The sequence below is a fragment of the Kroppenstedtia sanguinis genome, assembly GCF_050433445.1.
Classification (GTDB): Bacteria; Bacillota; Bacilli; order Thermoactinomycetales; family DSM-45169; genus Kroppenstedtia; species Kroppenstedtia sanguinis.
In genome coordinates this window covers 1-56,744 of the sequence record NZ_JBNPXF010000013.1, presented here as the reverse complement: position 1 = coordinate 56,744, position 56,744 = coordinate 1, and the positions used below count along the sequence as shown (strand labels likewise).

General features: G+C 52.0%; 59 protein-coding genes, 2 tRNA genes, 2 pseudogenes and 1 riboswitch (1 of these 64 running past the window's edge). Of the genes and pseudogenes, 35 read left to right on the top strand and 28 right to left on the bottom strand.

Annotation, left to right across the window (positions count from 1 at the left end):
• On the top strand, nt 1-59 hold the end of the coding sequence (locus JOD24_RS09550; protein ID WP_380162884.1) for an ArsR/SmtB family transcription factor. The gene continues 265 nt to the left of window position 1, outside the view; only the last 59 of its 324 coding nucleotides appear in the window; its start codon lies off the left edge, out of view; the stop codon is at nt 57-59.
• 73 nt (nt 60-132) lie between these two features.
• Nucleotides 133-1,083, top strand: a complete 951-nt coding sequence (gene trxB / locus JOD24_RS09545) for a thioredoxin-disulfide reductase (RefSeq protein WP_380162885.1) — start codon at nt 133-135, stop codon at nt 1,081-1,083.
• A 58-nt stretch (nt 1,084-1,141) separates the two neighbouring features.
• On the opposite strand, the gene JOD24_RS09540 is transcribed toward trxB, so the two are convergent.
• Complete coding sequence (locus tag JOD24_RS09540) at nt 1,142-2,071, bottom strand: 1,4-dihydroxy-2-naphthoate polyprenyltransferase (protein WP_380162886.1); 930 nt, start codon at nt 2,069-2,071, stop codon at nt 1,142-1,144.
• A 243-nt stretch (nt 2,072-2,314) separates the two neighbouring features.
• On the opposite strand from JOD24_RS09540, the gene JOD24_RS09535 reads away from it, so the two are divergent.
• The 10 genes from JOD24_RS09535 (at nt 2,315) to JOD24_RS09490 (ending at nt 13,042) form a co-directional block, all read left to right on the top strand.
• Nucleotides 2,315-3,715 carry an isochorismate synthase gene (locus tag JOD24_RS09535; protein ID WP_380163084.1) on the top strand — a complete coding sequence of 467 codons (1,401 nt, stop codon included), beginning with the start codon at nt 2,315-2,317 and terminating at the stop codon, nt 3,713-3,715.
• Entirely contained in the window at nt 3,712-5,481 is a 1,770-nt protein-coding gene (menD, locus tag JOD24_RS09530; protein ID WP_429246806.1) for a 2-succinyl-5-enolpyruvyl-6-hydroxy-3-cyclohexene-1-carboxylic-acid synthase, read from the top strand. Before JOD24_RS09535 ends, menD begins: the two co-directional genes overlap by 4 nt.
• The gene (menH, locus tag JOD24_RS09525; RefSeq protein ID WP_429246805.1) at nt 5,481-6,308 is read left to right on the top strand and encodes a 2-succinyl-6-hydroxy-2,4-cyclohexadiene-1-carboxylate synthase; all 828 of its coding nucleotides are present in this window, start codon (nt 5,481-5,483) and stop codon (nt 6,306-6,308) included. Before menD ends, menH begins: the two co-directional genes overlap by 1 nt.
• Before the next feature lie 14 nt (nt 6,309-6,322).
• Nucleotides 6,323-7,141, top strand: a complete 819-nt coding sequence (gene menB, locus JOD24_RS09520; protein WP_429246804.1) for a 1,4-dihydroxy-2-naphthoyl-CoA synthase — start codon at nt 6,323-6,325, stop codon at nt 7,139-7,141.
• A gap of 237 nt (nt 7,142-7,378) precedes the next feature.
• Nucleotides 7,379-8,884 carry an o-succinylbenzoate--CoA ligase gene (locus tag JOD24_RS09515; protein WP_429246803.1) on the top strand — a complete coding sequence of 502 codons (1,506 nt, stop codon included), beginning with the start codon at nt 7,379-7,381 and terminating at the stop codon, nt 8,882-8,884.
• On the top strand, nt 8,881-9,987 hold the full coding sequence (gene menC, locus JOD24_RS09510; RefSeq protein WP_429246802.1) for an o-succinylbenzoate synthase: 1,107 nt from the start codon (nt 8,881-8,883) through the stop codon (nt 9,985-9,987). Before JOD24_RS09515 ends, menC begins: the two co-directional genes overlap by 4 nt.
• 129 nt (nt 9,988-10,116) lie before the next feature.
• Nucleotides 10,117-10,533, top strand: coding sequence for a hypothetical protein (locus tag JOD24_RS09505; protein ID WP_429246801.1), 417 nt, complete (start codon nt 10,117-10,119; stop codon nt 10,531-10,533).
• 490 nt (nt 10,534-11,023) lie between these two features.
• Nucleotides 11,024-11,584, top strand: a complete 561-nt coding sequence (locus tag JOD24_RS09500) for a GNAT family N-acetyltransferase (RefSeq protein ID WP_429246800.1) — start codon at nt 11,024-11,026, stop codon at nt 11,582-11,584.
• 73 nt (nt 11,585-11,657) lie between these two features.
• Nucleotides 11,658-11,966, top strand: a complete 309-nt coding sequence (locus tag JOD24_RS09495) for a hypothetical protein (protein ID WP_429246799.1) — start codon at nt 11,658-11,660, stop codon at nt 11,964-11,966.
• 218 nt (nt 11,967-12,184) lie between these two features.
• Nucleotides 12,185-13,042, top strand: a complete 858-nt coding sequence (locus JOD24_RS09490; RefSeq protein ID WP_380162895.1) for a class I SAM-dependent methyltransferase — start codon at nt 12,185-12,187, stop codon at nt 13,040-13,042.
• A gap of 406 nt (nt 13,043-13,448) precedes the next feature.
• Here JOD24_RS09490 and typA read toward each other — a convergent pair whose 3' ends face one another.
• The 7 genes from typA to JOD24_RS09455 form a co-directional block, all read right to left on the bottom strand.
• A complete protein-coding gene (gene typA / locus JOD24_RS09485) occupies nt 13,449-15,275 on the bottom strand; it encodes a translational GTPase TypA (protein ID WP_429246823.1) in 1,827 nt (608 codons plus the stop codon).
• 444 nt (nt 15,276-15,719) lie between these two features.
• Nucleotides 15,720-16,844, bottom strand: a complete 1,125-nt coding sequence (locus JOD24_RS09480; RefSeq protein ID WP_380162896.1) for a M20 family metallopeptidase — start codon at nt 16,842-16,844, stop codon at nt 15,720-15,722.
• A 13-nt stretch (nt 16,845-16,857) separates the two neighbouring features.
• Entirely contained in the window at nt 16,858-18,294 is a 1,437-nt protein-coding gene (locus tag JOD24_RS09475; RefSeq protein WP_380162897.1) for a YfcC family protein, read from the bottom strand.
• A 349-nt stretch (nt 18,295-18,643) separates the two neighbouring features.
• Nucleotides 18,644-20,044: a PTS fructose transporter subunit IIC gene (locus JOD24_RS09470; RefSeq protein ID WP_429246798.1), complete on the bottom strand. Its 1,401-nt coding sequence runs from the start codon at nt 20,042-20,044 to the stop codon at nt 18,644-18,646.
• Nucleotides 20,045-20,061: 17 nt separating this feature from the next.
• On the bottom strand, nt 20,062-20,520 hold the full coding sequence (locus tag JOD24_RS09465; protein ID WP_429246797.1) for a PTS sugar transporter subunit IIA: 459 nt from the start codon (nt 20,518-20,520) through the stop codon (nt 20,062-20,064).
• Between the two features lie 80 nt (nt 20,521-20,600).
• Nucleotides 20,601-21,548 carry a 1-phosphofructokinase gene (pfkB, locus tag JOD24_RS09460; protein ID WP_429246796.1) on the bottom strand — a complete coding sequence of 316 codons (948 nt, stop codon included), beginning with the start codon at nt 21,546-21,548 and terminating at the stop codon, nt 20,601-20,603.
• On the bottom strand, nt 21,517-22,302 hold the full coding sequence (locus JOD24_RS09455) for a DeoR/GlpR family DNA-binding transcription regulator (protein WP_429246795.1): 786 nt from the start codon (nt 22,300-22,302) through the stop codon (nt 21,517-21,519). The genes pfkB and JOD24_RS09455 overlap by 32 nt, the downstream gene beginning before the upstream one ends.
• Nucleotides 22,303-23,111: 809 nt before the next feature.
• Between JOD24_RS09455 and JOD24_RS09450 the strand changes: the two are divergent.
• The 6 genes and pseudogenes from JOD24_RS09450 to JOD24_RS09425 all read left to right on the top strand — a co-directional run.
• Nucleotides 23,112-23,261 (top strand): annotated as a pseudogene (locus tag JOD24_RS09450) (HNH endonuclease); the annotation flags it as partial.
• A gap of 16 nt (nt 23,262-23,277) precedes the next feature.
• Nucleotides 23,278-24,177 (top strand): SMI1/KNR4 family protein, encoded by a 900-nt coding sequence (locus JOD24_RS09445; RefSeq protein WP_380145933.1) that lies wholly within the window; start codon nt 23,278-23,280, stop codon nt 24,175-24,177.
• Nucleotides 24,178-24,298: 121 nt separating this feature from the next.
• Nucleotides 24,299-25,168 carry an SMI1/KNR4 family protein gene (locus JOD24_RS09440; RefSeq protein ID WP_429246794.1) on the top strand — a complete coding sequence of 290 codons (870 nt, stop codon included), beginning with the start codon at nt 24,299-24,301 and terminating at the stop codon, nt 25,166-25,168.
• Nucleotides 25,169-25,397: 229 nt separating this feature from the next.
• Nucleotides 25,398-26,390, top strand: a complete 993-nt coding sequence (lplA, locus tag JOD24_RS09435; protein WP_380162903.1) for a lipoate--protein ligase — start codon at nt 25,398-25,400, stop codon at nt 26,388-26,390.
• A 51-nt stretch (nt 26,391-26,441) separates the two neighbouring features.
• Nucleotides 26,442-26,588, top strand: coding sequence for a hypothetical protein (locus tag JOD24_RS09430; RefSeq protein ID WP_380162904.1), 147 nt, complete (start codon nt 26,442-26,444; stop codon nt 26,586-26,588).
• 12 nt (nt 26,589-26,600) lie between these two features.
• Entirely contained in the window at nt 26,601-26,816 is a 216-nt protein-coding gene (locus tag JOD24_RS09425; protein WP_380162905.1) for a GNAT family N-acetyltransferase, read from the top strand.
• A 179-nt stretch (nt 26,817-26,995) separates the two neighbouring features.
• Here JOD24_RS09425 and JOD24_RS09420 read toward each other — a convergent pair whose 3' ends face one another.
• From JOD24_RS09420 to JOD24_RS09360, 13 genes and pseudogenes are all read right to left on the bottom strand, one after another.
• A complete protein-coding gene (locus JOD24_RS09420) occupies nt 26,996-27,433 on the bottom strand; it encodes a peptidylprolyl isomerase (RefSeq protein WP_380162906.1) in 438 nt (145 codons plus the stop codon).
• 154 nt (nt 27,434-27,587) lie between these two features.
• Nucleotides 27,588-28,136: a GNAT family N-acetyltransferase gene (locus tag JOD24_RS09415; protein ID WP_380162907.1), complete on the bottom strand. Its 549-nt coding sequence runs from the start codon at nt 28,134-28,136 to the stop codon at nt 27,588-27,590.
• 270 nt (nt 28,137-28,406) lie between these two features.
• Entirely contained in the window at nt 28,407-28,580 is a 174-nt protein-coding gene (locus JOD24_RS09410; protein ID WP_429246793.1) for a DUF1259 domain-containing protein, read from the bottom strand.
• A gap of 92 nt (nt 28,581-28,672) precedes the next feature.
• Nucleotides 28,673-29,107: an SRPBCC family protein gene (locus tag JOD24_RS09405; RefSeq protein WP_429246822.1), complete on the bottom strand. Its 435-nt coding sequence runs from the start codon at nt 29,105-29,107 to the stop codon at nt 28,673-28,675.
• Nucleotides 29,108-29,131: 24 nt separating this feature from the next.
• Nucleotides 29,132-29,764 carry a winged helix-turn-helix domain-containing protein gene (locus tag JOD24_RS09400; protein ID WP_429246792.1) on the bottom strand — a complete coding sequence of 211 codons (633 nt, stop codon included), beginning with the start codon at nt 29,762-29,764 and terminating at the stop codon, nt 29,132-29,134.
• Nucleotides 29,765-29,839: 75 nt separating this feature from the next.
• The gene (locus JOD24_RS09395) at nt 29,840-30,583 is read right to left on the bottom strand and encodes a 3-oxoacyl-ACP reductase family protein (protein ID WP_429246791.1); all 744 of its coding nucleotides are present in this window, start codon (nt 30,581-30,583) and stop codon (nt 29,840-29,842) included.
• Nucleotides 30,584-30,587: 4 nt separating this feature from the next.
• Complete coding sequence (locus JOD24_RS09390) at nt 30,588-31,196, bottom strand: hypothetical protein (RefSeq protein WP_429246790.1); 609 nt, start codon at nt 31,194-31,196, stop codon at nt 30,588-30,590.
• Complete coding sequence (locus JOD24_RS09385) at nt 31,193-33,421, bottom strand: MMPL family transporter (RefSeq protein ID WP_429246789.1); 2,229 nt, start codon at nt 33,419-33,421, stop codon at nt 31,193-31,195. The genes JOD24_RS09390 and JOD24_RS09385 overlap by 4 nt, the downstream gene beginning before the upstream one ends.
• Complete coding sequence (locus JOD24_RS09380; protein ID WP_429246824.1) at nt 33,394-34,101, bottom strand: tetratricopeptide repeat protein; 708 nt, start codon at nt 34,099-34,101, stop codon at nt 33,394-33,396. The genes JOD24_RS09385 and JOD24_RS09380 overlap by 28 nt, the downstream gene beginning before the upstream one ends.
• Nucleotides 34,102-34,236: 135 nt before the next feature.
• Nucleotides 34,237-34,611: pseudogene (locus tag JOD24_RS09375) on the bottom strand (lysophospholipid acyltransferase family protein); the annotation flags it as partial.
• 103 nt (nt 34,612-34,714) lie between these two features.
• Complete coding sequence (ribB, locus tag JOD24_RS09370) at nt 34,715-35,356, bottom strand: 3,4-dihydroxy-2-butanone-4-phosphate synthase (protein WP_429246788.1); 642 nt, start codon at nt 35,354-35,356, stop codon at nt 34,715-34,717.
• A gap of 353 nt (nt 35,357-35,709) precedes the next feature.
• On the bottom strand, nt 35,710-36,468 hold the full coding sequence (locus JOD24_RS09365; RefSeq protein WP_429246787.1) for an SDR family NAD(P)-dependent oxidoreductase: 759 nt from the start codon (nt 36,466-36,468) through the stop codon (nt 35,710-35,712).
• A 6-nt stretch (nt 36,469-36,474) separates the two neighbouring features.
• A complete protein-coding gene (locus JOD24_RS09360; RefSeq protein ID WP_429246786.1) occupies nt 36,475-37,671 on the bottom strand; it encodes a hypothetical protein in 1,197 nt (398 codons plus the stop codon).
• A gap of 252 nt (nt 37,672-37,923) precedes the next feature.
• Between JOD24_RS09360 and JOD24_RS09355 the strand changes: the two genes are divergently transcribed.
• From JOD24_RS09355 to JOD24_RS09300, 12 genes are all read left to right on the top strand, one after another.
• A complete protein-coding gene (locus JOD24_RS09355; protein ID WP_380162913.1) occupies nt 37,924-38,517 on the top strand; it encodes a TetR/AcrR family transcriptional regulator in 594 nt (197 codons plus the stop codon).
• A gap of 26 nt (nt 38,518-38,543) precedes the next feature.
• A complete protein-coding gene (gene paaA / locus JOD24_RS09350) occupies nt 38,544-39,452 on the top strand; it encodes a 1,2-phenylacetyl-CoA epoxidase subunit PaaA (RefSeq protein ID WP_429246821.1) in 909 nt (302 codons plus the stop codon).
• 24 nt (nt 39,453-39,476) lie between these two features.
• Complete coding sequence (locus JOD24_RS09345) at nt 39,477-39,860, top strand: phenylacetic acid degradation protein (RefSeq protein ID WP_380162914.1); 384 nt, start codon at nt 39,477-39,479, stop codon at nt 39,858-39,860.
• Nucleotides 39,857-40,651 (top strand): 1,2-phenylacetyl-CoA epoxidase subunit PaaC, encoded by a 795-nt coding sequence (paaC, locus tag JOD24_RS09340; protein WP_380162915.1) that lies wholly within the window; start codon nt 39,857-39,859, stop codon nt 40,649-40,651. The genes JOD24_RS09345 and paaC overlap by 4 nt, the downstream gene beginning before the upstream one ends.
• 12 nt (nt 40,652-40,663) lie before the next feature.
• Nucleotides 40,664-41,143 carry a 1,2-phenylacetyl-CoA epoxidase subunit PaaD gene (paaD, locus tag JOD24_RS09335; RefSeq protein ID WP_429246785.1) on the top strand — a complete coding sequence of 160 codons (480 nt, stop codon included), beginning with the start codon at nt 40,664-40,666 and terminating at the stop codon, nt 41,141-41,143.
• An 18-nt stretch (nt 41,144-41,161) separates the two neighbouring features.
• Nucleotides 41,162-42,478, top strand: coding sequence for a phenylacetate--CoA ligase family protein (locus JOD24_RS09330; RefSeq protein WP_429246784.1), 1,317 nt, complete (start codon nt 41,162-41,164; stop codon nt 42,476-42,478).
• Nucleotides 42,479-42,536: 58 nt separating this feature from the next.
• The gene (locus JOD24_RS09325) at nt 42,537-42,848 is read left to right on the top strand and encodes an EthD family reductase (protein WP_380162918.1); all 312 of its coding nucleotides are present in this window, start codon (nt 42,537-42,539) and stop codon (nt 42,846-42,848) included.
• Nucleotides 42,849-42,850: 2 nt separating this feature from the next.
• Nucleotides 42,851-43,708 carry a 3-hydroxyacyl-CoA dehydrogenase NAD-binding domain-containing protein gene (locus JOD24_RS09320; RefSeq protein WP_380162919.1) on the top strand — a complete coding sequence of 286 codons (858 nt, stop codon included), beginning with the start codon at nt 42,851-42,853 and terminating at the stop codon, nt 43,706-43,708.
• The gene (locus tag JOD24_RS09315) at nt 43,698-44,438 is read left to right on the top strand and encodes a 3-hydroxyacyl-CoA dehydrogenase family protein (RefSeq protein WP_380162920.1); all 741 of its coding nucleotides are present in this window, start codon (nt 43,698-43,700) and stop codon (nt 44,436-44,438) included. The genes JOD24_RS09320 and JOD24_RS09315 overlap by 11 nt, the downstream gene beginning before the upstream one ends.
• A gap of 4 nt (nt 44,439-44,442) precedes the next feature.
• Nucleotides 44,443-45,651 carry a thiolase family protein gene (locus JOD24_RS09310; RefSeq protein WP_429246783.1) on the top strand — a complete coding sequence of 403 codons (1,209 nt, stop codon included), beginning with the start codon at nt 44,443-44,445 and terminating at the stop codon, nt 45,649-45,651.
• A gap of 89 nt (nt 45,652-45,740) precedes the next feature.
• A complete protein-coding gene (locus tag JOD24_RS09305; RefSeq protein ID WP_380162922.1) occupies nt 45,741-47,246 on the top strand; it encodes an aldehyde dehydrogenase family protein in 1,506 nt (501 codons plus the stop codon).
• A gap of 3 nt (nt 47,247-47,249) precedes the next feature.
• Entirely contained in the window at nt 47,250-47,642 is a 393-nt protein-coding gene (locus JOD24_RS09300; RefSeq protein WP_429246782.1) for a thioesterase family protein, read from the top strand.
• 31 nt (nt 47,643-47,673) lie between these two features.
• Here the strand turns inward: JOD24_RS09300 and JOD24_RS09295 are convergent, their stop codons facing one another.
• The 4 genes from JOD24_RS09295 to JOD24_RS09280 all read right to left on the bottom strand — a co-directional run bounded on the left by JOD24_RS09295 (nt 47,674) and on the right by JOD24_RS09280 (nt 49,174).
• Nucleotides 47,674-48,033: a hydrolase gene (locus JOD24_RS09295; RefSeq protein WP_429246781.1), complete on the bottom strand. Its 360-nt coding sequence runs from the start codon at nt 48,031-48,033 to the stop codon at nt 47,674-47,676.
• A 159-nt stretch (nt 48,034-48,192) separates the two neighbouring features.
• Nucleotides 48,193-48,408 (bottom strand): hypothetical protein, encoded by a 216-nt coding sequence (locus tag JOD24_RS09290; protein WP_380162925.1) that lies wholly within the window; start codon nt 48,406-48,408, stop codon nt 48,193-48,195.
• A gap of 14 nt (nt 48,409-48,422) precedes the next feature.
• Nucleotides 48,423-48,707, bottom strand: coding sequence for a hypothetical protein (locus JOD24_RS09285; protein ID WP_380162926.1), 285 nt, complete (start codon nt 48,705-48,707; stop codon nt 48,423-48,425).
• Between the two features lie 68 nt (nt 48,708-48,775).
• Complete coding sequence (locus tag JOD24_RS09280) at nt 48,776-49,174, bottom strand: hypothetical protein (protein WP_380162927.1); 399 nt, start codon at nt 49,172-49,174, stop codon at nt 48,776-48,778.
• A 387-nt stretch (nt 49,175-49,561) separates the two neighbouring features.
• On the opposite strand from JOD24_RS09280, the gene JOD24_RS09275 reads away from it, so the two are divergent.
• A tRNA-Leu gene (locus JOD24_RS09275) sits at nt 49,562-49,646 on the top strand.
• A gap of 179 nt (nt 49,647-49,825) precedes the next feature.
• Complete coding sequence (locus JOD24_RS09270) at nt 49,826-50,254, top strand: DUF2935 domain-containing protein (protein WP_429246820.1); 429 nt, start codon at nt 49,826-49,828, stop codon at nt 50,252-50,254.
• Nucleotides 50,255-50,801: 547 nt separating this feature from the next.
• On the opposite strand, the gene JOD24_RS09265 is transcribed toward JOD24_RS09270, so the two are convergent.
• Entirely contained in the window at nt 50,802-51,641 is an 840-nt protein-coding gene (locus tag JOD24_RS09265; protein ID WP_380163089.1) for an MBL fold metallo-hydrolase, read from the bottom strand.
• Between the two features lie 258 nt (nt 51,642-51,899).
• Between JOD24_RS09265 and JOD24_RS09260 the strand changes: the two genes are divergently transcribed.
• Together JOD24_RS09260 and tenA are read left to right on the top strand one after the other, a co-directional pair.
• Nucleotides 51,900-51,976: transfer RNA gene (locus tag JOD24_RS09260), tRNA-Pro, on the top strand.
• A gap of 135 nt (nt 51,977-52,111) precedes the next feature.
• Nucleotides 52,112-52,222, top strand: a riboswitch (TPP riboswitch).
• 74 nt (nt 52,223-52,296) lie between these two features.
• Nucleotides 52,297-52,983, top strand: a complete 687-nt coding sequence (gene tenA, locus JOD24_RS09255) for a thiaminase II (protein WP_380162928.1) — start codon at nt 52,297-52,299, stop codon at nt 52,981-52,983.
• An 89-nt stretch (nt 52,984-53,072) separates the two neighbouring features.
• On the opposite strand, the gene JOD24_RS09250 is transcribed toward tenA, so the two are convergent.
• Nucleotides 53,073-54,179 (bottom strand): DmpA family aminopeptidase, encoded by a 1,107-nt coding sequence (locus JOD24_RS09250; RefSeq protein ID WP_380162929.1) that lies wholly within the window; start codon nt 54,177-54,179, stop codon nt 53,073-53,075.
• A 122-nt stretch (nt 54,180-54,301) separates the two neighbouring features.
• Here JOD24_RS09250 and JOD24_RS09245 point away from each other — a divergent pair, with 122 nt between their 5' ends.
• The gene (locus tag JOD24_RS09245; protein WP_429246819.1) at nt 54,302-55,594 is read left to right on the top strand and encodes an NCS2 family permease; all 1,293 of its coding nucleotides are present in this window, start codon (nt 54,302-54,304) and stop codon (nt 55,592-55,594) included.
• A gap of 58 nt (nt 55,595-55,652) precedes the next feature.
• Here the strand turns inward: JOD24_RS09245 and JOD24_RS09240 are convergent, their stop codons facing one another.
• A complete protein-coding gene (locus tag JOD24_RS09240; RefSeq protein ID WP_429246780.1) occupies nt 55,653-56,483 on the bottom strand; it encodes an HAD family hydrolase in 831 nt (276 codons plus the stop codon).
• Nucleotides 56,484-56,744: the final 261 nt, after the last annotated feature.

Sequence of the window (56,744 nt, the reverse complement as noted above, 5' to 3'; positions counted from 1 at the left end):
ATCAGAGCCATGAGATCGAACGTCTGAAAGAGGAAGGAAAGAAAGGGGTTTGTACCTGAGAGGAAGATGCCGCCTCATGTGGAACAAGTGGTTTCGTCGATCTGTGATATTAATGTCTGGAGGTTCGGACCTATGCACAAAGTAATCATTCTCGGAACGGGTCCGGCGGGCTTGACCGCTGCCATCTACCTGGCACGGGCCAATATGAATCCGCTGGTGATTGAAGGTCAGGAGCCGGGGGGACAACTCACCACGACCACGGATGTGGAGAATTTCCCCGGATTTCCGGAAGGAATTCTCGGACCGGAATTAATGGATAACATGCGGAAACAGGCGGAACGGTTCGGTGCCCAATTCAAACGGGGCTGGGTGACCGATGTGGATCTTTCCCATCGCCCCTTCAAATTGACCGTAGAGGGCCAAGGGGAGTTGACCAGTGAAGCTTTGGTACTTTCCACTGGCGCCACCGCCAAGTTGCTGGGGATTCCCGGAGAGAAGGATAACATGGGCCAAGGGGTGAGTGCTTGTGCCACTTGTGACGGTTTCTTCTTCCGGGGCAAAAAGGTGATTGTGGTCGGTGGCGGGGACTCCGCTATGGAGGAGGCCAATTTCCTGACCAAGTTCGCCTCTGAGGTGACAGTGGTTCACCGACGGGATGAACTCAGGGCTTCCAAGATTATGCGAGACCGAGCCCAGGCCAATGAAAAGATCAAATGGGCCCTCAATCGGGTTCCCCTGGAAGTGGTGACCAAAGAAGGGGGCGGAATCCAAGGGTTGAAGGTTCAAAACAAAGAGACCGGTGCCGAGGAGATCATAGAAGTCGATGGCATCTTTGTCGCCATCGGTCATCGTCCCAATACTGGTTTTCTCCGTGGCCAGCTAAATACCGACGAACAAGGCTACATTCAAGTCATTCCAGGCACTACCCGAACCAACATCGAGGGGGTCTTCGCCTGCGGGGATGTTCAGGATCGGGAATACCGTCAAGCGATTACGGCGGCGGGCACCGGTTGTATGGCGGCCTTGGACTGTGAGAAATTCTTGGAGGGAGCGGCTACGGTGGACTGGTCCAAGACCCTTTGAGAACAGGAAAAACCGGCGGATGTATCCCGCCGGTTTTTCTCTGTTGGTTTTGGATCACTTATCCAATCCATTGACTTAAAAAGAGCCCCATCGCTAGCAACAAGCCAAATAGAGTGTTCACCTGAGCGGTGAATTTCATGCTCGGGGCCATTTCCGTATTGGTAGTTTTACCCTGGAATCCACGGATGGCCTGGATGGATTTGGGGAGGCTCAGACCTACCAACAGAATCCAGGGGGTTGCCTCCCCGATCAGAACGAGCAGGAGAACCCACAGGTAAGAGACGATAAACATCCCAGTGAGGAAGCGGACGGCTCCTTGGTGTCCCAAGAGAATGGCCAAGGTTTTGCGGCCGTTTTTCTCGTCTCCTTCCCGGTCACGGATGTTGTTGGCCATCATGATGGCCCCGACGAGAATGGCGATCGGGATGGAGACGAGCAGGCTATTCAGGGTAAGAGTGCCGACCTGGATGAAAAATGCGATTAGAATAATTCCCATCCCCATAAATAATCCTGAAACCAATTCACCTAGGGGAGTGTAAGCGATGGGGAGAGGTCCCCCGGTGTAGAGATAACCTGTCGCGATGCAGACGGAGCCGATCGCCGCCAGCCACCAGCTACTTTCCATGCAGATATAGATCCCGAGCAGGACGGAGACTCCACAGAAGGTGAGGGCGATCCCCATCACTGTATTTGGAGAGACGCCATGGCGCACGATGGCACCACCAATGCCCACGGAGCCCTCATGATCCAATCCTCGCTTGTAGTCGTAGTATTCGTTGAACATATTGGTCGCTGCCTGGATCAGGATGGAGGCGATCAACATAGCCAGAAATAACGGAATGTCGATCCGAGTCAGCGACATCGCCAGCGCGGTCCCGATCAGGACAGGTACAAAGGAAGCGGTCAGGGTGTGGGGGCGCAACAATTGCCACCAGATCTGCCATCCTTTTGCGGTAACCGGTCCAGTTGCGGAGGGGTGTTCGTTCATTAGTGTTTCGCTCCTTCCTTCCGATGTCCATTATACTTCGGAACACTCTCAGACTCCAGTATAGACGGGAAAGACTGGGGGATCAGTAGAAAAGAACGGGGATTTTGGGTATACTGGATTAGGTTTCATCAACGAGTGTGTGCTACAAGTGGGCATAGATCGGAGCGAATCCTACTGGATTCGCCGAAACGCCGTCGGGAGAGTGGTCCCGACGGGCGGATGGGGGGAAGGACCGTGACGACCATGAGGGAATTACACAACATTGCCGGGTTGAAGGAAGGGGCGGCCCGAGCCCGGAGGGAACAAAGGCCGGTGCTGGTCAGCCAGACCCGGTGGGTGGACAACCTGGAGCCCCTCTCTTTTTTTGCGTCTGCAACGAGATTCCGGGGAACGCGCAACTTTTGGTCTGATCCGGACCGAGGGCTTACCCTGGTCGGTGTGGGAGTCGCTTGGAAATTGGAGACCTACGCCAGGGAAGGCTCTTATCTAAAAACGGAGCAGGAGTGGGATCACCTGCTGAAAGGTGCGATCCGGGTTCCGGCAGAGACACCGACGGGTACGGGGCCGCTCCTTCTGGGCGGCTTTTCCTTTGATCCACTTGCAGAAAAAACCCCGCTCTGGGAAGGGTTTTTCGACGCTTCTTTCATCCTGCCCCAATTTCTGTTGACCGTGACCGGAGGAAAATGTTGGCTGACCGTCAATGTTCTACTTCGTCCGGGGGAGGATGTAGAACAGAGGGGAAAGATACTGACGGAAGAGGAGAGGGCCCTGCTGGAGACGGCCGCAGATTTTCAATTCTCACCCCCGGCTCAAACTTCATTCGATGTGTTGGAGGTGGAACCGGATCGCTGGAAAAAGACAGTAGCCACAGCGGCGCGGGAGATCCGGGAAGGGGCTCTTGAAAAAGTGGTACTGGCTCGGCCACTTCAGCTGGAGTCGGAGACCTCCTTCTCTCCGGAAGCAGGCTTATACCGGCTGCTGGCGAGACAAGCCCATGGCTTCCTGTTTGCAGTGGAACGTGGCGATGCCTGCTTGCTGAGTGCTTCCCCGGAGCGCCTCGTAAAAAGTGAAGGGGAGCGATTCTATTCCACTTGTCTGGCGGGGACCATCCGGCGGGGGAAAGATCCTGAGGAAGACCGGAAATTGGGAGAAGAATTGCTCGCTGATCCCAAGAATGGGGGCGAGCATGCGGTGGTGGTCCATATGATCCGCGAGGCTTTTCAAGAGGGATGCTTCCAAGTGCGAGTGCCTGACTCACCTACTTTGTACCAGGCACAGGATGTACAGCATCTGTTTACCCCAGTGGAAGGAACTCCGTTGCCGGAGACCACGTTGTTGTCGATGGTGGCACGGCTGCACCCGACTCCAGCTCTAGGCGGATACCCTCAGAAGGAGGCGGTCGCCCGGATCCGGGAAATCGAAGGGATGGACCGGGGTTGGTATTCGGCTCCAGTGGGTTGGCTAGATGATCGGGGGAACGGGGAGTTTGCCTGTGCCATTCGCTCTGGCCTGCTCCGGGGGCGGGAAGCTTCTCTCTTTGCCGGTTGCGGGATCGTGGGCGATTCCGAACCCGATAGCGAATACGAAGAGACGAATCTGAAGTTCAAGCCGATGCTGTCGGCATTGGGAGGCGATAGCCGGTGAGTCACAGGGAAGACCTGACGGCAACTGTGGGTGCCTTTGTGGACGAGCTGGTTCTGAGCGGTCTCCGACACGCGGTGATCAGTCCGGGCTCCCGATCCACGCCCTTGGCACTGGCCATGGTTGCTCATCCCGGTTTGAAGGAGTGGTTGCTGGTGGATGAACGCTCCGCCGGCTTTTTTGCCTTGGGATTGGGCAAAGCTTTGGGAGAGCCAGCGGCGTTGTTGTGTACCTCAGGAACTGCAACGGCCAATTATTTCCCAGCGGTGGCGGAAGCGAAGCTAGCCCGGGTCCCGCTAGTGGTTTTGACTGCGGATCGTCCCCACGAACTGCGGGATGTAGGCGCACCGCAATCGATGGACCAGATCGGAATGTATGGAACCCATGTCAAATGGTTTATGGATATGGCGCTGCCGGATCGCTCTGAACTGATGTTACGGTATGTGCGGACCACGGCGGCCCGGGCAGTGGCAACAGCCCAGACGGGGCCAAAGGGACCGATCCATCTTAATCTCCCTTATCGGGAACCTCTGATGCCGGATCTCGCTTCCCCCACCTTCTGGCAGGGAGGAAGGCGAGAGGAGGGAACCACTCCCTATGTGAGGGTGACTGCGGGAGAACGGGAATTATCCGGCAAAGAATTGGACCAGTGGGCCCAATCACTGTCCCAGTGGGAGCGGGGCCTGATCGTGGTCGGCCCTCAGGAGGCAGGGGAGCTGGGACCCGCTGTGCATCGATTGGCGGAATCTCTCCGCTTCCCTGTTCTCGCCGATCCTCTCTCCCGGCTCCGAAACGGAACCCATCCCAAGGAATGGATTTTAGAGGGGTATGACGCATTTCTACGGGAGAAAGAAGCGGTGGAAAAACTGGCACCCGAGGTGGTAATCCGCTTCGGGGCGATGCCCGTTTCCAAAGCAGTCCTCTTATACTTAAAAGAGCATCCCTCCGCCCGACAGATCGTGATCGATCCGGATGGAGGGTGGCGGGACCCCTCCTTATTGTCCGCGGAAATGATCTACACCGATCCGATTCGCTTCTGTACAGGAGTGGCTCATCGAATCCCACCGCGGAAGGAATCTGCCTGGGCGCAACTCTGGCAGGAGTTGAATCGGGAGACGACAGCCCAGTTGGCGAAGGCGGGCCAGATGGAGGCTCCTTTTGAGGGACGGGTGTTTTTGGAGCTGGCGAAGTTGTTGCCGGAGGAGGGGATTCTCTTTGCAGGAAATAGCATGCCCGTTCGGGATTTGGACTCATTTTTATTGAACAGTGACCGGTGCTTGCACTCGATAGCCAACCGAGGCATAAGCGGGATCGATGGGGTGGTCTCCACTGCCTTGGGTGTCGCAGCGGCGAGATCCCATGTGACGCTGGTGCTGGGGGATCTTTCTTTTTTTCACGATCTCAACGGCCTCCTCGCCGCCAAGTTGCACGCTTTGCATGCCACCATCGTGGTGATCAATAATGACGGGGGCGGCATCTTCTCTCTTCTCCCTCAGGCTTCCCAGACGGATCCTGACACCTTTGAAACCCTGTTCGGCACGCCTCTCGGGCTGGATTTTGAACATGCGGTTCATATGTACGGGGGTCATTGGGAACGTCCCGATTCCTGGGAAGCTTTTCGGAAGGCTTATGTCGCCAGTCTGGAAGGGACGGGACTCCATGTGATCGAGGTGGGGACGGATCGCCAGGAAAATGCCGACCTGCATCAGGAGATCTGGAAACAGATCGGGGAAAGGGTGCGAAAGCGGTTGGAAGAGGTGGAGGGCTGATGGATTTATATGTGAACGGTGTCCATTTTCAGGTAGAGGTGGAGGGGGAAGGGCCGACACTCCTCCTGTTACATGGTTTTACCGGTTCACGGATCACCTGGGAGCCGTACCTCGACTCCTGGACGCAACACTTCCAGGTGGTGCGGCTGGATCTGATCGGCCATGGGGAGAGTGAGGCACCTCTGGATCCCGCTCGTTACGGGATGGATCAGGCTGTGGCGGATCTGACAGGAATCCTGGACCAGTTGCAGATTTCCCGTGCTCATGTCCTCGGGTATTCCATGGGGGGACGCCTCGCACTCTCCCTCGCCGCCAGCGCTCCCGCTCGGGTGAAGACACTCTTATTGGAGAGTAGCTCTCCCGGTCTGAAGACAGATGCGGAGCGGCGGGCTCGCCAAGAGCGAGATGAAGCCTTGGCGGCTTGGGTGGAAAGAGAAGGACTGGAAGTTTTTGTCCGGTATTGGGAAAGGATTCCCTTGTTTGCAACCCAAGCGAATCTACCGGAGAAGGTACGACGGGGGATCCAAAAAGAGCGGCTGGCCCAACGAGCGCACGGACTAGCCAACAGTCTTCGTGGGATGGGAACTGGAGCACAGCCTTCCTGGTGGGGACACCTCGGGGAAATTCCGTGCCCTGTGTTGTTGATTACCGGGGAGTTGGATGCAAAATTTTGCCGGATCGCAGAAGAGATGAAGAGTCAGTTTTCCCGGTGCCAATGGCGGAGCGTATCCGCGGTGGGACATGCCGTTCATGTGGAAGCGCCCCGGATTTTTGATACAATAGTGATGGAATTTCTTTTGCGTCATGGAAAATTCCCTAACAGTTGAGGGAGGATGAGAGTGTGAGCGTCCAATGGAAATCGGTACGGGAGTATGAAGATATCAAATATGAAAAGTACAATCATATTGCCAAGGTGACGATTAATCGTCCCGAAGTGCGCAATGCATTTCGTCCCCAGACGGTGACCGAGATGATCGACGCCTTTGCCAGGGCTCGAGATGATTCCGAGGTGGGAGTGGTTATTCTGTCGGGAGAAGGGGACAAGGCCTTCTGTTCCGGCGGGGACCAGCGAGTACGGGGGCATGGCGGTTATGTGGGAGAGGATGAGATCCCCCGGTTGAATGTCCTCGATCTGCAACGGTTGATCCGCACCATCCCCAAACCGGTGATCGCCATGGTCTCCGGCTATGCCATCGGCGGCGGTCACGTGTTGCACGTGGTTTGCGATCTAACCATCGCTGCAGACAATGCGATTTTTGGTCAGACAGGCCCCAAGGTAGGCAGCTTTGACGCTGGTTATGGTGCCGGTTACCTAGCCCGTCTCGTAGGTCATAAGAAAGCCCGGGAGATTTGGTTTCTATGCCGTCAGTACAATGCCCAGGAAGCTCTGGATATGGGTTTGGTCAACACCGTCGTTCCGCTGGAGAAGCTGGAGGAAGAGACGATTCAGTGGTGTGAGGAGATCCTGGAGAAATCCCCTACCGCTCTCCGTTTTCTGAAGGCTTCCTTTAACGCTGACACCGACGGGCTGGCCGGCCTGCAACAGCTTGGGGGCGATGCCACTCTGCTCTATTACACGACCGACGAAGCCAAAGAAGGACGCGACGCCTTCAAAGAAAAACGGAAACCGGACTTTGACAAATTTCCTCGCTTCCCGTAAACCGCTAGATCTACCCGGCTCTATCACAGAGCCGGGTTTGTTGTCATGGGTTTCCGCAAGCTTGTTCCGAAGTCCGTCTTTGGATTAGGATGAAAGAGGGGAGGGCTGTGAATACATACTCCGATGAATCGAGAAGAGTGGATCCCTTTTCCAATTCGGGACAAGTGTCCTTTTCAGGGACCCTGTCGCTTCCGGGAAGGGGACCAGACATCACGATGACCAGAAAGGTTGTATTCCATGTTGCAGAGTAACGGGTTGGAAATGCCTCATTGGTTGGCCCAGAGAGCATCCTTGACACCGGAGCGGATCGCCCTGATCTGTGACGGGGAGGAATGGACTTTCCGCCGTTTGGAAGAGGAAGTGGGAAGGATGGCACGGCGGTTGGCCGGATGGGGATTGAAATCGGGGGATCGGGTAGCTTTATGGATGGGAAACGGTCTCCATATGGTGACGCTCATCCACGCTGTCACCCGTCTCGGAGCGGTGGTGGTGCCGCTCAACACTCGTCTGTCCCCAAAGGAAGTCGCTTGGCAGGTGGAAGATGCCGGAGTGCGGATGTGGGTAGTAGATGCCGATCATGAGTCCCAAGTGACGGCAGTAGAAGGTTCCTTGGGGCCGCTCACCTGGAATGAACTTACCCGCCTTCCGGAGGCGGAGATGGAACTTCCCTCCCGTCTTTCGCTAAATGATTTACATACGATCATGTACACTTCCGGGACGACGGGACTGCCCAAGGGGGTGATGCTGACTTGGGGAAATCATTGGTGGAGTGCCACCGGCTCGGTTCTCAATCTGGGGCTGGATGCTGAGGATCGGTGGCTGGCCGCCGTTCCTCTGTTTCATATGAGCGGTTTGTCCATCCTGATGCGAAGCCTCATCTACGGCATGACAGCCGTCATCCATTCCGCCTTTGATCCAGCCGAGGCCAACCGGAGCATCCGGGAAGAGGGGGTTACGATCGTCTCTGTGGTCGGGACGATGCTGACTCGGATGTTGGAGGAGCTGGGAGAGGGAATTTATCCGAATCATTTTCGGTGTATGTTGTTGGGGGGTGGCCCGGCACCGAAACCTTTGCTGGAACAGTGTAAAGACAAAGGTGTGCCGGTCTTCCAAACCTACGGGATGACAGAGACGGCTTCTCAGATCGTCACGCTGGCTCCGGAGGATAGTCTGCGGAAGTTGGGATCGGCGGGGAAACCGCTTTTTCCCTCTGAGCTTCGGATCGTGAAGCAGGGGTTGGATCTTCCACCGGGAGAGGCGGGGGAGATTGCAGTTCGGGGTCCCAATGTCACCAGGGGTTACTGGAAGCGGGGGGATGCGACGCGAGATACGATCCGGGAAGGATGGCTCTATACCGGTGATCTGGGATACTTGGATGAAGAGGGCTTTCTTTATGTATTGGACCGGCGCAGCGATTTGATCATCTCCGGCGGTGAAAATATCTACCCCGCGGAAGTGGAAGCGGTGCTGACTGCACATCCGGCGGTGGAGGATGCAGGGGTGATTGGTATACCGCACCAGGTATGGGGACAAGTGCCCGTCGGTTTTGTCCGATTGAAGTCGGGGACCGTTGCTGGAGAGGAGGAGCTGGTTCAACATTGCCGGGAGCGGCTCGCCGGGTATAAAGTACCTGTCCAGATTCATTTTGTGAGTCATCTGCCCAAAAACGCCTCCAACAAGCTTTTGCGTCGGGAGCTGTCGCGCTGGATTCTCAGGGAAGGGAATGGGGGTGAAGAGTTGTGATCCTCCGTCAAGTGACATTGCATCATGTTCGAATGACTCTGAAGACCCCCTTTTCCAACAGTCTTACCACCGTCACCGATCGGGAACTGATCTTGGTGGAGGCGGAGGATGAAGTGGGGCAAAGCGGTTGGGGAGAATGTGTCGCTTTTTCTTCTCCCTGGTACACCGAGGAGACGGTGGAAACCGCTTGGCATGTGATGAGGGATTTCCTGATTCCCCGTCTTCTTGGCACTCCTTTGCAACATCCAGGAGAAGTACCGGAGCGGTTTCGCGCCATCCGCCGTCATCCCATGGCTAAAGCCGCTGTGGAAGGGGCGGTCTGGGACCTTTGGTGCCGGGGGCAGGGGATCTCCCTCGCCAGCGCCCTGGGAGGAACCCGGGACCGGATCGAAGCGGGTGTGGCTGTTGGTGCCGCTGATCTGGATACGATGTTGGAGACGATCCGACAACGGGTGGAGGAAGGTTACCGACGAGTGAAAGTGAAGGTGAAGCCTGAGGCGGACGTCGAGGTTCTGGAGGGCATCCGGGAGGTTTTTCCCGAATTGCCGCTGATGGTTGATGCCAACTCCGCATACACTCTGAAGGATCTGAAGCACCTGAAACGGATGGATACTTTTGATCTCCTGATGATCGAACAGCCGCTGGCGGTGGATGACATCGTAGATCATGCGAGATTGCAAGCGGAACTGGTGACGCCGATCTGCCTGGATGAAAGTCTGCAGTCCTTTGAGGATGTGCGCAAAGCACTGGAGCTGGGCAGCTGTTCCGTGGTCAATGTGAAGGTGGGGCGGGTTGGCGGGCTGACGGAGGCCAAGCGAATCCATGATCTCTGTCAGGCGGAGGGAATCCCCCTCTGGTGCGGTGGGATGTTGGAGTCAGGGATCGCTCGCGCCCACAATATTGCCCTTGCCTCTCTGGAAGGCTTTAATCTTCCGGGGGACATCTCTGCTTCTAATCGCTACTGGGAGCAGGATCTGATTCAGCCGGAGGTGACTGTTGAGGAGGGACAAATCGCTGTGCCGGCAAGACCTGGGATCGGGTTTGAAGTGGATCGGGAGCGGTTGCAGGCAGTTCGTCTAGCTTCTCAGGTTTTTACCTGCTAAAAGTTGAGATCGATCGTTCGTTAGCGTCGGGGGTGGGTCTAGATTTCCCCCGACTTTTCACCATGCATAATTTCCGGATTCAGGGTAAAATAGAGAAGATATGATGAAAAAGCGAAAAGGGGGTCAAAGGTGTATAAAGCTCTAATCACCATTTCAATCTACTCCCTGGGTGCCGGTTTTTCAGTACAGCTCATTTTGTGTAGTTTGTATGTATCGGCCATAATAGTTCCGGAGGATCCCGTGTTGTGGTTTCTTCTTGCACTGTATGCGGTGTCAGAAACATGGTGGGTGGGTGTATTGTTGTTTGCAGGCTCCATCCCCCTTCAAGTGCTTGTATTTAGAAAAATGAAGCGGGAAGAGCCGGATGCGTATCCCTTGACAGCAGTAGGGATCGGAATCGGGATGTTGGCTTTTGCAGGGATGTGGTTGGAAATTTGGGATTGGCGATTGTTTGCCCTGATGGTGCCCGCTGCCTTTTTATTCGGAGGCATGTGGTGGAATCGGATCGGGTTGCCTCGCTTGGACGAAAAGGGAATCCCCCTCTGAGAAGCGTCTGAATGGTGCCGGTGGAAAACCGGCTTTTTTCATTTATGATGTGATTCAAATACAGGAGCATCAGGCGTGCTGTTTAGCCCTATTTTAGGCAGGAAATAAGGTCGGAATGGTGGGAGGGTGAAGAGCCTTTTCACCCATAGGGCACAAGTCTCGCCAGGGTCGCTTTCCGCTCCCGGGTCTCGCTATGCGTTCTTTGCGAGAGATCGAAGCCGTCCCACCCTCCCCGTCCCCTCAAGCGATATTCTACGATGGGAGTGCAATGGGAAGAGCGAAAGAATCATTTCGTTTCCAACATCTACTTTATGGTTCATCAACAGTCCTGACCTAATAATAATATATTATTTTTATGTCAATTTCATATATTCAGTCCATCTCTATTCCAAGCTCGGGTGTAGAGCGATATAATCGGGGTTGAGTAAGGTGAGTGGATATGGCAAGATCTGCCGTGCATTTATAGGAAAGGGGTTTAGTACCTGATAACATGTTGGAAAATCGAGGTGGAAGGAGCGGCGGAAACTTTGACCGCCAAACATTGAAAGTGCGAAGCTACCGTCCGGAAACGGATGAAGAAAGGGTGGCGGATTTTTATCTGGATTTCTTGCGGGGGCATTATCGCCTGTGGTCGGAATTGGTAGGAGAGGACTATGATGCCGAGCATTGGGAGCAAGTGTTGGTGAGGGAAGAGGCGGGGAAAAGATGGGCGAGGGAATTGCAAAACCGAGTGGAGGATCCTGATTCACTCCTCTTGATTTTTACTGCAGACCGAGACGAACCCATCGGCTTTTTGCTCCTGGAGATCCAGACAGACCCTCTCACCTTTTCTAAAAAAGGATTCGTTCATGGGATATTTTTACACCCAGACTACCGAGGTCGGGGCTGGTCCAGACAGATGTTGGCCTGGGGGGAGCGCTGGTTTCACGAAAAAGGGGTCAGCCCCTATCACGTTTATGTCACTAGCAATAATCTGGCAGCCATTAAATTGTACGCATCCATGGGCTATCGGGTCACCGATTATCGAATGACCAAGATCGGCAATTTTTAAAAGGCTTTGATCAGGAGAATTCTGGGTATAATTATTTCTGTGATCGAAATTCCAGCCGATGGAGAGAATGCCCATGTCTAACTTGATCAATCGTCAGATCCTGCTTGCAAAACGTCCCAAGGGCTGGCCGGATGACAGCATCTTTCGGTTGGTCGAATCTCCGATTCCGAACCTGGGGGACGGGGAAGTGCTGGTACGTACCGTCTACCTTTCCGTTGATCCGTATATGCGGGGGAGGATGAACGATGCCAAGTCATATACTCCGCCTTTTGAATTGGATGAGGTGCTGACCGGTGGGAGTGGTAGGGCAAGTCCACCATCCCGACCTTATTTCCTGCCTAAAATAGGGGTAATCAACATGCCTAGGTTAAGACAACTGTAATATTGATATCAAACTAGGCTGTTGATTGACCAAAAAACAGGTGGGTTGGGGTGGCGAGACCGGGAGCGAGGCGGATAGGCGCGACTTGTGCTCCTGTGGGTACACCGGAGCGTGGTAGAACAAGACCTCCCCATCCGAAATGTGGTTCTTCAAAAGGCCTGATATCAAGCTATTTCGTATCGAAGTTTCAAAATGAAATAAATAGGAGGGAGAACAACATGCATGATAAGCAACCCACGGAACCAGACAGCACGGCAGTACGGGTGGCGTTGTGGCGAGCTTTGCATGTACAGGTCGATTCACCACCCTATGTATTTGAAGACGAGGTCGGCCTGCGACTGGCTGCCCCAGAAGACGGATGGCGTCAACGCCCCGACATGGATCCAGAGGGAACCAGCGGCTTCCGTGCATCCATCGTGGCCCGTGCCCGTTTCATTGAGGAACTGGTTACCGAACAGCTCAGCCAAGGTGTGACCCAGTATGTGATCCTCGGAGCTGGCCTCGACACCTTTGCTCAGCGCCGGCCAGAGGTCGCCTCCCGGATGCGGGTCTTCGAGGTAGACCAGCCCGTCACACAGGCTTGGAAGAGGCAACGCTTGATCGAGCTCGGTTTTGGCATTCCCGAGTGGTTACGACTCGTGCCGGTCGACTTCGAAGCAGGTTGGTCCTGGGAGGAGCAATTAAAGGCCGCGGGCTTCGACAAGAGCCAGCCAGCTGTGGTGGCCTCTACCGGTGTCACCCAGTACCTCACCAAGGAGGCGATTAGGGCCACGCTACGCCAGGTGGCAACCCTGGCACCCGGTTCCACACTAGCCATGACGTTTCTGCTGCCGCTTGAGCTCACCGAATCCGAGCTGCGCCCTGGGGTTGAGGCGGCTTCGACGGGAGCGCGGGCAAGCGGCACGCCTTTCATCAGCTTCTTCTCACCGCCGGAGATGCTGGCACTGGCCCGCGAGGCAGGCTTCCGAGAAGCCCGGCATGTATCCGCGACCGATCTTAACCAGCGCTATTTTACCGGCCGCACCGATGGTCTTCGGCTGCCAAGTGGAGAGGAGTTCCTGGTGGCGACTACTTAGTGCCCCTGGGGATTTTGCACTCAGGGGAGTACAAGTCCCGGTCTCGCTATGCGTTCTTTGCAAGAGATCGGAGCCGCCCTACTATATCCTGTCCCCGCCTTGCTGAAAAACAAGATCAGAGTTGCCTGAAGGGGCCTTGAGTAGAGGCTTATAAAAAGTGAGCGAGAAAACCCAGGCCTTTAGGTTGGGTTGAGATGAAAGCGGGCGTCGTTCGGTGTCTCCCTTGTGGGGATCGCTGGGCCATTTCTCCAGGTTACTGGGAATACCCAAGAATCCCAAGTTTTCAGGTGTGTGGATTGTCCAAGAATCAACAAGCTAACCAAGCAACGTCAGCGAGTACTAGCATTACCCCCAAAAATAAACCCGGCACGCTGCTTTTTGCAGTTGCCGGGTTTTGTCTGTAAGTTTACTCTGCCTGTCCAGCATGTTTCATATGTTTACGACGCTGGTTTTTAGGCAGAATCCGTTTACGGATGCGGAAGGCCTGGGGTGTGACTTCCAATAACTCATCATCGGAGAGGTATTCCAGGGCATCGTCGAGGGAAAGGTTCTTCGGTGTTTCCAAGCGCAGGGCATCATCGGAGCCAGCGGCACGGAAGTTGGTCAATTGTTTCTTTTTGCAGACATTGACATCCAAGTCGTTTTCCCGAATGTGTTGGCCAATGACCATCCCTTCATAGACCTCGGTGTTGGGCCCGATAAAGAGCGTGCCCCGCTCTTGGGCGGCGTGCAGTCCATAGGAGTTGGCGTCGCCGGATTCCCAGGCGATCAGAGATCCGTGGTTTCGGGTCTGAATCTCACCGGAGTAGGGCTCATATCCGCCGAAGAGGGTGTTCATCAGCCCTTCTCCTCGAGTCGCCGTCAGAAACTGCTGATTAAACCCGATCAAACCCCGGGTAGGGACACGATAAGTGTAATGGACGGAGCCGTCATCCCGCAGTTTCATGTCTACCATCTGTCCTTTGCGGCTTCCCAGTAGTTCCACCACGGTTCCTTGGTATTCGTTACTCACTTCCACTTCAACGACTTCCACCGGTTCATGCCATTTGTCATTGATTTTCTTCAGGATCACTTCGGGCTTGCTTACCTCCAACTCATAACCTTCCCGACGCATGTTTTCAATCAGGATGCTGAGGTGCAGCTCTCCCCGTCCAGCCACGAGGAAGGTGTCAGGGGACTCGGTATCCTCCACATGGAGAGCGACGTCCCGCTCAGATTCCAGGTAGAGGCGTTCCCGCAGTTTCCGGGAAGTGACATATTCTCCTTCCCGCCCGGCGAAGGGGCTGGTGTTGACACCGAAGGTGACACGAAGGGTGGGTTCTTCCACCTGGATCGGAGGCAGGGGACGTGGTTCTTCCGGATCTGTGATCGTGTCCCCGATTCCCACATCCCCCAGGCCAGTCAAAGCGATAATATCGCCGGCGGTGGCTTCTTCCACTTCCGTCCGTTTCAACCCTTCGTGGGTAAACACCTGAGCCACCTTCAGGGAGTGACGTTTTTCCTCCCGGTCGATCCGCAGGACCTGCTGGTTTTTGCGGATGGTTCCGCTGTTCAGCCTACCGATCACAATTTTCCCTTTATAGTCGTCATAACCCATCAGGGTGGCCTGCATCTGAAGCGGAGCATCAGATTGGACCTGGGGAGCAGGCAAGTACTCCACAATTTTTTCAAACAGCGGCTCCAGGTTCTCCGTCAGTTGGTCTGGCTCTTCGCCGCAAATTCCATTCAGGGCACTGGCGTAGAGAACTGGGAACTCCGCCTGTTCTTCTGTGGCTCCCAAGTCGACAAAGAGATCGAAGGTGGTGTCCACCACATAGTCGGGACGAGCGTGGTTCCGGTCGATCTTGTTGACGACGACAATCGCTTTGAGACCCCGCTCCAAGGCCTGGCGGAGGACGAACTTGGTCTGGGGCATGGGCCCTTCCACAGAGTCCACGAGCAACAAGACTCCGTCCACCATGTTCATCACTCGTTCCACTTCGCCGCCGAAGTCGGCGTGGCCTGGAGTATCGACAATATTGATTTTCACTCCGTTGTAGTGAACGGAGGTGTTTTTGGACAGGATGGTGATTCCCCGCTCCCGTTCCAGGTCATTGGAATCCATGACCCGATTCGCGACACTCTGATTTTCTCGGAAGATATGGCTCTGTTTCAACATCGCATCCACGAGGGTGGTTTTCCCGTGGTCGACGTGTGCGATTATGGCTATGTTACGGATTTGGTCAGCTTTCATATCCAGGCGCGCAGGATGCGCTTCCCCCTTCAAACTAAGATCACCCGGCTCGCCCATGAACGGGACAGGGTCAGAGATTGACATAAACTCTCAGGGAGACATTATAGCACAGGAAGGGCTCCAGAGTGAAGAAAACATCTTTACCATAGGAAACAGATCCGATATAATATATAGAATTTGGGAAAGAAGCGGGGTCGGTGGGAGCAAAGGTCTTAGGGTCCATTGGGCGTGGGATCGTTGGTCGAAACCATGGCAGATACACAGAAGCCGGGAGGGTAAGATCTACCCTCTCGGCTTTTTCATTTTGCATAAGAATCAACCGATACGATTTTACACTCCTTCCCCAACGTGTAAGACATTCAGTTGGAAGGAGTTGCTGTTCCAATCGCCGCTTCAATTCAAAGCCCCCCATCTGTCAAGGTGGGGGGCTTTGCAGGTTAGGTTTTATAATTTGGCCAAAAGCTTGGCGAAGAGGGCGGCTCTAATGGGAAGCTGATCGATGAGAATGTGCTCGTATTCGGCGTGGGGGCCGTCACCCACCGCTCCCAGTCCGTCCAATGTGGGAATTCCGAGAGCAGCGGTAAAATTTCCGTCGCTTGCTCCACCCACCGACGCTTCAGTCAAATCGATGCCCAACTCCTTCCCACAATCGGCAGCCAAGCTAAACAGCTGTTCCGTCTGGGCGGTTCGCACCATTGGAGGCCGGTTGATCTCGCCTTCCACCTCGATCGAAACCCCATTGAGGTAGGGTTTCGCTTCGACGATCCGTTTTGAAATACGCTCTGCTTCCTCCAGCTTGCTGATCCGGACGTCGATGTCGATTTCCGCCTGTTCGGCCACCACATTGATACGGTTGCCGCCATGTGCAATGCCAGCGTTAATAGTGGTTCCCAAGGTATAATCGGTTAAGGAATGGAGGAACAAAATCTGATGTGCCATCTCCTCCACAGCGCTGATTCCTTCGGCGTGATGATTGCCGGAGTGGGATGCTTTTCCCTTGATCCTCATTTTAAAAATCCCGTTTCCTTTGCGGGAGGTCTTCAGAGCCCCTGTATGGGCGACAGACGGTTCCGGGATGAGCACGGCTTCGCTTTTTGACGCTTCCTCTTCGATCAGGGAGCGGGAGGTGCCACTTCCGATCTCTTCATCACTTGTGCAAAGAAATACAATTTTTTTATCCAATGGGAGCTCCAGTTCCCGACACGCTTTAATCCCCCATAGCGCCTGCACGATTCCCCCTTTCATATCCAGGATTCCCGGCCCGTATGCCTGGTTTCCCTTCACCTGATAGGAAAGCCTGCCGACATCCCAGACCGTATCAAAATGAGTCAGGATCAATACTTGGGAATCCCCCGAGCCATAGGAGAAACGAAGGTGATTACCAGTCTCCGTTTGCGGGATCACTTCCGCTTTCAGACCCAGGTGCTTTTGAAAAAGGGCTTGTAATCCCTTTCCGCAGTGGTCGACCCGATCCTTGTCATGAGAGGGGGACTCCCATCCGACCACATGTGCCAAATCTTCCAATATATCCTGCTGGTTTGTTTTCAGATAGCGCAAAACCTTATCCATTTCCATCATCCTTTCAATAGGGTCCCCACCCGATCGAGATACCAATGATTAAGAAAACGATATCCAATACCGCCCAGATCGCAAGCAGAGGCAAGATAAATCGCAACCATTTTCCATAGGAGATGCCACTGATGGCGAGAATACTCATCAGCACACCAGATGTGGGATTCATGCAATTGACAAGTCCTTCTCCCAGCATAACAGCTTCGACGGCGACTTGACGGGTAATGTTCAATAAATCGGCCAGCGGGACCAAGACAGGGACCAATACGACGGATTCTCCAGATCCCGAAGAGATCAGAAAATGTAATAATGCACTCACCAAGAACATGCCGATCCCACCTAAAGTGGGAGTGAGTGGATTCAACAGAGCTGCCAGATGATTTACGATGGTATCCAAAAGCTTTCCATCTTCCAGCACGACAGAAATCGACCGTGCCATCCCGATGATCAGCGCTCCGTTTATCAGGCCCTGACATCCTTGCAGAAAGGTTTTTGCGATCTCATTAGGACCCATTCGTGCGATCAATCCGACTCCGATGGCGATGAAGATGAAGATGCCCGCCATTTCATTTTCAGTCCACTTGAATAGGAGAGTGCAAATGATAAAAGAAAGAAGAGTGAGGCCGGCAAAGGACAAGATCAGTTTTTGTTGTAGGGTGAAGGTGGTTTGGTTGCCCAAGGCCTTTTCCGATTGTTCCTCATTTCCTGTGGAGGCGGGGAACAAGTCGGATCCTAAAATGCTTGCGGATGGGTTTCCCTTGATCTTGCGAGCGTAGCGGGAAATATATAAGATGGTGACGACTGTGGTGACCAGGTAGATCACGATGCGAAAGCCGATTCCGGAAAAGAGGGGAAGCTCGGCGATCCGCTGAGATAGACCCAGGGGAGAAGGAGTGGCGATGGTGGTGTTATACCCAGCATAGGTTCCCAGATAGATGAGAGCCACGCCAAAGAGGGCATCCAGCTTCATCGCTCTCGCGATCATAATCCCGAGAGGAATGAAGGCGATGACCGAGTTGACAATCACTCCCACCGTCCCCAGAAAGGAGAATAATCCGCTGACAAGAATAATCAAAAGGAATTCCTTATTGCCCAGGCGGTTGACGAGAGAGAGGATGGCTGCGTTCAAAGCTCCCGTTTTTTCGATCACTGCCATGGCGCCGCCTGTAAACAGCACTAATAAGATCAAGGGAGCTGCATCCACCATCCCGGTTTGGATTGCTGTGAAGAACTGGATAAAGCCGGTTGGATTGGGATCAACCGCGTGATAGCTACCAGGAATGGTGACGCTGATATCTCCCTTTTGCACTCGATCGAACTCCCCGGCTGGTACCAGATAGGTGGCAATTGCACAGAGAAATAAGAGGGAGAATAGGAGAACATAAGGGTTCGGTCTGCTAAACTTTTTGGAGAAATTTTTAACTGTGTTTGGGATGGGAGTTTTCATGAAAATAGCCTCTCTTTTCATCACATTGCTGGACTTTCCTATTTTTCTGTTGTACCAACAATTCAGATTCAAAAATAAATTAGTTTTATTTATACCATGAAAGACGATGGTTTGAAAAGAATCAAATATTGGTTATGGAGAGAGGTCTGTACGATTATAGTAATTTTTTGCCTACTCGCACTTTAACTTGGCCCTAAGAACTGGTTTTAAAATATCACACTCGGTTTGCAGAAACCCCTGTTTTTCGACGGTGAAATATGGGTTAGCTGAAACCGGAAATCAGACGTGATTCATAAAAAAAATAAAAAGCCGCAGTGTCATGTCAACGACTGCGGCTTTTTTGATCGATCTAAACTTCTTTTACCGGCTTCTTAAGAAGCATGACAAGAATAGCTGTCACCAATGCTCCGATGGCGATGGAGAGGATATAGGGCAATAGATGGGTGATCGCATGGGGGATGAAAAATACGAACACACCTCCATGGGGAGCCACCAAGGACACGTTGAACCACATGGAGAGGGCGGCTGCAACCGCTGATCCGATCATCATCGAGGGGATCACGCGGAGAGGATCCTTCGCCGCAAAGGGGATGGCACCTTCTGTGATGAAGGAAGCTCCGAGTACGAGTCCCGCCTTACCTGCTTCTCGTTCGTCGTGGGTAAACCGGTTCTTGCGGAGAAACGTCGCCAAAGCCAATCCGAGGGGGGGTGTCATTCCAGCTGCCATCACCGCTGCCATCGGGGTTTGGACGCCAGCTTCCAACATCGTGATCGCAAAGGTGTAGGCAGCCTTATTGAGGGGTCCTCCCACATCCAAAGCCATCATCGCTCCTAACAACAATCCGAGCAGGATGGCGGAGCCGGCTTGCATCCCCTTCAGGAAGTGGGTCAGTCCCTCTGTGATGGCGGCCATCGGAGTTCCGATGACATAAATCATCAACAGACCGACGATGAGGACTGAAAAAAGAGGAATGATGAGTACCGGTTTGAGTCCCTCTAACGTTGCCGGCAACTTCAGGTATTTTTTGATTGCAAGGGCTACATAACCGGCCAAAAATCCAGCCACAATCCCGCCGAGGAATCCGGAGCCGATCTGTGATGCGAGCATCCCTCCCACCAAGCCCGGTGCAATTCCCGGCCGGTCGGCGATGGAGAAGGCGATGAATCCAGCCAGTACGGGAACCATCAGCGCGAAGGCATTATCCTGACCGATTTGCTTCAGGGCCGCCGCCAGGGAGCCTTTCTCTTCAGCAGCATCAATTCCGAACACAAATGAGAGGGCGATCAACAACCCACCTGCCACTACGAAGGGGATCATGTAGGAGACCCCGGTCATCAAGTGTTTATAGATGCCTGTCCGTTCCTGGGATCGTTTTTCCTTCTGCTGTTGAACCTCTTTTGTATTGTTTTTTTCTGCAGAGTCCGCATCCGAGGCAGATTCGCTCTTTTGTTCGATAACCCGATCGATCAAGGCACTAGCATTCTTAATTGCGTCTCCCGTTCCCGTTTTCACGATCGGTTTACCGACAAAGCGGGTCTCATCCACCTTGGTGTCAGCGGCGATAATGACCCCCTCCGCACGGGCGATCTCCTCAGCCGTGAGTTCGTTTTCCGCACCGACGGAACCTTGAGTCTCCACCTTGGCTTCGTAACCCTTCTCTTTTGCTGCCTGTTCAATCGCTTCTGCCGCCATGTACGTATGGGCAATCCCGGTAGGACAAGAGGTGATCGCTACAATCCATTTGGCCATAGTTTACGACCTCCTTTTCAAGATGGGTCCATTTGGGACAATACGTGCAAAATATCCCCTTTGGTTTTGGCATGCATTAGTTCATCACGAAAGGATTCGTGCATTAGTTTTCGGGACAATTTAGCCAGGGTTTGCAGATGCAGATTGTCGGACTGCTCTGGAACCGCGATCATAAAAAACAGTTTTGCTGGGTGCCCGTCCAAGCTGTCAAATTCGACACCTTCGGAAGAGCGGCCAAAGGCGATGGCTGGCTCTATCACCGCGGCTGATTTACCGTGGGGAATGGCGACTCCAAATCCAATGCCTGTACTGCCTTGTTGTTCGCGAGCATGAATCGACTGTAGAAAAACATCTCGATCGGACAGTTTTCCGTCCTGTTCCAATAGTGCGGCCAACTCACGCAATACCTCGGCCTTGGTCTTAGACTGCAACTGTTCGTTGATTCGCTGTTCATTTACGAGTTCAGTTATTTTCATGGCTGGGATCTCCTTTGCTGATGTTCTCCTTTGGAAGGAATTAGAAGTGTTGTGATTTACATCGATCTTGGACGGTTTTTTCACAACTCTTCTAGCTGTACCTGTTTTTCCAGTGCACGGATTTCTTCCAAGGTTCCGAAATCCGTTCCACTCTGACTTGCGGCGGCTGTTCCCGAGGCTACGCCCCAAGACAAGGTTTTCGATAGGGGTCTTCCTATGATCAGTGACTGCAAAATGGCTGCCACCATGGCATCCCCGGCTCCTACTGTGCTTTTGGATGCGATGGGAGGGGGAGTCGCCTTCCAGTGTTCTTGTGGTGAGGAACCGATGGCTCCTTTTGCACCCAGGGACAGGAAGATGTGTGAAATTCCCTTTTGATGAAGAGCTTCGATCTGTTCGGAGAGGGTTTCGTTCCCCGGATTTAACTGCTGCATCTCCTCTTCGTTGGGTTTAATTAGAAAGGGACAAGCAGTGATTCCTTCCATGAGAGCCCTTCCACTGGTATCGAGGAGGACCTGCTTTCCCTGTTTTTTCAGCAGATGAATCATGTCGCGATAAATCGTTTCTGGAACGCCCGGCGGAATACTGCCGGAAAGGGCAACCCACTTGACTTGAGGGGGAAGGTTCTGTAATTTTTTCCACAATGAGCGAAGGGCGGAGGTTGGGACAGTGAAACCGGCGTCGTTTAATTCGGTGATCGCATTCGCTGAGGGGTCCCATACTTTTATGTTCTGGCGGGTTTCCCCGGGACAGCGGATCCAGTCTGTCGCAATCCCTTGCTGTTTCATACGAGATGTAAATAGGGCTTCATTGTCTTCTCCGATGAAACCCATCGCCATGGATGGAATCCCCAGTTGGGCCAAGGCTCGGGATACATTGATCCCTTTTCCCCCGAGGTCTGTTTGTTTATGATCGATGCGATGGGTCCCCTGTAAAGTGAAGGAATCGACGGTGAGTGTCTGGTCGATTGCAGGATTCAGGGTGACTGTGATGACTTCAAACAGTGGAACCATCCCTTTCTGTCGCAATGGTGATCTTTAATCCCAGGTCTGTCAATTCTTCTTGGATACGGTTATCGATGCCCCGATCGGTGATCAGGTTGTCGATGGAATCAAGGGAACAAACATGAGCGAAAGCGGTTCGACCTACTTTACTGGAATCGGCTAGCAAAAACACTTCCCGTGCCGATCGGATCATGTCCTGTTTCGTTTTCGCTTCCAATGGATCCGGGGTTGTTACACCACGGGTGCGATCCACTCCATTGGCACCGAGAAATAGTTTGTCCACGTTCAGCTGTTTTAACATCGATTCTGCATAGGGACCGACAGCGGCCAGTGTGCTAAACTTGACCATTCCCCCGATGAGGATGACGTCCATCTCTCCTTTGTCCGATAAAAGAGAGGCGATATGATAGGAATTGGTCACCACGGTTAAGTGGGAGTGATCGCACAACCCTTTGGCCAGATGTGTGGTGGTGGTCCCGGCATCCAACAGGATCGTCTCCCCCGGTTGGATGAATGGAACGGCTGCCTCAGCGATGGCAGCTTTCTCAAGCTCTTGAACCGACACTTTCTCCTGATAGCTGGGCTCGGCTTTTCCCTTTTCCAGCAAGATCGCCCCGCCATGTGTCCGCTCCAATAGGTGTTCATCTTCAAGTTCCTGCAGATCCCGACGAATCGTACTTTCAGATACACGGAAGTAACTTGTCAATTCTTGTACGGTTACACGCTCTTGTTGGCTGAGTAAAGCCAAAATGTGTTGTTTTCGTTCCTCTGCAAACAAGCAACCACCTCTTCACTGATCATGAATGATTGCGACTGTTTATGATTGATCGTGTCCAGTATACACCAAGTAAGCGCTTTAATCAAGCATAAACGAGCAGGAGGGATTCCTCGGTATAACAGAAAGTAGCAATAATCAGAGGAAATTAGTTAAAATGGAAATTCAGAGACGGCTACTTTAGCCTATTACAGTGGAAAGTGTGCTATTTTTAGCAGTAGCAAAGGAGGATCCATTTGCCTAAACAACTACTCTTTATTGTCGCTCCGTTCGTGTTTATAGCTAGTCTCGTCTTGTACAATCTCGTTTTTGCGGGCAATATAAGCTGGCTTGCACTTCTTTTCGCCGCGGTGATTTACTATGTGGTTGTCGGGTTTTTCTTCAACGTTTATAAGAAGCGATAAGAGAAACAAAAAAGTCCGCAAGGTTTATCTTTGCTAACTTTTTAAAGGTCCACAGATCCTTTCTATTCTCTGTCAGCCAAGCGTTTTGACCCATTTAGTTCGCTTTTGAGGGATCATCAATATAATTTATAAGGCGCGTTCATTATCCATATTTTAGGCAGGAAATCAGGTCAGGATGGTGGGACGGTGAAGAGCCTTTGCATTCTTTACAAGAGATCGTAGCCGTCCCACCATCCCCGTCCCCTCAAGCTACATTTTACGATGGGGGCAATCAGTCAAAACGGAATTTGGGTAATTTCGGAAATAAGGGTAATTAAAATAGAGCTTGTTATATGAAGGACTCTACTCTGTTAAGGCTTTAGTCTTATCGGTGGTAATCCTTTCTGATTATCAAGTAAGTGTAATAACAAGGATTTTAAAAATCTCGAAAATGGAAAGGACCTCCCCGGGATGACATGGCATCACCACCAGGAGCATGGTAGGATGCAGTTAGTGGAATCGGATGTGCATGATGTAGCAAGGCATATTGGTGGCGATGCCATATGGGGAAACAAATAGAAGGAGCGGATAGGAAGTGGGCCAATATATCCTTTGGGAGGATGGTAAAGAGCTTCCCCGGGATCGAATCACTGAAGTGGAAGAGTACCTGGGGATCCGCTTTCCCGAAGCGTATGTACGGATTGTGATGGAGCATAACGGGGCCTCTCCTATTCCCGGTGGCTACAGTTTTACCGGACCTGAAGGAGAGAGACTCGGAGATACGCTCTACTTAATTCCCTTCTCAGCGGAGAAAAGCGCGGAACGGCAAAACATTGTACTTACGTATTTTGACAGCTTGGAGAGAAGGAGGTTGCCGGAGAGGGTTTACCCCTTTGCCAATGGTTCTGGTGGGGATATGACCTGTTTTGATTACCGGGACGCACCCAATGGTGAGCCGCGAATCCTCTGGTGGTGTCACGATGAGTGGCCCAACCACAGAAAATTGCGATGGGGGGCAATCTATCCCGTCTGTGACAGCTTTTCCGAGCTGTTAGACAAGCTGGAACATGACTTTGAGTGGGTGGATGTCCGGGAACCGGTGAGCCGAGAGCGGATCCGGGAGGTGGAAAGGGAGTGGGGCGTCTCCCTGCCGGAGGATTATGTGGAGTGTGTGATGGAAAACAACGGGGGAAGACCTGTTCCCAACCGCTTTCGATCCGGTGAATTTGGCAAAAAACAAAAACATGTATTAAAGCGGTTGCTCTCATTGGATGGGTACGCACCTGAGATCCTGAGTGTGTATCAGCGTGTGCAGGGTCGGATCGCCAATGGGGTTTATCCGATCGCCGCCTGTGATGCGGAGGATTATGTCTGTCTGGATTACCGGGATGTGGGGCGTGAAGGGCCGAAGATCACCCTGTGGCAGCAGGAGGAAGATGAGTATCGGTCGGTGGCTGATCAGTTTATCATTCTGTTGGCGAAGTTTTATGACTGAGGGTCTGGCAGTGGAGAAGACGTGATGAAAATGCCCTTTCGGCCTCTTAAGCAGAGGCTGAAGGAGGTGAATTTGGCAGACCAACTGGAAAGGAGAGAAAAAGGGTGGATAAATTTGTCTTGTGGGAGGAAGGAGTGGGGGGGATGAAGAGAAGATTCCCTGGGAACATCTTGAAGAGGTAGAGGAGGAACTGGGCATCCGCTTTCCCGAATCGTATGTACAGATTGTGTTAGAACATAATGGAGGGATTCCCGTACCGGGGTATTATGAGGTGGAGGGCCCTAATGGAAAGAAAATATTGAATAGTATACAGCTGATTTTCTTCGAACCAGATGAATTCCCGGAAGAGGATAACTTTGTAAAAGAGTATCGCTATCATGTGAAAGAATATGGTTTTCCGGAAGGGGTTTACCCCTTTGCCGAAGGAGAGGGGTGGACTTGTTTTGATTACCGGAATGCACCCGATGGTGAGCCGAAGATTGTGTGGTGGAGTTACAAGCTGGATAAAAAGACGTTCTATCCGGTCTGCGATACTTTTTCCGAACTGTTGAATAAGCTGAGGTTTGAGTTTGAGTGGATCGACGTCCGGGAACCGGTGAGCCGGGATCGGGTCCAGGAAGTGGAAAAGGAGTGGGGCATCTCTTTGCCCGAGGACTATGTGCAGTGTGTGATGGATTACAATGGGGGAAGACCTGTGCCGGATAATCGGTTTTGGTATAAGGAGAGGAAGGGAATCTTTAACGGATTGCTCTCCTTTGACGGAGATGAGCCAGAGATCCTGACGGTGTATGATCGCCTGCGGGAACGGATCGCCGCAGGGGTGTATCCGGTGGGGCGAGTGAAGCGGCCGGGGGGGTATATTTGTTTGGATTACCGGGAGTCCTCGGGTGAAGAACCGAGAGTTGTCTTCTGGAATCTGGATGAAGATGTGTATTACAAGGTGGATGATCGGTTTGTGGGTTTCTTGAAAGGATTGATTCGATACGACTGAAGGTGGTTACTTTGTTATCATCCCCTCCCTCCAGGTTAAAGTCCGGGAGGGGATTTTTTCCACCGAAAAGAAGGGGGAGCATTGAAGGTTGGAATTGAACTGAGACTGGCAACACGGGCCGATCCCGCCTGCTATCTTGCCGACACATAACCCCTGCCCCCCAATTGCTTGTCCCTCCTACATTGACTACAATTAAGTAGGTATAAATGACACAGGGAGGCGAAGGGGTTTGCTGTTTATCGACAACCAGAATCACTACGATCCGCGGGTGAATCTCGCGATTGAGGAATATGTGTTGAAGCATCTGGATATCAACGAGACGTATCTCTTGTTTTATATCAATGATCCTTCCATCATCATCGGACGGAACCAGAACACGGTGGAAGAGATTCATGTGGACTATTGCCGGGAGCATGGGATCCATGTGGTCCGGCGGCTGTCCGGGGGCGGGGCGGTCTATCATGACCGGGGGAATTTGAATTTCAGCTTTATTACCAAAGATGACGGAGACAGTTTCCTCAACTTCCGCAAGTTTACCGAACCGGTGATCAAGGCGTTGAACCGACTGGGGGTCGATGCGGAGATGACCGGGCGCAACGACATCCAGGTCGGGGAGAAGAAGATCTCCGGCAACGCCCAATTCAGCACCAAGGGACGGATGTTTAGTCACGGTACGCTGATGTTGGATGTGGATTTGGGCCAAGTGGCGGAAGCTTTGAATGTGAAAAAGGAGAAGTTCCAGTCGAAAAGCACCAAATCGGTGCGGAGCCGGGTGGCCAATATCAGCGAGTTTCTGGATCGCAAGCTGTCTGTGGAGGAATTCCGCGAGATTCTGCTTCGCTATATCTTTGAGGGAGAGGCGGAGATTCCCCAATACCATCTTACCGAAGCGGACTGGGAGATCATCCATCAAATTTCTGAGGAACGCTACCGTAACTGGGACTGGAACGTCGGCCACTCCCCTAAATTTAATGTAGAGTATTCCCGGCGCTTTGAAGGGGCGGGAAGTATTGATGTGCGCCTGCAGGTGGAAAAGGGCATGATCGAGGGTTGTACGATCTTCGGCGACTTTTTTGGAGTGAAGGATGTCCGGGAGATTCAGGATCGGCTTACCGGCTGTCGCTATGATCGGGAGGAGATCGCCAAGGCTTTGGAAGGGATCGACATCGGGGAGTATTTCGGAAAGGTATCCAAGGAAGAGTTTATCGATCTGGTTTATTGATGTGAGAGCCGTGCCGGGGGATCCCCCGGCTTTTTTTAAGCGGAAGGGAGAATGAATTATGATTGGTATCGAAGAGTTGGGAGAAGCAGACTGGATCGAATGGGGGAGATTGATCGGTCGGAGGAGGTGACCTACCAATACCTGTTTCGGGAGGGAGAATTGCACCGGGAGCGGATCGATACTCAGGTGCCCACCTAGACACCGGAGACGATGGAAAAGAATCATCGCATGTTACTTCCCATCCTAAGTAAGGGCGGCCACTGTCTAGGAGCATTAACTGGGGACCGGCTGGTAGGGATGGCGGTGTTAGGCGGAGAGTGGATTGGAGAGAAGCGGGATCAGTTGCAGATGGCTTTTCTCTATGTAAGCCGTAAATATCGACGGCAAAGGATGGCCCGGAAACGGATGGGTGAGATCCGCCGATAGGCTCGGGAGAAACAGGCGAATCAACTCTACATTTCAGCGACTTGCATATGGTTGTCGGCTGGCCCCGAAGGTGGACCTGCGACTATATGCCCTGGAGCCTTTAGACATTCATCTGGTGAAAGACCTAAATTGACGAACACCGGGCTGTGATGAAATCCGCCCGGTGTTGCTTTTTTGGATTAATCTTCCCAGACCTGGACCTCTTTCATCCGGTCGCCGTTTTTCATGTTGAGGGCCACGTCCAGTCCCTGGGTTACTTTGCCGAAGACCGTGTGAATTCCGTCGAGATGGGGCTGAGCTTCATGAACAATGAAGAACTGGCAGGAGCCGGTATCTTTGCCGGCGTGGGCCATGGAAAGAGAACCGGGTTCGTGCCGGTAAGGGTTATTTTCTGTTTCGCAGGCAATGGTATAACCGGCATCTCCCCGTCCGTTGCCTAACGGGCACCCTCCCTGGCTGACAAATCCGGGGATGACGCGATGGAAGGTTAATCCGTTGTAAAAGCCTTCATCGGCCAGTTTGCGGAAGTTGGCTACGGTGTTGGGTGCGGCGTCGGGGAAGAACTGGATTTCAATCTTCCCGCCATTTTCCATTTCAATGCTTCCTTTGATGCTCATGATATTGCCTCCCTTCGGTGGACTTCCCCATTGTATCACAGTCAAGTCGTAGTGGATTCCGGGAAATGCATGTCCACGAATTTTCCCGGCAAGGGACGTAGAGCGAAAAAATAAACCCAGCCCCACCTCTCGTGGAGTCCGGGTTTGTTTCAGTTCAGTTGAGTATGGGCTCTTTCAGTTTCAGAACTTTGTCCGGATCGGCATAATTTCGGCCGTAATATTGTTTGGAGCGGTAGCCGTGGATTTGATTGCAAACTTGAGTCATCATGTCCAGGATTGATTTTTGTCCGATAGGCTGGGGACTCCAGTAATGGATATTCAGTGTAAAGGTGTCTCCGTCTTTGGTTTCCAATGCATACTGGATGCGATCGGCAATTTTGAATCCATTTCTCTGATAGAAACGGACCCGTTTTTGGGTATCGGCCACTTCAGGGTCTACAGGCTCCACCTCCAGCAGGATCGGTTTTCCTTTGGCCTTCAGTTTTTGGATCACCTGGCCTCCGACACCCTTGCCTCGCAGCTTTTGATTCACCAGCAGGTAATCCACAAAGACGAAGGAAGAGAATTCACCGTACAGGACGAGGTAGTCTTCCGTTTCCTCTTTGTGGTACATGTCCTGGTCGTGGATCAAGTCGCACAGTTGGCCGTAGGCTTTCATTTCTTCCTCGGGAAAGTACTTGTTAAGACGGTTATACCAATTCACAGAATGTCCTCCTGTTCAATTTTAGGCGGAGTCAAAAAGAACCGCCGACGACACAACTCTTACTTTAACATACTTTGGGAAATTTCCTGGGGAGACCGGTGGAAGCTGTGACAATCCATAGTTTATTTGGGGTTGACAAGAAGCTTGTCGGATTTTTCCTCCTGGAATCCTATTCCTTTTTTTAGGGTTAATAAACCTCATCATCAGGTCCATTTCTCCGGGTTACTGGAGATTACCCAAGAATCCCACGCCTTTTAGGCGTGGGGAGTGTCAATTTAACAAATTTAAAGCCTTTCTCAGTTTGATTGCGAATTGCACGGGGTTTTCGACGGACTCCAAATGAAGGTACATCAGGCGGGGTTTTTCAAACAACCAGTGATTGTGAATGGCGGTTACCAAAAAACCTCTTCGGCGGGCCGCATCAACAAAACAAGCCAAGACCATGGGATCCAGGTTTCGGTTTGTTTTTATGACTCTTCGATGTTTTTTTATGACGTCCCACCGCATGAGGTTTGAAGTGGCGTCGGTGCTGTTAGTTACCCCGACTCCACGATCTTTTTCATGATACACAGATTGTGAAACACTTCCTTTTTGATCCGGGGGACTGCCAAAGAGGCTAGCATGCCTTTAAAGCCCCTGGGTTTGAACCGGGCTTTGTTAGTGACCACCGTTGCCCCATCCTTGTCGGCAAAATTGTATTCCAAACCATAGGGAAAGGGTCCACCGGCAATGGACTCAACCGCAAAACGCTGCCCGGGAAGATGTTGCGTGACCACGATGTGATCCCGGGCTTCCTTGTTTGCAAACATTCGCACGAGAACATACTCGGAGCCGATGATGTCTTTTTTTCGCTGGATTTCCTCCACTCGGATGACAGCATAATTCCATTCCGTTGCCTTTTGAACATTGGCTATGTAAGCAAAAACACGCTCCCGACCTTGATTGATGACAACCTCATTTTGGAATCGGATAATGAACGCACACTCCTTTCAAACTTACAGAATTTTATATCCGACGCCCCTCTCGGTAACCAAAATCTTTGGTCTTTTGGGTGAGTCTTCGACTTTTTCCCTCAGCTTGCTAATATAAACATAAAGTGAATTCAAATCGGGCAATTCAGCGTCTTGGATTAGATCTGTCGAAGAAACGGCTTGACCCCTGTGGAGGGTCAGAAGATAGAGAAGTTTGAATTCGATCGTGGAAAGGTGGGATCGTTCCCCACGTTTGTCAATACAGTGGCCAGCAATGTCAAAAAACGTATCCGAATTCAATCGAATGGTTTTTTGCCCGGGATACAACGCTTGAAACAGTTTACTTAAAGGGGTGTGCATGAAAATAGCAGCATTTTCCCGTGTGACAAAATGAGACACAGTTTGGTTGTTTGAACTGAAAATCAATATGGCAACCTTGCAATCATGGGACAACTCTTTCCATAGATGAAAGTCACTTTCATCCGGCTCCGGAAAATCAAGCATCAAGGAGATACATCCCTTCTTGGTAAGGGCGGGTTTTATATCCATTGGGCTTTTAACAACGACCACTTGAATCCCGTCGTGTTGGAACAAATGGGTAATCAGTTGAATTAACCAAGTGTTTCCCGAATATAAAATGATGTGTTTGTTTTCCATCAGACCACCAATATTATATTATATTTTCGATATAATATAACATATGGAAGTATCTAATGTCCATTTTTAGTGATTTTAGTATTTAATCCCACCATCTACCCGGATCACTTCCCCGTTTACATAATCCCCTAAACAGGAAGCCAGAAACAAAACAACATGAGAGACTTCCTTTGCGGAACCGGGTCGTTGCATCATGGTTGATTCCACCTTTTGTTTCATGATTTCTTCCGGTACTTTCAAGGTCATCTCGGTTTTAATGGGGCCGGGTGACACCACATTGGCTGTAATTCCTTTGGAACTGTATTCCTGAGCAATCGACTTGGTCAGACCGATGATTCCTGCCTTGGAGGCAGAGTAATTTGCTTGGCCTGCATTCCCTAAAAGACCGCAGATGGATGAGATATTGATAATCTTACCCGAACGTTGGCGCAACATTTTGCGAAGTGAATATTTGCTGGATAGAAAGGGTCCCCGGAGGTTTGTGCGAATTACCTTATCCCAACTTTCAGCCGGCATCTGGATCAGTAAAGAATCACGAGTAATTCCGGCATTGTTAACCAATACATCCACTTGTCCATACTTGTGACAGGTAAATTCGATTAATTCCTGTGCTTGTTTTTCGTCGGCGATGTCCGCTCTATAAATATCTGCAATTCCCCCGTTCCGGCGGATCTGTTGCAATGTGGATTCAGCTTCTTCCTTATTCTTTACATAATTGATCACCACGCTTGCACCTTCTTTACTCAAGGTGCAAGCGATCTGTCTTCCGATTCCCCGTGATCCACCGGTAACCACCACGGTTTTGTCCCGTAACATCATGGAATCAAGCCTCCTGGAGTTCTGCGATGAGCAGTTTCAATTTTTTTGTGAAATCGGGCATCGGAGAAGACGATAATAATGGAGTAAGGACCAGTCGGCCTTTTCCGGAACCGATGGGTAGTATAAACCCTTCAAAGGAGGTACTGGTGATCAGGTTGGATTGTTGTTGAAAAGAGATAACTTTTTGATTGAAATGCCAGTATTGCTTGAATAAGTTCACCAGAACCTGATTACAAATTTCCGGAAGCCAATCATATGGATCGATTTGAATATCCATAAGTGGGGAATCGCTTTTTTGTAGAGTCAGGCGTTCTCTCGGATAATTGAGAACTTCTTCTTCGAATACGGGTATCGTTAACGGTTGTTCGGGATCTGTGAGCGAAGTGATAATGGTTCCACCCCGACACAAGAATTGATGTATCCGTTGCCTTTGTAATGGAGTGGGCAGAATTTCTTTTAGCCTGAAAGATTGGGAAGAGGGACCAGATTCCCAATAAATTCGGTTCCCCACAGCATGAATGACCAGGATATCTTCGGTTTGAAAATGAATGTCTGTGTCGGGAGTCCATTCGTTCAAATCGTTGAATGTTGGTAGCCCAATCGTGTAAATCATACGGCCTCACCTTTTATTTTTCTTGACCTGATGAACGGTAGCCACCAGTTTGCACTCCCCAGCAAACGCATCGAAGTTGGAACCAATACGGAACGGACCAGCGTGGCATCCAACAGGATGGATATGGCCAAGCCGAAACCCAGTTCAGCGACGATTCGGATCTTCACCAGGGAAAAAGCGGCAAACACAGCAATCATGATCGCAGCCGCTCCGTTCACCAAGCCAGCGGTGGCCGCTATTCCTTTGGCCACACTCTCCCGGTTGGAAAAACCGGCTTCATGGAACTCACGCATTCGACTGATAATCAATACTTCATAGTCCATACTCAAACCGAACAATACGGCAAAGAGAACAACGGGGGTGACGGAGTTAATAGTGGAGCCTTCGCCGTCAAGAAATAAATAGACGAGCAATCCTAGGCTGGCCAGCATAACAAGGCTGTTCAACATCAATGCCTTCAGCGGAATTAGCAGGGATCGGAAAGTGATTACCAGGATAAAGAAACTGATCGCGAGAACGGTGACGATGATATAGGGGAAGCTGCCGATGACACGTTGGTCAAAGTCCAAGCCTGTAGCTGTTTCTCCTCCAACATGATATTGAAATGTTTGAATGGTTTCATGATCCAATACCTGTCGGACCTCTTTCACCAGATCATGGGTGGCTTTGCTGTCTGCTGGTGTCTTGGCTGACACGAGAAGGATCGCGGTATCTTGGCCACGATTCAGGTTTACAAGATTGGACAACTGATTTTGTGCATCATCAGGAAGAGAGTCGGTGTTTTTATAAATTCGTTTATACTGATCAAGCTTCCAATCCTTGTTCCAGTTGGTTAAACTGGTCACTTCTTTAACATTGTCCAGCTTCTCTATCTTTCTTGTAACGGAATCAATATCTTCCAAACTGTCCGGTGAAAGGATATTTCCGTTTTTGGATCGCATGGCGACCTCGATGGGGAAGACATCTCCCTGGCCGAATTCACCGGCCAATACTTCAAATCCGTCTCGGGCGGTGTTATTTTCAGGTAAAATCGAGGCGGAGGCTACCGGAACCTGCATTTTGACCTGTTGGACCGGCCAAGAAAATACCAGCAACAGTAAAATAACTGGGATCAGGAACAGAACTGGGCGTTTCATTAGACGGTGGGAGAAAGATTCCCAGCGGGATCGTGACTTTTTTCTTTGCAGAAAGGGGATGGCACCCCAATTGATTTTTGTTCCCATCAAGACCAACACAGAAGGCAACAGGGTGTTGGCAACCAAAACGGAGAAGATAACAACAACCACCCCGCCAATGGCGATGGAATTGAAAATCATGATATTTGGTAAAAATAGGGACGAAAGACTGATGGCAACGGTGACTCCGGAGAAAAACACCGCTCTTCCGGCAGTCATTACAGAAATCCGGACCGCTTTTTTCGATTCATACTTTTGTAATTCCTGACGGAAGCGACTCATCAGGAACAGGCAGTAATCCACCACCACGCCGAGTCCGATCATACTGACCGCATTGGTTAGCAATATATTGAGAGTGACCTGATCGGCGATGAAATAACAGACAGCCATGGTGGTACCCAGGGCAAAGGCGATCATGATCAGAGGGACAACGGTTGATGCCGCTGTTCCCAGTACGACCAGTAGAATGAGAATCATGGCCGGGATGGCGATGATTTCTGCCTTGGTGACTTCTTGTTTGGTGGCATCATTGAGGGCATAGGTGAGTGAGGGGCCGCCGGTGACCCACCATTTAAAGTTTTTTAATTCGCTCCCGCCTTGTTGGGTCAGTTGTTCACTCAGCTTAGGTACCAAGTTGTTGGCTTGATTCTCTGTTCCCTCAATCCCGATCATTAAAAAGGTTTTCTTTTGATCTTTGGAAACCAGCTTCTCATTTTTTGTCTCATAGTAAGTTTCCACGGAGGCAACAAGATCATTTTGCTGGATAATTTGTTTTGCTCCGTCGACAGCTTCTTTAAATACAGGGTCGGATACAGAATATTTTTTGTTGCTTATTACCAAGATCAGGGTTTGTGGGTGTCTGTTTTCAAATTTTTTTTCCAAAACCTCTTTGGTTGTGGCGGATTCGCTGTTGGGGTCGTTAAAACCTCCTGCGGACAGGGAATCAGGCAATTGAACGGCGAAATAAGCCGAGGACAGTAACAAAATGATCCAAGTTCCAATAATTTTCCTGGGGTGTTCGGTTACGATTTTTGCGAGCCATTTAAACATGAGAGATCCAACCTACTTTCAAAATGATAATCGATACGCAGTAGACAGGAGGCTGCTTCTAACTTTCTTCGCAAGTCCTCTGGTCTTTTGGATTCCAAGTTCACCACCTGCAAGTAGCTGTTTGCAGCTTCTTCGATTAACCCAAGTTTCAGTTGACAATTTGCTAAACCCATGTACAGGAAGATTTCAGTTGGATCCAATTGAACCGATTTTGTATATTCAGAAATGGCCGTCTGTTTACTCCCTCCCATCCAGGGGGGCATATACAGATGCCACATGCCCAGAGCATAATGGGCATGGGCATAATCTTGGTTAAGTTGAATGGTTTTCTCGAAAATTCTTTTGGATCTTCTTGCTAATAAGGCCTTTTGTAATGGATTGTTGCTGATCAACGAAAGCCTTCCCAATGCACGCCCGTATTCAAATAGAGCAGATACATGGGTTGGATCCCTTTTTAGCAGGACTCGGCAAATATAGAGAGCTCTTCGATAACAAATCTCTTCCGGTAAGGGATCGCGCTGTTTCCGTCGGATCCCCCGTTCGTTCCAACCAGTTGCCGCTTTTACCAATTCCTCGGCAGACATGTCCAGCTCTGTATCGCCAATTGTAACCTCCACAGGGATTCCCGGTAATTGTTCTCCTGTTAAACGGACGACTTCCTCCATCACCTGATGGGCCATTTGGTTTGCATTCACTTTGGATAGGTTCTGTTGATGGAAGTAAAAAGGTTTTCCGATTCGGATCTTGGAACGGATCAAGCGGGGAATTCGCTTTCCTTTCGGCAAAGTGTCAAATGACCCTGACAATCCAATGGGGAGGATAGGTACTTTTCCGAGCAATGCGAGTTTAATGGGACCGGACTTTACAGGCATCAGATGACCGGTCGGGCTTCTGGTCCCTTCTGGGTAAATAACGACAACCTTTCCATCCCGAAGATATTGCAACACGGATCGAAGTGCTTTAGTGTCTGTTGAACTTCGGTCAAGAGGAATGCACCCTAGAGAGATATGCCACAACCTAGAGATCGGTGTTCCGAAGGCTTCTTTTTTTGTTAAGTAATAAACTTCCGTCTTGCAGAAGGTTTTCAGGACGGTGCTGATTAAAAAGTGATCGAGATAACTGGAGTGGTTAGCGACAATGATAAAGGGCCCCTTTTTAGGGACGTGATCAATTCCTTCAAAGCGGCCCATAAAGAAGATCCGGGTGAAGAGGATGACTACAAATTTAAACAGGGATCCGAGCCGATCTAAAAGTATTCCTTGTTTCATTTTGATTCGCCTCGCTCGTTATCGCTCAAACATTGACCAGGGGACTTCGGTCATATTTTGAACGATATTGATACAAGTCGGCGATGGTGATATACGGGATGTGGTATTGATCACGGAGTCGGAATAGATCCGGCTGTCTCGCCATCGTTCCGTCTTCATTGATAATTTCCACAATCACCCCCGCCGGCTGATACCCAGCCAAACGAATCAAATCCGTGGTCGCTTCAGTATGACCGGTTCGAGTGAAAATCCCACCTTCCCGTGCGATCAGTGGGAAAATATGGCCAGGCCGAACGAAATCATGGGGTTGTGTATCGTCTTGGACTACCAATTGAACGGTTTTTGCACGGTCCCATGCGGAAATCCCGGTTGTAACACCATGACGAGGGTGGGCATCGACAGAAACTGTGAATGCGGTTGACATTACTTCTTCGTTTTTATCCACCATGGGGTGAAATTGAAGTCGTTGGGCAATGTTTGAGGCGATAGGCATACAAACCAATCCTTTGCCATGGGTGATCATAAAATTGATGGTTTCGGGGCGGATCAACTCAGCGATAGCAACAAAATCCCCTTCGTTTTCACGATCTTCGTCATCGGAGACAATGATCAGATGTCCTTTTGACAATGTTTCCAAAGCTGTTTCGACAGAATCAAATTTGGACAATGTATTCACCCTTTCTAGACTATTCACTATTGAGGCTACACAAGGAAGGAAATAAAATAAATGCTCTTTTAGTTAAGATATCCCAAATTTTATTAAGGTTTAAGTATGGGTGAATGACAGGCGTGTTGATTCGCCATATTTTAGGTGGGGAGATCGTGTTCACCCACGCGACCGTTGTACCCACAGGGCACAAGTCTCACCAGGGTCGCTTTCGCTCCCGGGTTTCGCTATGGCAGACACAATTCTTTTCCGCCGCTCATTTTCTAGTTAATCAACAGCTTTGGATCGGGATTATAGAAGAAGCGGAATTTGCAGATGAACCCCCCGCTGCGGAGGAAGCGGGGGGGTTCTCTTCAAAAATTTCCCCGGGACTGTCCGCCGTCGACGGGGAGGGTGGTGCCTACGACCCAGGAGGCTTTGTCGGAGGCGAGGAAGAGGGCGACGTGGGCCACTTCCTCAGGCTTGCCGAAGCGGCCCGCTGGGATTTCCCGATGGACGAAGGCTTTGATTTGGTCGGGATTTTCCTCCAGTCGCCTTTGCCAGTTGCTGGTGGGGTGGAGGATGGAACCTGGGGCGATGCCGTTGACACGGACCCCGTGGGGGATCGCTTCATCGGCGAGGGCTTTGGTGAAACTGATCACCGCCGCTTTGGCGTTGTTGTAGCTCACCTTTCCGCCGGATTCCCGCCCGTAGATGGAGGAAATATTGAGGATGCAGCCGCTTTTCTTCTTCCTCATTGCATCAAAGGCGAGCCGGCTGAAATGGACAGTGGAGAAATAGTTGAGCTCCATTGCCTGTTCAAACAGATCCAGGTCGGTTTCCGCCACTGTTCCGCCATTGCTACCCCCTACGTTGTTCACCAGCACATCGATGGTGCCGAAATCCTCCAACAGTTGCCGGAAGACCCGTTCCCGGTCTTCCTTTTGCATGAAATCCCCATCGTAGACGGAGACGCCACCGAGCTCTTCGCTGGCCTCGGTCAAGGAGGCCCGGTTTCGGGCGGCGATGGCTACCTGAGCTCCTTCATCTTTGAATGCCTTGGCAATCGCTTTGCCGATTCCTTTGGAACCCCCTGTGATAAATACGACACGGTTTTTCAAACCAAGGTCCATCGAACATCATCCTTTCATAGTTGGCTCTTGATGGGTGGAATCGTGGAACATAGAGTTCGGTAGAGGTATAGGCAGATACGACCAAACGATCATGTAATAAAAGGGACTGGACAGACAGAATACTATAAACGAGCCGAAGCACGAGAGGAAAGTTTCTTTAATATCGATCGCTCCAAAAGCATAGGCAAAAACTGTAACCCAAAACAAGACCCCAAAGGTCAAGATGATATGAATCACAGTTTTCCAAAATCGGATTCGTTTCAGTCGGCAGAGAAAGGCGACATAGGATCCGACCATTCCGATGAGGGGTAAACCCCAGGCGAAGATAGAATCCGGAGCAAACCATTCCTGGGTACTCCCGTACAAAGTCAATCCAAACAGCAACGCCTGTCCAATGTAGATGGCCCCATAAGGGATCGACTTTCGCTTTACCTTTTGCTCCCTCGATTGTTGTTCTGTCCATTCCAAATAGGCTTTGCCGTAGCGCTTGGGAGTTTTGTGTGTTCTAGTGATGGGAATGAACTCTTCGATGCGACCCCGAAAATCTAAAGGTTTGCACTCCAACGGACCTTCTTCTAGTGTCTCCACCTTCTTCTGGTGCGGAACAAAGGTCAAGTCGTACTCTGTAATCCACATGGGGACGTCAAACTTCTGCAGCCGGGTCAACAGATCGTCAATCAATTCTGCCTCTCCGGCAAGAGTGTTCGTTTTTTTTGTTCCTCCCGCTTCATAAACAAAATGAACTGCTGGATAATAAAGATAGCGTTTTACTTGAAGCGAGCCTGGGTCATCATTCGGTATCTCTCTGGTTTTCGGTGCCACCACACATTTCAGGATGTTGGAAAAAGGAATACTTCCTTTCTCGTAGTTTTTGGTTTGCCGGTTATAAGCGTCATAGAGGATCGCATTCTCCGTGATACTCATCCCACCGGGCTTTCGGTAGTTGGACAAGGTTTCCCTAAAAAGCTTGACACCCTCAATTGCACCCCAGAGTCCCATAGGGTATCCCAAGGCAAAGCAGGAGATGATAAAAAATTGGTATTCTGGATGACTCCAATCAAACCCCACCACCGCCAAGATGGGACCGACCCACATGATCGCAATAGCCAGCACCATTAAAGTGGAGAGCGCCAGAAAACCGAGCCACTGCCACAAGGTTTTGCGGCTGTTATAGGTATGATGATCGATGTGTGGAGATTCCATCAGCTACCCTCCAATTGAACCGAGATCCATGTCTATTGTAATTCAACAGCGTTTTCAGACAAGGTGAACTTGCGTTTGCAGAGGGGCGGGATGGGGTGGGGGAGAAAAAAGATTTTGGCACGTGGGGATGATGACTTTTTCACAAGGCTTCTAGCATCGAGAATAATAATCAGACCATTGACAACATTCCTGTTGTTGTGTAATCTGAAAACAAGCAAGCGCTTGTTTTGAGTAGGTGAGGTGTTTTGCACGATGTCCCGAATCGGACGTAGGGAACAAATATTGGAAAAATCCAGTCAGTTGTTTCGCACCAAGGGATATCACGGGACGACGATCCGGGATATATCCGAAGCCAGCGGCATTCTCTCCGGAAGCTTGTATGCCCATATCAAGTCCAAGGAAGATCTTCTCTTTGAGATCACGGATCGAGGGGCGGAGTTGTTTCTCCGTTCCCTGCGGCCGGTGGTGAGGAGCGACGAGGATCCGGTGATCAAACTGCGGAAGGGGCTGGTGGCCCACATCCGGGTGATCACGGAAAATCTGGAGGCGGCGACGGTCTTCTTTCATGAATGGAAGGCGCTTACGGAGGAGCGGCGCCGGATCATCCAGGAGAAACGGGACGAGTATGAGGCGATGTGGGCGGAGTTGTTAAGCGAAGGGGTGAAGAGAGGTCGTTTCCGACTGGCCGATGAAAAGTTTGCCCGCCTGCTGATCCTGTCGGCGGCCAATGGTCTGTATCAATGGTATAACCCGCAGGGAGATCTGTCGCCGGAGGAAGTGGCAGACCGTTTTACCACCATCTTGCTGTCGGGATTCACCGGCGGCGAAGGAGGCGAGAATCGGTGAGTCTGGAGGAGCGCCATGCCCGCTTCATGGAGCGGATCCAGCGTGGCGAGAAGATCGAGGCGACGGACTGGATGCCTGAGGAGTACCGGAAGTTGCTTCTTAAACTGATTCATATGCACGGTGTTAGCGAGATCATGGGAGCTTTCCCGGAGAAAGAGTGGGTGCCCAAGGCTCCGACTCTGAAGCGGAAACTGGCGATTATGGCCAAAGTGCAGGATGAGGTGGGACATGGCCAGCTTTTGTTGCGGGTGGCGGAGGACTTGGCCGCCCCCTTGGGTAAGACCCGGGAAGATCTGATTGAGGACCTGATTGAAGGACGGGTCAAATTTCACAATGTGTTTCACATGGAGTCTCCCACTTGGGCGGATGCTGGGGTGATCGGTTGGTTGGTGGACGGGGCGGCCATCGTCAATCAAGCGGCCCTGCTCAGCACTTCCTATGGCCCTTATGCTCGGGTGTTGAAGCGAATCTGTGCGGAGGAGAGCTTTCACATGCAACACGGAGAAAACATCATCCTCGCCCTGGCTGGAGGGACCCAAATGCAGCGACAGATGTTGCAGGAGGCGGTCAACCGCTGGTGGGAATCGCTTCTCTTTTTCTTCGGTCCGGTGGAAGTGACGCCAGCGGCCCGGCGGATGCTGGATTACAAGATCCGGACGAAGACCAATGAGGAACTTCGCCAACAATTTTTAAATAAGTATGTACCGCGGATTCGCTCTCTGGGGCTGACCATTCCCGACCCGGACCTCTCCTACGATGAGAAGGAAGGCAGATGGAACTTCACCCCGCCGGATTGGGAGAAGTTCGGGGAGATTGTGAAACGGAACCGGGGTCCCAAATCGGTGGAGCGGATCGGGCTCCGGCGGTTCGCCCATGAAGAGCAGCGATGGGTTCGGGAAGCGATGGTCCGCTCTCGGGAGTTACAGAGCGTGTGATGGGGATAAAGGAGTGAAAAGAAGATGGATGACCAAAAGCGACGTGGGGAATACGACGTGTTTGAGGTGTTTGTGCAGAAGACTCAGGCAGACTTCCATGTCCATGTGGGAAGCGTGGTCGCTCCCTCCCCAGATGTAGCTCTGTTGACTGCCCGAGAAAATTTTTTGCGCAGGGAGAAAGCCGTCAATCTCTGGATTGTCCCTCGGAACGGGATTTACGCGACTTCTTATGATGAACCGGATTGGTTCGCCCGGGAGATGGATCGGCGGTATCGGGAAGTGGGGGGCTATTCGGAAAACGGACGCCTTTGGAAAATGTACCGGGAGCGAGCGTTGCATCTGGAGGATATCGTTCGGGATCTGAAGGAAACCCCATCCGGGAGTGAAGATAGGGGGGAGGCGAGATGAACATCGAACAGGCAGATCAGGCTCGGCAGGATCCCACATACCGGAAGGCGCTGGTGGAATTGTTGTATCAGTTGGCTGACGATGAGCTTTGTCTGGGACACCGGGATTCCGAGTGGCTGGGAGTGGCTCCGGACTTGGAAGGGGATGTCGCCTTTAGCTCTATTGCTCAGGATGAGGTGGGTCATGCCATATTCCATCTGGAACGGCTCCATGAGCTGGGGGAGGCGGATCCCGATACCTTGGCCTTTTCCCGTGGGCTGAATGAGCGGCGGAATGCGGTGTTGATGGAACGGCCCAATGGAGATTGGGCGAAGACGATTCTGCGTCATTTTCTCTATGATATGTTTGACGATGTCCGGACCGAGGCGCTCCTCGCTTCCAGTTACCGTCCCTTGGCGCAAGGGATGGCCAAGATCCAGCGGGAAGAGTACTATCATCTGCTGCACCTAAAGCTGTGGTTCATCCGCCTCGCCCGTGGGGGCGGGGAGGCCCGCCACCGGATGGAACAGGCGCTGGCCGAGGTGTGGCCGGAAGTGGGCGATCTGTTCTCCTTGGGGGAAGGGGAGGAGGAATTGCTCCGTCACGGCCTGATCCAATGCGGGTCGGGTGAGCTGATGCATCGCTGGGTGGAGCGGGTGAAGCCGGTCTTTCAGGAGGCGGAGCTCCTCTGGCCGGGACTTCCGCCACAACCGGAGTTGCAGGGCCGCTCGGGTGAACATACCCAAGATTTGGCGGAGATGATCAGAACCCTGTCTGAAGTATACACTTCAGACCCGGCGGCTTGCTGGTAGGGAGGGATGGAGATGAAGGAAACCATGGTTCCAGAGTTGATGGAAGCTTTGCAGGAGGTGAAGGATCCGGAGATACCCGACCTCAGCATTGTGGAGTTGGGAATGGTCAACCAGGTGACCGCGGAGGCCGGGGAGGTATGGGTGGAACTTACTCCTACCTTTGTTGGTTGCCCCGCCTTGGATTGGATTGCCGACCACGTGAAGGAAAAGTTATCCCCAGTGAAGGGAGTGGCCCAGGTGAAGGTCTCCTTTGTGATGGACCCACCCTGGACCAGCGAACGCATCACACCGGAAGGTCGGGAAAAACTGAGGGGTTTCGGGATCGCTCCGCCCCGAGCCAGAGGGGAAGATCCCATGGACCTTGCGCCGGAGTGCCCCTTCTGCGGTGCCGAGGGGGGCGAAGTGCTCAATCTGTTCGGTCCCACGGCCTGCCGGTCCATCTTTTACTGCCGCAATTGTCACCAGCCCTTTGAAGGGATGAAACCTATTTGACCGGGAGGAGGAACCTTCTTGTTTCAGCCTGAACTTGAAACCATGCCCCGGCGTGAACTGGAGAAACTCCAATTGGATCGCCTCCGGTGGACTGTGGACCGGGTATATCACCTGGTTCCCTTTTACCGGCGAAAGCTGGAGGAGACCGGGGTGCAGCCGGATAACATCCAGAGTTTAAAAGAACTTCACCACCTCCCTTTCACATATAAGAAGGATCTCAGGGATCATTATCCCTTTGGGTTGTTTGCTGTGGAGCAGGAGGAGCTGTCCCGTATTCATGCTTCCTCCGGAACTCGGGGTAAACCGACGGTGGTGGGCTATACCTCTAACGATCTCCGACATTGGGCGGAAGTTTGTGCCCGTGCCATCGTGATTGCCGGAGGGCGGGCCGGGGATGTGTTTCACAATGCTTATGGCTATGGTCTATTTACTGGGGGATTGGGATTGCACTATGGAGCGGAACGACTCGGGGCGACGGTGGTTCCTGTCTCCGGCGGCAATCGTTCCCGACAGGCGGCACTGATCCGTGATTTTCGCCCTCGGGGAATCGCAGGCACCCCCTCCTTCCTCCTCAGTCTGGGAGAAAAAATAAAGGAAGAGGGCGACCACCCTCAGAACACCGCTTTGGAATATGGGATCTGCGGCGCGGAACCTTGGACGGAGGAAATGCGGGATACTTTGGAAGCGCAGTGGGGAATCGATGCCTTGGATATCTATGGCTTGTCAGAGGTGATCGGTCCCGGAGTGGCCATGGAGTGCCGGGAAGCCAAGGAGGGGCTCCATATCGCTGAAGATCATTTTCTGGCGGAGGTGGTGGACCCTGAGACAGGGGAGCCTCTCCCGGATGGAGAGCTCGGGGAGCTGGTGTTCACCTCGCTCACCAAGGAGGCCTTCCCCGTGCTTCGCTACCGGACGGGAGATATCGCTTCTCTGCAGCGGGAACCTTGTCGCTGTGGACGCACTCATACCCGGATGTCCCGTATTAAGGGGCGGCTGGATGATATGTTGATTATCCGCGGGGTCAATCTATTCCCCTCGGAGATGGAGGCAGTGGTGTTGGGAGTGGAGGAAGTGGCTCCCCACTACCAACTGTTGGTCAGTCGGGAAGGGGGAATGGATCGGATCACTCTGGAAGTGGAGGGATCCGATAGCTTGCTCCAGTCGATGGAAGGGGGGTTCGATCCAGAGCACGAAAAATGCAAACAAATATGTAAGCGGTTGCAGGAGGTGTTGAAGGAGACCTTGGGTGTAACCACCGGTGTGACATTGAAAGCCCCGCAGTCGATCCCACGTAGCGAAGGCAAGGCTTTGCGGGTGATCGATCAGCGCAGTTGAATCGGGGATGAAGCGGGGGAAAGTCCATTCGTATATATGATGAGAAGGGGTGAGATCCATGGTGAAATTGATCGCATTGTATCGCTATCCCGAGGATCCAGAGTCTTTCGACAAACATTACGAACAGGTGCATACGCCCCTGGTGGAAAAGATGCCGGGTCTGAAAAAACTGGAGGTGACCCGAATTCAGGGAGCTCCCATGGGCGGGGAAGCTCCATATTATCTGGAAGCGGCCATGTATTTTGCGGACCGTGACGCATTGGATGCCGCTATGAACTCTCCTGCGGGGAAAGCTACCGCCAAAGATCTGATGGGCTTTGCCGGTTCTCGGGTCACCATGATGATCGGTGAAGTGGACCGGGAGGGATAAAGATGGAGGAAAAGCCCGTAACCGCTGTGCTGGGGGTGGGGACCATGGGGGCAGGAATCGCCCTGGTTCTGGCTTCCGCCGGTTATGTCGTTCACCTCTGGGATGTCGGGGAACAGACTCTGGATCAGGGAATGGATGGGCTTTCAAAACGGCTGAACCGTCAGGTGGAAAAGAGGCGGCTCTCCCAGGAAGAGGCGGATGAAACTAGGGCTCGGTTCCGACCCACTACTCGTTTGGAAGAGTTAGCCGCCGCCGACTGGGTGATCGAGGCGGTGGTGGAGCGGTTGCAGGTGAAGCGGGAGCTGTTTACCCGGCTGGAAGAGGGGATCGGGGAGGAGGCCGTGCTGGCTACCAACACCTCTTCACTTTCCATCACCGCCATTGCCTCGGCTCTGCGGCGACCGGAGCGGATGCTGGGTCTTCACTTCTTTAATCCAGCTCCGGCGATGCCCTTGGTGGAAGTGGTGAAGGGGATACGGACTGCCCCGGAAGTGGTGGAAGAGGCCGTAGGCTTTGTCCATTCCCTGGGCAAGCATCCGGTCCGGGTAAAAGATACCCCCGGGTTTCTAGTCAATCGGGTGGCCCGCCCTTTCCACTTGGAAGCTTACCGGATGGTGGGGGACGGGGTGGCAGAGAAAGAACAACTGGACCGGATTCTTCGCTCAGCAGGGTTTAAGATGGGGCCTTTTGAGTTGCAAGATCTGATCGGAATCGATATCAATTATGCCGCCTCGGTCTCCGTTTACGAAGGTTTCTTCCAAGATCCTCGTTACCGTCCTCATCCGGAGCAGCGGATGCTGATGGAGAGTGGCTCCCTCGGGCGTAAGGTGGGAAGGGGGCACTATACTTATGATGGATAAGGTGTTGCTGGTAGGCGATGGCCCCCTGGCCCAGGAGGCAGCCGCCTGTTTTCGGCAGTGGGGTGCCCAAGTGGTCCCGCAGGAGGCAGGGGAGAAGCCCGGTGAAGGGGTGACCGCCGTTATCGATGTGCTCGCTGGCCCCGTCGAGAGAAAGAGGGAGCGGTTACTTCAGGCAGAGGAGGCTGTCCCCCTTGACACCCCCATTTTCACCTCTACTCTTCATGTCAGTTGCACCCGGGTCGCCTCCTGGATGAACCGACCGGAGCAGGTGGCGGGTTTCTCCCCCCTGCTGTTGGCGACGATGGAGGTTGTGGAAGTGAGCCGCCCCTTGCAGGCGGAGGAAGATCCCAGCTGGCAAGGACGGGTACGCTGGTGGGAGCGCTGGAAGAAACGAGTGGAAATCCTGGAGGATGAACCGGGTCTGGTGTTCCCGCGCACACTAGCCTTGATGGTGAATGAGGCCGCCTATGTGCTGGCAGAAAAAGCGGCGACTGTGGAGGATATCGATCTGGCGATGAAAAAAGGAACCAACCATCCCCAGGGCCCCCTGGAGTGGGCGGATCAGGTGGGGGTGGATCAAATCCTGTGGATTTTGACAGGCCTTTTTTCCGAATTGGGAGATGATCGTTACAGGCCCGCCCCTTTGCTTCGGCGCATGGTGTATGCGGGTCGGCTGGGGCGAGCCACAGGCCGGGGGTTTTATCTATACAAAGAGGTCGGAAAGAGGTGACTGCATGGGGGAAGCTGTGATCATTGACGCTTTGCGCACCCCGATCGGCCGCTACCGGGGCGGATTGAGCAGAGTCCGGCCTGACGATCTGGCCGCTCATGTAATCCGGGCTCTGTTGGAGCGAAATCCAGGGGTGGATCCGGAGGCGGTGGAAGATGTGATCTTCGGCTGTGCCAACCAAGCGGGGGAAGACAACCGAAACGTGGCCCGGATGGCTCTACTGCTAGCGGGATTGCCCCAACAAGTGGCAGGCAGCACCGTCAACCGGCTATGCGGCTCGGGACTGGAAGCGGTCAACCAGGCTGTGGCGGCGTTGAAGATGGGGGCGGGGGACATCTTTATCGCCGGTGGAGTGGAGAGCATGTCCCGGGCGCCTTGGGTGATGTTGAAACCGGAAGAGGCTCTGCCCCGGGGTAATCAGACTTTGGTGGATACCACCTTGGGCTGGCGCTTCGTCAATCCTCAGATGGCCCAGATTCATCCGCCGATCGCTATGGGGGAGACCGCGGAAAACGTGGCGGAACAATGGGGAATCCGCCGGGAGGAGCAGGATGCCTTCGCCCTGGACAGCCAGCGGAAGGCTGCCGCCGCTTGGGAGGAGGGACGTTTTCGAGAAGAAGTGATCCCGGTGCCCGTTCCTGGTCGCAGAGGGGAGAACTTGAGGGTGGAGAAGGATGAACACCTTCGACCGGATATCACTCGAAAGCAACTGAGCGGCTTGCAACCCGCTTTCCGGGAAGGAGGAAGCGTCACTCCAGGAAACTCCTCCGGGATTAATGACGGGGCGGCGGCCCTGTTGATCATGGAAGGTCGAAGGGCAGAGGAACTGGGGCTGATCCCCTTGGCTCGGGTGGACTCTTTTGCAGTTGCGGGATGTAATCCTGACACGATGGGATTAGGGCCTATTTTTGCCACACGCAAGTTGCTTCGGCGCAGGGGACTCTCCATGGAGGAGATCGACCGAGTGGAACTAAATGAAGCCTTTGCTGCTCAGACCCTTGCCTGTATACAGGAGTTGGAGATGGATCCGGAGAAGGTGAATGTCAACGGAGGCGCCATCGCTCTCGGTCATCCTCTGGGAGCCAGTGGCGCCCGGATTTTGACCACACTGGTTCATGAGTTGAGAAGATGTCGGGGCCGGTATGGCCTGGCCACGATGTGCATTGGTGTCGGGCAGGGGATTGCTACGCTGGTGGAGCGGATCGAGCCGTAGAACATCAAAGGAATGACACGAACGGGGCGGGCGAAAGTGGAGAGAGCGGAGAAAAGAAGCCGCCCCAGAGATCACAGAGGAGGATGATTATGCTGAAGGAAGAGACAAAGTTCAGATTGCTGAAAGAGGAATACCGCCTGCTGATCGACGGTGAGCAGGTGGAATCCGCTTCTAAAGAGTGGTTTGACACTTACAATCCAGCGACGGGGGAAGTGATCGCACGGGTGGCCAAGGGAACCAGGAAAGATATCGACCGGGCGGTGGCTGCCGCCAGATACGCCCTGGAAAAAAGCAAATGGGCCAAGTGGCCCGCTTCCCGACGGGGGCAGATCTTAAACCGGGTGGCGGCGCTCATGCGGGAACGGTTTGAGGATCTGGTGCAACTGGAAGTGTTGAACAGTGGCAAATCTCTCTCTGCCGCCCAGGGACAGGTACACCAAGCCATCGAAGATTTTGAGATGTACGCCGGCTCCGTTCATACCCTGTCCGGGGATTCCAAACCCGTGCCCAACGGCTTTTTGAACTACACGCGGAAGGAGCCTGTCGGGGTTTGTGCACAGATCGTTCCCTGGAACTATCCACTGATGATGGCTACCTGGAAGATTGCTCCGGCCCTGGCCGCCGGATGCACCATTGTTTTGAAACCGGCCACTCTGACACCGGTGACAGCCTATGCATTGGCTGAGATTTGTCAGGAGGCAGGAGTGCCTGCCGGTGTGCTCAACGTGGTGACTGGGAGCGGATCGGAGATCGGTGCCTATCTGGTGGAACATCCGGAAGTGGACAAAGTGGCTTTCACCGGGGAGACCGGCACTGGGAAAGATATTATGAAAGGGGCGTCAGCTACCCTAAAGCGGGTCACCCTGGAACTGGGTGGGAAATCTCCCAATCTGGTTTTTGCCGATGCGGATCTCGATGCCGCCGTGGCCGGCTCCGTCTACGGAATCTACTACAATACCGGGATGTCCTGTGAGGCACGCTCTCGCTTGTTTGTTCATGAATCTATCTACGATGATTTTGTGGAGAAATTCGTGGAAAAGACGAAAAAGCTGAAACTGGGTGATACTTTCAGCAAAGAGACCCATGTGGGGGCGGTCATCTCCGCCGCACAGTGGGAGACGATCGACTCCTATGTCCGACTGGCGCGGGAAGAGGGCGCCCGAGTTCTCTATGGTGGCGGACGGCCCGAGGGGGAGGCGTTTAAGAAGGGGCACTGGTATCTGCCGACGGTGCTAGTGGATGTGACGAATGAGATGCGGGTGGCCCAAGAGGAGATATTCGGTCCGGTGGTGGTCATCATGAAGTTTAGTGATGAAAAAGAGGCGATCCGCCAAGCCAATGAAAATATCTACGGTTTGGCTGCCACTCTCTGGACCCAGGACTTTGGCCGGGCGCATCGGGTGGCCGCTCAATTGCAGGCGGGAACGGTCATGATCAATAATCCCTTTTCCGCTATGCCAGGCCTTCCTTTCGGCGGCTACAAACAATCTGGTTTCGGTCGGGAGTTGGCATTGGAAACCCTTGAGCTATATACTGAGACCAAAAGCGTCAACGCTTATATCGGCTCCAAACCACTGAATCCTTTTGGGGTGTGAGGGATGAAACCAGGATTGAAACCAGGGCACCGGAAACAGATGCAAGTGACGGTAACCGACGAGATGACCGCTTCCTTCGGAGGGAATCAGGTGCATCCCACCCTGTCTACGGTTTCCATGATCTACTATATGGAATGGGTGGGACGCCAGGTGATCCTCCCCTTTCTGGAGCCGGGGGAGGAAGGGGTGGGCAGTGAGATTTCCATCCAACATCGGGCGCCCGCTCCTGTGGGCAAGGAGGTCACCTTCACAGCAGAAGCCATCGAAGTGAAACCATCCAAAGTGGTTTGTTCCGTCCGAGGGGAGCATGACAAATCCCTGGTTGGAGCAGGCACTTTTGTTCAGGCGATCCTGCCTAAACAGGGGATTTTGGAGCGGATCCGACAGATGGAGTAAGGAGAAAGCTGGGACATCAGTCCCGGCTTTTTCAATAAACGGGGCCTTCGGGATCCCAACTGTCCTGTCCCATCTGGAGCAGACCGAGCTGCTCGATCTGTTTTTTGGTATTTGGAGTTCCCAGTTGATACAAGGTCTCATAAATTTGTTGGTAGCTTTGATCGTATCCTTCGTTCTTCCCTGATTCGTTATAGTAGAGAAAGGGGATATGAGCATTCCAAAAGGTTCCCATATCTCCGGTGGTCAGGTTGCCGAGGAGGGAATTCAGTTGACGGACTTCACTTTCCGTCGCTTCAATTTCAAAGGTATAGCTGGAATCTGTGGGTTGTTGTAGGATTTCTCCCATAATTTCTCCTGAGTTCAGCGCCACATAATACTTTTGTTTCTTCAACCCTATCGCTCCTCAAAATCAAAAGGTGGGACACCCTCTTTACCTTTAGGTTATCAGATCAGGTTTCAATTTATACACGGGAGAAAACAGGTTGATCGACATCGAAAAAATCCAGTGTACGAACCTGAGGTCGGTACACTGGATGGATAAAGAAAAGAGTTAGATTCCTTGGCTGACAGCGTTGTCGTCGCTGCCCACCAAGTTGCTGCTGTCGGAACCGATTTGGATGGGAACCTGGACGATGACGTTGACCAACCCGGCGGTGTTTCGAGTGTCCGCGCGGTTTACTGTATTGGCGGCAGCTCCAAACCTCTCTCTTTTCACACGAAGGTTTGATCTTCTTCTCTTTCTTTTTTTAATGCACCAGCAGTTCATTTAGGCCACTCCTTTTAATCTTTTTTGAAACCGAGGGGAGAACTTTGTTGAGATTGAGACGAGGAGGGAGGTGTTTCCGGAGCTGTGGGGGTCAGATCATCTAATAGCCCCGTGACCAGGTTCCCCACACTCGTCAATAATCCGTTGACATTGGTCAATAAATTTTCAATCAGGGTACTGGGATTGATTTGGGCTGTGCGCAGGTTTTGTTGAACCTGGGTGCCCATTTTACTGCGAATCTGGTTTTCCAACTGCGTAGCCAGTTGGTTAACCTTTGCCTGAATCGGCTTTTGATCCATGACATTACCTCCATATCAACGAGGTAGAAGCGAGGAATTCGACGGCTGGGATGTGAGGAGAACTCAGGTTACCTGTTTGGATTGGAAGGGGGTTGATTGTTGGAAGAAGGGGGGCTGACAGGTTGCTGGTTCATCTGCATTTGCTGTTGGGCTTTCCGGAGTAGCTGTCTCTTTTGTTGGTTCATTGTGCTCATGCTGAAACCGACGGCACTATTTAGAAAGCTGGCAAGGCTGTGAAACATATTTCCGATCGGTTCAGTCCCTTTTTGTTGCTGTGTTTGAGCCGTGGTTACTTTCTGGTCGGGATGATTGGATGATGAGCTGGAGAGAGGATCTTCATTTAAAAAATCATTAATTGCATCGTAGATCTGTTTCCGGATGTGGTCCTCCAGTTGGCGGGAAACCTGTTCCATCTGCTGTTCCATCTGCTTACTATTCAACTTGGATTGGGTCATCCGTTGGGACATTGCGGGGAATCAACTCCTTTCTCTCCTGATGCTATAATATATAAATCGATCTACGAATTTGTGATTTGCTCACCAAGAAATAGGTAATAGAACCAAGCCTTTTCTAGGGGTGTCTGATAAACACATAGCTAGGGGTCGGGCAGATCGGATAGGGTTTCACATTGCGGTACCTGACGAACCAAAATCACAATGGTCTTCACTAAGCTTTTTCAGGAGGGATTGAGTCGCGGAGAATGCAAGCAGAGGCGCCCTGAACTGAAGAAAAATACAGCGATTACAGGTATCTGAATCACGGAACCGAAAAGGGAGTAGAATATTGTATTTTATGTTGACATGGGGATTTCTGCGTTATATAATTGAAAATGTCCTTGAGAGAAAAGCATATGAGCCGAAGTGGCGGAACTGGCAGACGCGCACGACTCAAAATCGTGTTCCTTCGGGAGTGTGGGTTCGAGTCCCACCTTCGGTACCATAAAGGAAAGACGGGAGACTACAGGTATAAGTAGCTCCCGTCTTTTTACGTTAAAAAATAGTACGTGAGAGATGATTGATGATATCAAATGTTGCAGCTTCCCCCCATCCGAAGCATAACTCTCTCCTTTTTATTATACAGTTAGAAAGAGATTAGCTCTGAGAACAGGGGGAATAAAGATACAATTTTACTATGGTCAGCAGATGCCGTTGCGAATTTTGGATGAGGTGGAGTTCTGGAAATTGCAGGAGGAAGAGCACACGGTGGTCATTCGGGAGGCTCTGGATCATTTGGAGGAAAAGTATGTAGATGCGCTGAAAAAATGGGAGCAAGCCCTGTCGGAGACGCATCAAAAAGCAGTCAGTTTCGTGGAATCCGTCAATCGTAGCACATATGTCCATAAACAACTGCACAATCAGGTGATCCAGCTTGTTACATTCAGTTTGGATGAAAGCATGAAATTTATTGAACTGTGTCGCCAGATTAAAACTCACAGCTCGGCAGCTAAGAATTCTTTGATCGCCAAAACGATATTGGATCATATCGTTAGGGAATCGGAATACTTTATCGGCATTGCCCGAACCGTTTTATACAGTAGCAATCAGTAGCTGATCCGCCAGACAGGCCCTAAAGTCATGAAACCCAAACTAAACAAGTTGACACCTGAATATCAGACGCTAACTTTCGGCTTAGACTGAGATTTTGCGGGCACCCCGGCTTTCCCTATACATCTTCACCCATGTGATTTACCCAGGGCTGTTGATTCACCAGGAAATGGGAGACGGAAGGGAGTCGTGCTATCTAAGCGACCTTTGTACTACAGGCACTACCATCCAAAGGGGCTGAAGCCCTGGAATCAGAGGATGCACCACAGGCACTACCATCCAAAGGGGCCGAAGCCCTGGGGTTAGAGGATGGACCACAGGTAGGCTAAAGAGGAAACCATTGGACTCAGTGGAGAGAAGTCTTAGGAGAGGGTGCTTAGGGGGAACCTTCTTCGTAAGGATTTGCCCCTGCCCGATGGTCAGATTCGAAAGCGGCCCGTCGGATGGCAACGGTCGCGTGGGTGAGCACGATCTCCCCACCTATAATATGGCGAATCAACACGCCTGTGATTTACCCAGATACGGTGACCTGAATCCAATATAATCACAATCAGTGTTTCACATAGCGTCCATAATCGGGAACTGCTCTAGTGTCAAATTCCTTCACCAATTGATCCAGGCCTTCCGTCAGCTCTTTACCGGATAGAGGTTGCCCGTGGCCGGTCACCGCAACAGTAGGTTTTAAAGCCGCCAGTTTTTCGACGGATTCCCTCGCCAAGTCCCAATCGGTGGTGAAATACCTTGGCGGACCGTTGATTTCCTTCTCTTGTGTCGTCACTTTATAAAGCGAATCTTGTTTCACAGTGATAAATGCGTCCCCCGCAATGAGTGAACGGTCTTGATCCCTAAATAGGGAGATATGTCCGGGTGCATGTCCCGGTGTATGAATCCAGCGCCAACCTTGCATGTGGGGGATCTTGCTGTCACCGGGAAGCGCAGAGACATGAGATCCCAGATTGACCGATTCATTCGGGAACAGGGGGGACAATTTGGCGACAAGTCCGCCTTCAACTGAACCATCGGGCTCCGGGTAGCTCAACTTTCCAGTCAGAAAAGGAAGTTCTGCTTCATGGGCATAAACCGGCACTCCCCATTTTTCAACCAAGTCAACCACTGTCCCCACATGATCAAAATGGCCATGGGTGAGAATAATCGCTTGGGGTGGACTGTTTTTACCAAACCGTTTTTCTGCAATATCCACGATGCGATTGGTTGTATCGGGCATTCCCGTGTCAACTAAGACCCAGTGATCTCCTTGGTCGGGATTGCCCACTAATACCACATTTACAATCTGATCCGTATAACAGTAAAGATCAGGAAGCACTTCTTGTCCCGTCCCGCTCAAAATGGAAGTCATCGGCATATATTTGTTTGCCATTGGATCTTCCATCCCCTCTTTTCTGTTCACATCAGACACCTCCTTTGTTTGATTCAGGTGAACCGCTCTTCCTTTCTATTGCTATTATGGTGATTTATCTTCCGTTTATACGGAAGTTTTTCTGCCACGACCTGATGGTAGCAATCCTTCTTTATTTTTGGCCTTGAGAAAAAGATCTCCCTGATATATAATAGAGAAGCGGTTGTGATTCTCGGCTGGAGTGCTTGAATGACTTGCATTTGGGTTGTAGGTACACCGCACCTAAATCATCGGGGTGTGGCTCAGCTTGGTAGAGCACCTGCTTTGGGAGCAGGGGGTCGCAGGTTCAAATCCTGTCACCCCGACCATAAGGACTTAAAACGGGCCGGAGATCCGGCCCGTTTTTTCATGAGCATTATGGAGTACAAAGGAATTTCTCAAGGAACCTATCGTAGGTTTGACATTTTCTCCTGTGATGATAGGATGAGTGTGAAAACTGAATTCTTTTCCGCTAGGGGTGCCTGATTGTAAAGGCTGAGATTAAAGTATGAACTTTAAAACCCTTGGAACCTGATCTGGTTGATGCCAGCGGAGGGAAGTGGAGCTGAAATCCCATGAAATGATGGGGTAGATTGACCTTCCTCTCCCTCGATGTGGTCGGAAAAGAGTTGCAGAGGAGGGTTTTTTGATGAGATTTACGGAAAAATTGTATCAGTCGACTCGGAGAAGTTGGGCGCTGAGTCTCCATCACCCCTTTGTTTTGGGGATTGTAAGTGGGGAGCTTCCTCTAGAAACCTTTAGGTACTATGTTCTCCAGGACATCTATTATCTGAAACACTATGGCAAGGTCCACGCCATGGCAGCGGCTCAGGCGGATGATTTTCATGTGACCTCCATGCTCGCAGAAAAAGCGAAGCTGACTGCGGAGGCGGAGCTGACCGTCCATCAAGAACATGCTAAAATACTCGGTATCACTGCGGAAGAGATGACACAATTCAAGCCGGCACCTACGGCTTATGCTTACACATCTCATCTATACCGGGCGGCGCTCTCGGGAAGTCTGGGGGAAACCGTCGCGGCTATGCTTCCATGTTATTGGTTGTATGCCGACATTGGAAAAACTTATCAAGATGCAAAGCCTCAGCAAACCATCTATCAAAACTGGATTCAGACTTATGCAAGCGAATGGTTCCAGACGTCCACGCAGGAACAGATAGACCTTTTGGATCGTCTGGCGGAAGAAGCGAGTGACAAAGAGCGGGAAAAAATGATGGAACAGTTCGCCATTGCCAAAGAGTATGAATTGGCCTTTTGGGAGATGGCTTATACCCATGAAACCTGGCTTTCCACTAAATTTTCTCTTCGAAAAAGTTGAAGAATCAAGACCGACGGATTGAAAAAAGGAGGGGAATCGCTTTCTCCTCCTTTTCCTTTTTGATGAATACGGGTTTTCAGGGCTGTTGATTAACCGGAAAATGGGTGGAGAGAGCCTGATTCTAGGGGTCTCTTGTACTTTCGAAGCCATTTTAAAACCTCTTTCTGGGGCAGGGCGGCTACGGTCCGTCCCTCTCTGCTGGTGACGGTCTCCGCTAGGAAGAGGGAGTTGAGGATCGCCTCCTCGGTGGCCTCTGCAGCGGCCCGGAAGCAAAGGGAGATCAGGGGACCGTCTTCCGCAATGCGACGAGAGGTAAGGACTGGAGTCTCAGACCGGTGGGGTTGTCGGTTAGCATTGCTGAATGCGATCACGATATCCCCACTTCCATGATGGGCGATTGATCCGGTCCGCGCCAGACCGAAGGTGGCTCGTTTGGCCAGCCGTTTCAGTTGGCGGGAGTCCAGGGGAAGGTCTGTGCCCAGGACGATGATGATGGATCCGTCTGTGGAGGAAGGTGTGGGTCTTTCCCGCAGGCCTGTCATTGGCACGCCAAGGATGGTCAGATCTTCGGGATCGCCGAAATTGGTCAGGACCAGTGATCCGATATGACCCGAGAGGCCGGGAACGGACACCCGTCGAGAAGCGGTTCCAATCCCGCCCTTCCATCCGAAGCAGACCATCCCCGTGCCAGCTCCCACCCCACCCTCTGCAGGCCGGTTGCTCTGGGCACTATGAATCGCTTTCAAGGCGTGTTCCGGTCGGACATGGAGACCGCGAATCTGGTTGAGCAGGCCGTCGTTGCATTCGGCGGTCACCACATTGACGGTTCCATCCTGTCTTCCGAGGGTGGGGTTGGCTTCCATCAGCCAGCGAAGCCCCCCTTCCGTTACCGCGGGGACACTGAAGGTATTCGTCAGCAGGATGGGAGATTCAAGCACACCCAGTTCCTCAATCTGGATCAGGCCGGTGGTTTTTCCGAAACCGTTGATAACATGGACAGCGGCGGCCACCTTTTCCTGAAAAGGATTCCCGCTGTGAGGGAGGATGGCGGTTACGCCGGTAAGAATGCCTTGCGACGGTTCTTTCAGAGTGGTATGGCCCACCTGAACCTGTGCCACATCGGTGATGCTGTTGTGTACTCCTGTGGGGAGACGTCCAACGGAGTAGCCGTGCTCCCGAAGTCGTTTCTTGGTCATATACCATTCCTCCTCAAACTCCATATAACTTCACTTTACCATGGGAATCCGTTACAATGAGTATCGTGATGCGATCGTATCACGGTTGGGTGGAGGGTTTTTTATGAGAAGGTTTTAACTTGTTGGATCGTTATTTGCAACGTTGGTTTCAGCTCAGGGAACACGGAACCACGCTCCGGCAGGAGTTGATAGCGGGTCTGACCACCTTTGTAACGGTCGTCTATATCGTGGCTGTCCATTCTGCCATTTTGTCTGACGCTGGCATCCCTGTGACGGCAGGGGTGGTGGCGACCGTTTTCGCATCCTGCGTCGGCTGTCTGCTGGTGGGCTTATGGGCGAACGCACCGATCGTCATGGTTCCCGGGATGGGGATCAATGTTCTGTTTACCTATACCTTCGTCCAGAAGATGGGTCTGTCCTGGTCAGAGGCACTGGCGGTGGTGTTGGTTTCCGGGGTGCTGTTTGTCTGGGTCGCATTCAGTCCTCTGTCAGGTGTGTTGCAAAGGACAGTGCCGGGGTCGCTTAAAGAGGCGATCACTGTGGGGATCGGACTTCTGTTGACCCTGATCGGCCTACAAAAAGGGGGGCTGGTGGTTTCCGATCCCCGCACCCTCCTGGCCCTGGGGGACCTTGGAGAGCCTCGGGTACTGGTGACCTGCGCTACCTTGGCAGTCGGCTTGGTCTTATATGTGCGGAAGGTTACGGGAAGTCTTTTACTGACCCTGGCGACAGGAACGGTGTTGGGAATATGCAGTGGCTTGACGGAAGCCGGTGGAGAATCAACGCTTTCCCTGGATGCCTACTCTCTGTTGTTTGGAGGCTTCTCTTTTGCCAGTTGGTTCACACTTCCTTTTTGGGTGGCGGTCTTTTCTCTCACTATGGTCATCACCTTTGAAAATTTCGGGTTGATCCAGGGGCAGTTGAAAATGCTCCAGCGGAAAGATGAAAGTTCCCGGGTGTTGAAAGCCGCCTCTCTGTCCACGCTGACTTGTGGATGGCTGGGAACCAGCCCCACCGTGGCTGCGGTAGAGACGGCGGCGGGGATCACAGCAGGAGGAAGGACCGGCTTGACCGCGGTGACGACGGGGTTGCTCTTTCTGGGCACACTGGCTGTAGCCCCGTGGATGGGCATGATTCCGGATAGTGCTGTCGCCCCCATCTTGATCCTGATCGGTGGGTTGATGCTGGAGAATATCCGTTGGATCCCGCTGCAGGATTTTAGTGAAGGGTTCCCGGCATTTCTGATCATTGCCTTGATTCCCTTGAGTCAGAGTATACCCGATGGGATCGCCTTCGGTTTTGTCGGTTATGCCTTGCTGAAACTAGGGGCGGGGCGAGGGCGGGAGGTACCAGCACCCATGTATATCATCTCGGGTCTGTTTCTGGTTCACCTCATTCTCCGTGGGCTTATTTAATCGCAGTAAAGAAAACTGGCGCGGATATTTTCCGCGCCGATCCTTTTGTCCAGGTTATTTATTGTCCCTGTGCTTGAGGGGTAGTGGTTAGTAGATGGTGGCGGATGAAGTGGGCGACTCCGGCCTCCTCGTTGCTGGGCATCACATAACGGGCCGCCTGTACCAGCTTGGAATGGGCATTGGCAACAGCGGCGGAGATCCCAGCCACTTCTACCATGGATAGGTCATTCAGGTGATCGCCGATGACCGCGCATTGTTCTATGGTCAGATTCAGTTTTTCTGCCAGAGACTGAACCGCGTTTCCTTTGGAGACATTGGAGGGAAGAAGCTCAAAATAGTTGTCCGCCGATTGGACCAATTCGCCGGGGTAGTTCACCTGTCTCATCCACTGACGGAAGGGCTGCATCGCCTCTTCCTTGGCTACCGCCACCAGCTTGATCAGGGGAACTTGGGGAATATGGTCGAATGTGTCGATCAGTTCCAGGGGAAACTCTTTGACTTCAATGGCGGATCGGGAGTAGGAGCTGATCCCGGTGGCATACACCCGATCCAAGGTATAGACGAAGATGTCCAAGACCTCCAATTTCTTCAGCTCAGTCAAGGTATCGAATACGAGCTCCCGTTCCATAGTGGCCATCGGTGACAATACGTCTGTGGAGGGATCATAGATCAGAGCTCCGTTGCAAAGGATCACCGGGAGTTGGATTTGCAACTCCTTGATGAAATGCTTGGCTTCGATATAGCTTCGTCCAGTGGCCAGTGTGAAGAGCCCTCCGTGTTGACGATAGGTGGTGAGGTTTTGTTTATTGGCGTCGGGGATTTTTTTCACTCGGTTGATCAAGGTGCCATCAATATCAGAAACGAACAAAGGGTATTTTAGAATAGTCAAAGGGATGCACTCCTTTTTCACTTTCGCCTCAGTGGCGTTCTCACCTGGTTCCCAACCTATGTTAACAGATGTCTGTAAAGAACCGATCAAGGGGTTATTAAACCGGATTAAACTGATGATGTCTGGGATGTTGGCTAACCTAATTTGGTAGATCTAATTCATTTTATCAGGGCTGTTGATTAACCAGAAAATGGGCAGCGGAAGGGAGTCGTGTGCTGCCAAAGCGACCTTTGCGCCATGGGCACTACAATTTGAAGTTAA

Excerpts from the sequence above, each read along its gene's own strand:
- trxB (WP_380162885.1), top strand. The coding sequence starts at position 133 with ATGCACAAAGTAATCATTCTCGGAACGGGTCCGGCGGGCTTGACCGCT.
- JOD24_RS09540 (WP_380162886.1), bottom strand. The coding sequence starts at position 2,071 with ATGAACGAACACCCCTCCGCAACTGGACCGGTTACCGCAAAAGGATGG.
- JOD24_RS09535 (WP_380163084.1), top strand. The coding sequence starts at position 2,315 with ATGAGGGAATTACACAACATTGCCGGGTTGAAGGAAGGGGCGGCCCGA.
- menH (WP_429246805.1), top strand. The coding sequence starts at position 5,481 with ATGGATTTATATGTGAACGGTGTCCATTTTCAGGTAGAGGTGGAGGGG.
- JOD24_RS09515 (WP_429246803.1), top strand. The coding sequence starts at position 7,379 with ATGTTGCAGAGTAACGGGTTGGAAATGCCTCATTGGTTGGCCCAGAGA.
- JOD24_RS09500 (WP_429246800.1), top strand. The coding sequence starts at position 11,024 with ATGTTGGAAAATCGAGGTGGAAGGAGCGGCGGAAACTTTGACCGCCAA.
- JOD24_RS09495 (WP_429246799.1), top strand. The coding sequence starts at position 11,658 with ATGTCTAACTTGATCAATCGTCAGATCCTGCTTGCAAAACGTCCCAAG.
- JOD24_RS09490 (WP_380162895.1), top strand. The coding sequence starts at position 12,185 with ATGCATGATAAGCAACCCACGGAACCAGACAGCACGGCAGTACGGGTG.
- typA (WP_429246823.1), bottom strand. The coding sequence starts at position 15,275 with ATGAAAGCTGACCAAATCCGTAACATAGCCATAATCGCACACGTCGAC.
- JOD24_RS09480 (WP_380162896.1), bottom strand. The coding sequence starts at position 16,844 with ATGGATAAGGTTTTGCGCTATCTGAAAACAAACCAGCAGGATATATTG.
- JOD24_RS09475 (WP_380162897.1), bottom strand. The coding sequence starts at position 18,294 with ATGAAAACTCCCATCCCAAACACAGTTAAAAATTTCTCCAAAAAGTTT.
- JOD24_RS09470 (WP_429246798.1), bottom strand. The coding sequence starts at position 20,044 with ATGGCCAAATGGATTGTAGCGATCACCTCTTGTCCTACCGGGATTGCC.
- JOD24_RS09465 (WP_429246797.1), bottom strand. The coding sequence starts at position 20,520 with ATGAAAATAACTGAACTCGTAAATGAACAGCGAATCAACGAACAGTTG.
- JOD24_RS09430 (WP_380162904.1), top strand. The coding sequence starts at position 26,442 with ATGAATTATGATTGGTATCGAAGAGTTGGGAGAAGCAGACTGGATCGA.
- JOD24_RS09425 (WP_380162905.1), top strand. The coding sequence starts at position 26,601 with ATGGAAAAGAATCATCGCATGTTACTTCCCATCCTAAGTAAGGGCGGC.
- JOD24_RS09420 (WP_380162906.1), bottom strand. The coding sequence starts at position 27,433 with ATGAGCATCAAAGGAAGCATTGAAATGGAAAATGGCGGGAAGATTGAA.
- JOD24_RS09410 (WP_429246793.1), bottom strand. The coding sequence starts at position 28,580 with ATGGTCTTGGCTTGTTTTGTTGATGCGGCCCGCCGAAGAGGTTTTTTG.
- JOD24_RS09400 (WP_429246792.1), bottom strand. The coding sequence starts at position 29,764 with ATGGAAAACAAACACATCATTTTATATTCGGGAAACACTTGGTTAATT.
- JOD24_RS09395 (WP_429246791.1), bottom strand. The coding sequence starts at position 30,583 with ATGATGTTACGGGACAAAACCGTGGTGGTTACCGGTGGATCACGGGGA.
- JOD24_RS09390 (WP_429246790.1), bottom strand. The coding sequence starts at position 31,196 with ATGATTTACACGATTGGGCTACCAACATTCAACGATTTGAACGAATGG.
- JOD24_RS09385 (WP_429246789.1), bottom strand. The coding sequence starts at position 33,421 with ATGTTTAAATGGCTCGCAAAAATCGTAACCGAACACCCCAGGAAAATT.
- JOD24_RS09380 (WP_429246824.1), bottom strand. The coding sequence starts at position 34,101 with ATGGCCCATCAGGTGATGGAGGAAGTCGTCCGTTTAACAGGAGAACAA.
- JOD24_RS09365 (WP_429246787.1), bottom strand. The coding sequence starts at position 36,468 with ATGGACCTTGGTTTGAAAAACCGTGTCGTATTTATCACAGGGGGTTCC.
- JOD24_RS09360 (WP_429246786.1), bottom strand. The coding sequence starts at position 37,671 with ATGGAATCTCCACACATCGATCATCATACCTATAACAGCCGCAAAACC.
- JOD24_RS09355 (WP_380162913.1), top strand. The coding sequence starts at position 37,924 with ATGTCCCGAATCGGACGTAGGGAACAAATATTGGAAAAATCCAGTCAG.
- paaA (WP_429246821.1), top strand. The coding sequence starts at position 38,544 with ATGGAGCGGATCCAGCGTGGCGAGAAGATCGAGGCGACGGACTGGATG.
- JOD24_RS09345 (WP_380162914.1), top strand. The coding sequence starts at position 39,477 with ATGGATGACCAAAAGCGACGTGGGGAATACGACGTGTTTGAGGTGTTT.
- paaC (WP_380162915.1), top strand. The coding sequence starts at position 39,857 with ATGAACATCGAACAGGCAGATCAGGCTCGGCAGGATCCCACATACCGG.
- paaD (WP_429246785.1), top strand. The coding sequence starts at position 40,664 with ATGAAGGAAACCATGGTTCCAGAGTTGATGGAAGCTTTGCAGGAGGTG.
- JOD24_RS09325 (WP_380162918.1), top strand. The coding sequence starts at position 42,537 with ATGGTGAAATTGATCGCATTGTATCGCTATCCCGAGGATCCAGAGTCT.
- JOD24_RS09320 (WP_380162919.1), top strand. The coding sequence starts at position 42,851 with ATGGAGGAAAAGCCCGTAACCGCTGTGCTGGGGGTGGGGACCATGGGG.
- JOD24_RS09315 (WP_380162920.1), top strand. The coding sequence starts at position 43,698 with ATGATGGATAAGGTGTTGCTGGTAGGCGATGGCCCCCTGGCCCAGGAG.
- JOD24_RS09310 (WP_429246783.1), top strand. The coding sequence starts at position 44,443 with ATGGGGGAAGCTGTGATCATTGACGCTTTGCGCACCCCGATCGGCCGC.
- JOD24_RS09305 (WP_380162922.1), top strand. The coding sequence starts at position 45,741 with ATGCTGAAGGAAGAGACAAAGTTCAGATTGCTGAAAGAGGAATACCGC.
- JOD24_RS09300 (WP_429246782.1), top strand. The coding sequence starts at position 47,250 with ATGAAACCAGGATTGAAACCAGGGCACCGGAAACAGATGCAAGTGACG.
- JOD24_RS09290 (WP_380162925.1), bottom strand. The coding sequence starts at position 48,408 with ATGAACTGCTGGTGCATTAAAAAAAGAAAGAGAAGAAGATCAAACCTT.
- JOD24_RS09285 (WP_380162926.1), bottom strand. The coding sequence starts at position 48,707 with ATGGATCAAAAGCCGATTCAGGCAAAGGTTAACCAACTGGCTACGCAG.
- JOD24_RS09280 (WP_380162927.1), bottom strand. The coding sequence starts at position 49,174 with ATGTCCCAACGGATGACCCAATCCAAGTTGAATAGTAAGCAGATGGAA.
- JOD24_RS09265 (WP_380163089.1), bottom strand. The coding sequence starts at position 51,641 with ATGGAAGATCCAATGGCAAACAAATATATGCCGATGACTTCCATTTTG.
- tenA (WP_380162928.1), top strand. The coding sequence starts at position 52,297 with ATGAGATTTACGGAAAAATTGTATCAGTCGACTCGGAGAAGTTGGGCG.
- JOD24_RS09250 (WP_380162929.1), bottom strand. The coding sequence starts at position 54,179 with ATGACCAAGAAACGACTTCGGGAGCACGGCTACTCCGTTGGACGTCTC.